Origin of the sequence: Providencia sp., assembly GCF_003533305.1 — a bacterium.
Taxonomy (GTDB): domain Bacteria; phylum Pseudomonadota; class Gammaproteobacteria; order Enterobacterales; family Enterobacteriaceae; genus Providencia.
Genome location: NZ_DOEH01000024.1, coordinates 1 through 57,671, shown reverse-complemented (window position 1 = coordinate 57,671; position 57,671 = coordinate 1). Strand labels below are relative to the sequence as shown.

The following is a 57,671-nucleotide window of genomic DNA, read 5'->3' as shown; positions in this document are numbered from 1 at the left end:
ATGGGTTCCCTCACCCCATCAGTCGCTAAAAAGGTACAATATGTTTGCATTTACTCCGCAGCAAAAAGCCACTGCGTTAATTTGGCTATCGTTATTTCATATTTTAATTATTTCATCTAGTAACTATCTGGTGCAATTGCCGATCAATATTTTCGGTTTTCATACCACATGGGGCGCTTTCACTTTTCCATTTATTTTTCTCGCAACGGATTTAACGGTGCGGATCTATGGTGCTCCCCTTGCTCGTCGCATCATTAGTTCGGTCATGCTACCCGCCTTACTAATTTCTTATGTTATTTCAGCCCTATTTTTTCAGGGTGAATGGCAAGGTTTCGCCTCCATAACAACATTTAACTTATTTGTTGCGCGTATCGCAGCCGCCAGTTTTATGGCCTATGTGCTGGGACAAATTTTAGATGTCAGTGTATTTAACCGTCTACGCCAAAATAAGCGTTGGTATGTAGCACCAGCTTGCGCCATGTTTTTTGGTAACCTAATTGATACTATCGCCTTCTTCTTTATTGCGTTTTATCGTAGTAGCGACCCTTTTATGGCCGCCAATTGGGTTGAAATTGCGTTAGTTGACTATGTATTTAAGCTGTTAATCTGTATGCTATTTTTCCTACCTGCTTACGGTGTACTGCTTAATTTCATTTTAAAATCCTTCTTTAATGACGCAAGCAAAAAACAGTTAGCCAATCAACACTAAATCTCTTTTTAGAAGGGGAACTTTCCCCTTCTATTTCTTCACAATAATTCCCGATCTAACTCTCATTTTATTGGTTTACTTAATCCAATAAAAACCGAGCTATGCTAGCCTGATTGCATAATCGAAACGTCCCACGCTATTAACAACCAAATTCGAATCAAAAAGAACATAATCGAACACAAAAAACAGAGTTAAACATCGCCCTCTATCTTCTGGAGTCTGTAAGATGAAAAAACTGATTAACCGTGTTGAAGATATCATTAGTGAAGTCAATCAAGGCCTCGTTGCTGCCCATCCTGAATTACGACTAAATATCGACCCGACTTATCTCGTTCACCGAGATGCACCCTTAAATGGCAAAGTTGGCCTACTATCTGGAGGCGGCAGCGGTCATGAACCTATGCACAGTGGCTATATTGGGCAAGGCATGCTAGATGGCGCTTGTCCTGGTGAAATATTTACCTCACCAACACCCGATCAAATGATGGAATGTGCCATGGCCATTGATGGGGGAGAAGGTGTTTTAATGATCATTAAAAACTACACTGGCGATATACTCAATTTTGAAACTGCCACCGAATTACTACACGATGCGGGTACTAAAATTGCGGTTGTTTTAGTTGATGATGATGTGGCGGTTAAAGATAGCCTCTATACCGCAGGACGCAGAGGTGTCGCCAATACAGTACTAATGGAAAAAATACTCGGAGCAGCGGCTTGCAAAGGTTATTCTCTCGATAAACTCGTCGAGCTTGGACATAAAACTAACAATAATGGCTATAGCTTAGGTATTGCACTACATGCCTGTACCGTTCCCGCAGCGAGAAAACCATCTTTCGAGCTTCCTGATAATGAAATGGAATTCGGAGTGGGCATCCATGGAGAGCCGGGGATCGAACGCCGCCGTTTCACTCATTTAAATGATACGGTCGATCAGATGTTCGAAACTTTGATCGAAAATGGTCATTATGAGAGAACAGTTCGACAGTGGGATCGCGAAAATGGTCAATGGCAAGATAATCACCAAGTCAAAGAACCACTTCAAAAAGGCGATCGAGTAATTGCTTTAGTTAATAACCTCGGTGCTACACCACTTTCTGAGCTTTACGCGGTTTATCATCGTCTACAAACTTGCTGCACTGAATTTGGGCTTACAATTGAACGCAATTTAATTGGTTCTTACTGCACTGCTCTCGATATGCAAGGGGTATCTATTACGCTACTAAAAGTAGATGACGAAGCCTTACTGTTATGGGACGCGCCAGTTAATACGCCAGCATTACGTTGGAAATGCTAATTTTTAACGTATTTCTATCCTTCGCATAAAGATAAATGGCAGCAAAATAGGAAGTATCAATTGATGAATTTAACTCAAAAGCAAATTTATGACTGGCTCATACAATGCTCACAAACGTTTGCCCGTGAACAAGATTATTTAACTGAACTCGACACGACTATTGGTGACGGCGACCATGGGCTCAATATGAACCGCGGCTTTCAAAAAGTTGCCGAAAAACTACCGACTGTCGCAGATAAGGACATTGCAACAATACTAAAAACAACGGGTATGACGCTACTTTCAAGTGTCGGTGGTGCCAGTGGCCCTTTATTTGGTACTTTTTTTATTAAAGCAGCACAAAGTGCAGCAAATAAAGAGAGTCTAACGGTGGCTGATTTAGCAGAGTTAATCAAAATAGGTACGGAAGGTATTGTTTCCCGTGGCAGAGCTGAGCCTAACGATAAAACAATGTGTGATGTATGGTGGCCAATTAGTGAAGCACTAACGCTAGCCTCATCACAACCTTTGGATAAGGCTATCACCGCCGCAGTGGCAGCAGCAAAACAGGGTGTTGAATCCACTATTAATATGCAAGCCAGAAAAGGTCGAGCAAGTTACTTAGGCGAGCGTAGTATTGGCCACCCAGATCCCGGTGGTACCTCAGTATTATTAATGATGGAAACGCTACAAAAGGTCATCAAATAACGCTCTCAATCGGCAATAATCTTTTTATTGCCGATTTTCTTATGATTCATCGATTCAGTTTATATTTATCAATCGAAGCATAACGCAGATCATCCTCTAAATAATTCGAGTTACGGCTAGGATTAGTAAACACAGCCAACAACGCCATAAATCGAAGTATGACAAGAAAACAACTCACTCAAGCCATCCTCTAAATAATTCGAATTGTGGCTAGGCGGCAAGTGAAACTAATCCCTAGGAGCATACAAAAGTATGTGACTAGGGTTAGTAAACGCGGTCAACAACGCCACAAATCGAAGTATGACGAGGAGTTAGTAAACGCGGCCAACAACGCCACAAATCGAAGTATGACGAGGGGTTAGTAAACGCAGCCAACAACGCCACAAATCGAAGTATAACGAGGATTTAGAGCGCGCGGGCCAAAAGCGTAATAGGATGCTCACACTTCTTACTCGTCGACATCTCAATCTGCCACTTACAGGTCTCACAATCCGTGATAACCATATCTGCGCCGCTTTCTTCTATTTGGCGGAATAGGCCTGCTCCAATACCTTGAGAAACCTCATAGTTTTCTTTTTTGAAACCGTAGGTTCCTGCAATACCGCAACATTGGGAATCTAATACAATTAATTCCACGCCGGGTACGCGTTTGATTAGCTCAAGTGTATAGGAGGTCCAACCCATTTTTTCCATATGACAAGGAGTGTGGTAGGCCACTTTCAGTGGGGTATGTTTCAGTTTTAATTCACGACCTTGCTCTAACAAACGATAAATATAACGCGTCGCAAGTTCAATGTTATCGCGCATTTCAGAGGTATCTACATCCAATACATGCGTATATTCATCGCGGATAGTAAAGGTACAAGTTGAAGATGTTGCGACAACAGGGATATGCTTTTCAAGAATGGTTTCTTGCAATGATTCTAAATTAACATTGGCTTGGCGTTTAGCCTGCTTCATAAAGCCATTGGCAATTAGCGCGACACCACAACATTTTTCACGTTTAAGAAGTTGAACACCGATATTCATCCCGTTAAAAACTTTGATGAGGTCTTTACCTAGTTGAGGATGGTTGTAATTTACAAAGCATCCATGAAAATAGGCAACTTGATCTTCAAATTTTTGTTGTTCAGCAGCTTGTTTCGCATACCAGCGGCGAAAAGTTCCAAATGAATATTTTGGCAATTCGCGGCGGTGATCTATTTTTAAGGCTTTATCAAGCAGTTGGCGTACAGGTTTTAAACCTGTAATGGTATTTACTACAGGTGCAAACGGTGTTGATAAGGTGCCCATTAAATCAGTATGACTCAAGATTGCATCACGTAATTTTGGTTTTTGCTGACTGTAAGTATTACGGGCGCGTGCAATAATATCGCCTATTTTCACATCTGATGGGCATGCAACTTCACAACGCTTACAGTTAGTACAATACTTGAGCGCTTCATCGTACAACATAGGGTCTTTTAAGCGTAAACGCTCACCATCAGGGCCGGCTTGCTTAGGACCTGGGTAAAGCGGATTAACCTTAGCAACCGGACAATAAGTCGTACAGACTGTACATTTAATGCAGCTTTCAAAACTACCGTCCTGAATACTCATTGTGCCACCTCCGCTTGCTTCGCTTTACTTTTTTCAAACTCATTCACAATTTCATTTGCCACATACAAAGCACTTATCATCGATACACCTGCCCCGCAGCCTTGTGTCAGTGGATCAAATCCACCCAGTACCGCGCCTGCGACATAAAGGTTTTCAATAGCATCACCATTTTTATGTCCACGTAATTGACTATCTGTTTGCACGCCAAAAGCCATATAAGGCTGAGAGGCAAAAAATTCTTTATTGGTCCATTTCGCACGTTCTGAAATTTCACACAAGTCTAAATTCATGAGTGGCTCATAGACACGGTCAAATTTTGCCACCAGACCATTATTGAAAAAGCTTCCTGTAGCCAAAACAAACTGCGCCGCCTTCAATGAAATATCACCATGATTACGAGTTTGTATCGATTCAATTCGTGAACCAACATAATTTACCGATGTCACTTTATCGCCCGGCATAACGATCCCACCCTGACGGCGAAATTGACGTAATAACGTTTCATGCAAACGAATACCTAACAAAGACGGTGGCAACGTTGGCAATAAATATAATGACTTACCTAAACGTTTTTGTAACTCCAGCATTGGTTCTTCACTATCAAGACCGATACATGCAGGCATAAAAATAGTATCAGCATCGGCCACGAGCGGAGCGATTTCTTCGACTATCTGTGCCATGTTTTCAGGTCTATCTAACCAACGCGCAATATTAATCGCTCTAAACTCACTTGGGTTTTCTCTTAACCGATCAAGTAAAGGCAAATGCACATAATGAGAGCTTGATTGTAGCCCTTCGCGTTGTAATTGATCCGCCACCATTTGTGGTTGGAAATCGAGAAAGCCTTCAATGCCCACAACCGCAATTTTGCCCACGTCCATTTTCTGATGTAACGCTGCGGTAGGAACTGACTCAGGGCTCAGCCATGTCATGCGTTTATGACCTAATGGCGTAATGCGGTAATGATTTTCTTCACAGGAACCTTTTAATCGCATACCACTTTGTTGCAATATTGTTTGTGCCATATGCGCAAGTTCAGCTACTTTGGATGAGCCAATAAGGCTATAGGGATGCATAGGCGCTTGTTGGCTCAAAGCATCAAGCACCAACAGTGGTTTTTCAGCGACTTGCCCATCAGGCAAATGCGTGAGTAAATCTAACGATCCAGATGAAAAATGAAGCGCATTTTGTCCTGCACTGACAATGGCACAAGAGAGTCCAGACTGAGTTAGACGAATACCACAGATAAGACCAGCTAAACCGCCGCCCATCACAACCACATCATATTTCATTGTCAGTCTCCTTCTGTGCCACCTTGCTCAAGGTCGCCTCATTCATGCCACATAGCCCGTGATACACCCAGCTGGTAAATTCACTTTCACGCAATGCATCTCCCCAAGCAATCGGCCTAACCCCTTTCCAACGCTCATTTAAAAAATGGCCGAGCTGTTGCTCTGTTTCATGCGGTGTAGTGACATTAAAACGATTGAGTAAACCAGCGGCACGACACGCACATAGCTCACCTTGACAAGTCCCCATTCCCACTCGAGTACGACGTCTTAAATCAAGTAAGTTATTCACGGTGAGAGAATCGACTGCATAGCGAACTTCGCCAGCAGTGACCGCTTCACATTCGCAAACTAAACTTTTATCTAATCGATTAGCACTTAAAATCGCCGCTGCGCGATCGCCATGACGATAAACCGCAGACCCCCGAATCGGTGCCGGTATTGAAACCACGTTGCGAAGCGCTTCTTCCGCACTGTGCTGTGAACCGGGTAGAGGCGCATCCGCAGTAGTACATTTCGCACTGTGACCGAGTTTTTCACAAACTTTGTCTGTAGCCCATTCAGCCATTAAACGATAAGTCATTAACTTACCGCCAGTGATAGTGACAAAGCCTTCAAGACCATCACGTTTAGCGTGATCTAATAACACAATACCGCGACTAACATTACGTCCCGATGGGTCGTCATCACTTGCAACTAAAGGACGTACACCTGCGTATGCACGTAAAATGCGCGTTGTCGCAAGTGCAGGTGACAACATTGAACCTTCTCGAATAAGGATATCGACCTCTTCGGGAGTCACATACATGTTATCTATTTGATCGTATTCAATATGTGTTGATGTCGTCCCAATTAATGAAATTGTATCACCGGGGACTAAAATGTCAGCATCCGCAGGTTTACGACAACGGTTAATCACCATATTATTTAAGCGATGCCCTAAAATCAGCAATGCCCCTTTTGCTGGGAACATTTTAATTTTTAAGTCACCATATTCAGCAATTTTCTGTCCCCAAATACCGCCCGCATTAACGACAATTTCAGCATAAATATCATATTGATTTTTAGTTTTATGATCATACACCGTCACCCCACGAACCTTATCACCTTCACGGATCAGGCCAATAACTTCATGGTAAGTCAAAACTTTCGCACCATGCTCGCGTGCATCTAACATATTGGCGGCGGTTAAACGAAATGGGTCAACGGTGCCATCAGGTACTCTAACAGCGCCTATTAAATGAGGATTTACTGAAGGTTCAAGGCGGATAGCCTCCGCAGGATCAATCGCATTTGCATCAATGCCGGCAGCTTGGCAGGCGACAATAAATTGTTTTTGATATTCAAGGCTATCTTCAGGCAATGTAATAAATAAGCCATCAGTTCGCTCAATACAATGATGAGCAATGCGTTTGAGTATTTTATTTTCCTCAATACACTCTCTCGCTGACTCGCTGTCAGTAACGGCATAACGGGCGCCACTGTGCAATAAGCCATGGTTACGGCCAGTCGCACCGGTCGCGATATCATGTCGTTCAAGTAAAACAGTTCTTAAACCTCGGCGAGCGCAGTCTCGAGCGACACCAGCACCTGTTGCGCCACCACCGATAATGATGACATCCGTTTCAGTCACAGATGAGCCATTCATGTCGCATTCCTCACATTAATAAACATTCGATAACCAATAAGTATAGTTTCTATTTTTATAGTCTATTATTTAATATAGACCAGAAACGTGCTTAATGTTTGATAAGGAACAAAAGCGAAAGCGATTAGTACAATTTCGAGGCGAAAAAGAACAAATACGTGATAAACATCACAAAAAATATAACATTTCTAGTTCCATTCCATTCACAAATGTCATTAACTATGCAACTTCATAAACAAAACCAATAAATGTGCGTTAGATTACAGATAAAATGTTTTTTAATGACTACAATTTAGCGCAATTAAGAAAATAAAAGCGCTTAAATAAATTCGATTGTTTTCGTTTCTGTCACTTCATCAATAATAAACACTCAACATTTTTCAACGCTGAAAAATGAAGGTGAATAAATATAAGCATGCCATCGGAGGCGTATATGTTCAGTATTTTTAAACCAGCACCTCATATAGAGAGGCTGCCAGCGGATAAGATAGACCCTGTTTATCGCAAACTCCGTTGGCAAATCTTTATGGGAATTTTCTTTGGTTACGCAGCTTACTATCTTGTTAGAAAAAACTTTGCGTTGGCAATGCCGTACCTTGTCGAGCAAGGCTTTTCTAAAGGGGATCTAGGTTTTGCATTATCAGGGATTTCAATTGCCTACGGCTTTTCAAAATTCATTATGGGATCGTTCTCTGACCGTGCGAACCCTCGATACTTCTTACCAGCAGGTTTGATACTCGCCTCTATCGTCATGCTTATCATGGGCTTTGTACCATGGGCAACTTCAAGCATCATGGTCATGTTCGTTCTACTATTTTTCTGTGGTTGGTTCCAAGGTATGGGTTGGCCTCCTTGTGGTCGTACTATGGTTCACTGGTGGTCACAAAAAGAACGTGGTGGTATCGTTTCGGTTTGGAACTGTGCGCATAACGTAGGTGGTGGTTTACCTCCATTACTGTTCCTACTGGGTATGGCATGGTTTAACGATTGGAAAGCAGCACTTTATATGCCTGCTTTTGCTGCTATTTTGGTTGCACTTATCGCTTTTGCATTAATGCGTGATACACCGCAATCAATGGGTTTACCCCCAATTGAAGAATACAAAAACGATTATCCAACAGACTATAAAGAGTCTGATGAAGAAGAATTAACTGCAAAAGCTATCTTCATGAAGTATGTGTTCCCTAACAAACTTTTGTGGATGATTGCGATTGCTAACGTATTCGTATACCTACTGCGCTACGGCGTTCTAGACTGGTCACCGACCTACCTGCGTGAAGTTAAACACTTTACAATGGACAAATCTTCATGGGCTTACTTCATGTATGAATATGCAGGTATCCCAGGAACATTACTGTGTGGTTGGATGTCAGATAAAGTTTTCCGCGGTAACCGCGGGGCAACTGGCGTGTTCTTCATGATCCTCGTCACCATCGCCACTATCGTGTTCTGGATGAACCCTCCGGGCAACCCTGGCATTGATATGGCATGTATGTTGATTATCGGTTTCTTAATCTACGGTCCGGTCATGTTGATTGGTCTACATGCTCTTGAACTTGCACCGAAAAAAGCGGCAGGTACCGCCGCCGGCTTTACGGGCCTATTTGGCTACCTCGGTGGCTCAGTTGCAGCAAGTGCGATTGTTGGTTATACCGTCGACTACTTCGGTTGGGACGGTGGCTTCGCAGTCATGATTGGTGGTTCAGCCCTTGCTGTTGTTCTGCTGTTCATCGTTATGATTAGTGAAAGCAAACACAAACGTGAATTAGCAAAAATGCAATAAGCATTCATAAAATGTTCATGCTAACTCGCTAAACTCGTGGGCTATATCAAAATGATGTAGCCCATTTTTTTTATCTAAAAAAGTGCCAAGGAGATATAATCATGAGCTTCCCATTGAAAACATTGGTGGCTAGTATGGTTTTAGTAATGTCAGTTTCTGCTGCAGCACAGGCTGCCGGTAAAGTGGTAATTGCGCATCGAGGTGCAAGCGGTTATCTACCAGAACATACCCTGCCTGCTAAAGCGATGGCTTATGCACAAGGCGCAGATTTTCTTGAACAAGATTTAGTCATGACGAAAGATAACGAACTAGTGGTGTTGCATGACCATTATCTCGATCGCGTCACTGATGTCGCTGAGCGTTTTCCAAACCGCGCTCGTAGCGATGGGCGTTATTACGCCATTGACTTTACACTCCCTGAAATTAAATCCCTCAAATTCACCGAAGGGTTTGATATTGTCGACGGTAAACACGTACAGAGTTACCCTAACCGCTTTCCAATGGGAAAATCAGATTTTCGTGTTCACACATTCCAAGAAGAAATTGAATTCATTCAGGGGCTAAATAAATCAACAGGAAAAAATATCGGTATTTATCCTGAAATTAAAGCACCGTGGTTCCACCAACAAGAAGGTAAGGACATTACCAAGAAAACACTAGAGGTGCTCAAAGAATATGGCTATACCGATAAAGCCTCTAATGTTTATCTCCAATGTTTTGATGCCAATGAACTTAAGCGTATTAAAAATACATTGATGCCTGAAATGGGTATGAATTTAAAATTAGTTCAGTTGATTGCATACACTGACTGGAATGAAACTCAAGAACAAAAACCAGACGGTACTTGGGTAAATTATAACTACGATTGGATGCTAAAACCGGGCTCGATGAAAGAAATCGCCACTTATGCAGATGGTATCGGCCCTGACTACCATATGTTAGTGAGTGAAGAATCAACCCCTGAGAATATTAAGTTAACCGGAATGGTGAAAGATGCCCATGCTAATAAAATGGAAGTTCACCCTTTCACTATCCGTGTTGATAAATTGCCTAAATACGCCAAAGATGGGCAACAGCTTTTTGAGATAATCTACAACCAAGCTGATGTTGATGGTGCATTTACAGACTTCCCTGATTTAGGCGTTCAATTCTTAAAACAACAATAAGCGTTATTCGCTTTTTGTTTCAATAAAAACAAAGATTGCAGCACTTGGCTGCAATCTTTTGTATGACACTGCCAATTATCTTGGCTAACGTAAAATCGCGTTATGCCGTTGTCACAGGGAAAGCAATAACATCGCTAATTTCTGCCGCATTTAACGCAATCATAATTAATCTATCAACCCCAACAGCAATACCCGAACAATCAGGTAAGCCATGCGTTAAAGCAGATAAAAGATGTTCATCAATAGGCTGAATAGGTAATCCAAGTGCAGCGCGTTTACGATTGTCTTGCTCGAATCGTTGACGCTGTTCACTTGCATCCGTCAATTCATGGAAGCCGTTAGCAAGCTCCATACCTTTATAATACACCTCAAAACGCTCAGCAACACGATGGTCTTCAGTACTAATAACGGCCAATGACGCTTGCGTTGCTGGAAAGTGGTACACCACTACGGGCTTGTCTTTACCGATGTGAGGCTCAACCCCCATCACAAATAACAACTGTAATAGTGCATCTTTATCTGTTTCTTGTTCTGCGATATTGCTCAAATCTAAGCGTGCAGCCACTTCTCTTAATTCGCTTTTTTCCGCGGATAAAGGATCAATATCTAAATGGCGCAAAAAAGCTTGTTGATAAGATAATAACTCCGCGCTTTCACAATCAAGTACCTGCTGTAAAAGGTCATCGACCTCATTAATTAAGCGATACATATCAAAGTGGGGGCGATACCACTCAAGCATGGTGAATTCAGGATTATGATGCCTTCCTGCTTCTTCATTACGAAAACTGCGGCACAGTTGATATATCGGTCCACTGCCTGCGGCAAGTAACCGCTTCATGTGGTATTCAGGACTCGTCATCAAATATAGGTTAATTCCCTGCGCAGCACCTGGCCCGACAAAGCGAGTTTCAAAGGGTACAAGATGAACGTCAGTGACTGTTGCCTGACTCATTGCGGGTGTTTCAACCTCAAGTACACAGCGATCAGCAAAAAAGCGTCTGATCTCGGCAATAATTTTTGCGCGCTGTAACAAGTTAGCGATGGGGGCGGTTGGCTGCCAATTCGCTATTTCACTCATTAAGATAACTCCAAAATAAACTTAGTCGTGCAGTGTACTCACCTCACCCTTAACACACAATGCATTCGTGTCGCTAAAGCGCTCTATTTGAGTATTGGTGGCAAAACACCATTCGATGAGAAAAGATGGCGTGATTATCCCCTGCTTTACACGATTAGGCAAAAAACCTTTTCTTCAAATCTAAATTTCAAATTAGAAAAGACCAAATTCATGATTATTTCTTATATTATGTGAACCAAATGTTAATTAAAAAGTGAAACGATTCGCTTTCTCAAAACATTTAAAATAAGTCACTTACAAATAAAAGTTATTATAGAGATAAATAGTGAGACAGCTCCCAATTTGATATTCATTATGAATTAAAATTCCTATTGATAATTACAGCATGATTATCTTAAAATGAATAAAACTTGACTCATTTACTTGGTTTTAAAATCTATATTTTCCAATAAAAATAATGATAATCATTTGATATTCCTTTTTATTAGCATCTAACAAACTAAAAATGCCATTGATGTAAAAACAATTTATAAAAAGCCGATCCACATCACACTTTATGGGTATAATTGCCTAAAACCCCCCTCTATATCAAATTTATGTTTCGCTATTCTCGCTATAATTCACAGCACGATAAGTCATTATTAGCTATTATATTATTTACTATTAAAAAAGAGATATTTTGCAGTTTAGCTTAGTGTGAAACTCAAAATTGAATAGCTAAGTATCAAAAGTATTTAACAGAATTTATCAATTTTACACTTGAACAATGGAGAAGCGCAGTGCAAACCTTCAATGCCGATTTAGCGATTATCGGGGCCGGGGGCGCAGGCTTACGTGCAGCGATTGCTGCCGCTGAAGCAAATCCCAATATCAAGATTGCTCTGATCTCAAAAGTTTACCCAATGCGTAGCCATACCGTGGCAGCAGAGGGAGGATCAGCCGCAGTCACTCAGGCTCATGACTCCTATGACTATCATTTTAATGATACCGTTGCAGGTGGTGACTGGCTTTGTGAGCAAGACGTTGTCGACTATTTCGTCGAACATTGCCCAACAGAGATGATCCAATTAGAACAGTGGGGCTGCCCGTGGAGCCGTAAACCAGATGGTTCAGTTAACGTTCGCCGTTTCGGTGGAATGAAAATTGAGCGTACTTGGTTTGCTGCCGACAAAACTGGCTTCCATATGCTCCATACTCTTTATCAGACATCATTAAAATATCCTCAAATTCAACGTTTTGATGAACATTTTGTTTTAGACATTATTGTTGATGAAGGCCAAGCTCGTGGTCTTGTTGCAATTAATATGATGGAAGGCACAAAAGTACAAATTCGTGCTAACTCGATCATTATGGCAACAGGCGGAGCAGGACGTGTTTATCGTTACAACACCAATGGCGGTATTGTAACAGGTGATGGTATGGGTATCGCATTCCGTCATGGCGTTCCTTTACGCGATATGGAATTTGTTCAATATCACCCAACAGGCCTTCCAGGCTCTGGTATCTTGATGACTGAAGGTTGCCGTGGTGAAGGTGGTATCCTTGTCAATAAAGATGGCTATCGCTATCTGCAAGATTACGGAATGGGTCCAGAAACACCACTGGGTAAACCTGAAAATAAATACATGGAACTGGGTCCGCGTGACAAAGTTTCTCAAGCATTCTGGCACGAATGGCGTGCAGGTCGCACCATCAGCACTCACCGTGGTGATGTTGTTTATCTGGATCTTCGCCATCTTGGTGCAGAAAAATTACATGAACGTCTGCCATTTATCTGTGAACTTGCAAAAGCGTACGTTGGTGTTGACCCAGTAAATGAGCCAATTCCTGTCCGCCCAACGGCTCACTATACAATGGGTGGTATCGAAACAGATCAAAATACAGAAACACGCATTAAAGGCCTATTTGCTGTCGGCGAATGTTCTTCTGTAGGCTTGCATGGTGCGAACCGTTTAGGTTCTAACTCACTAGCAGAATTAGTGGTATTTGGTCGCCTTGCGGGTGAACAAGCTGCTAAACATGCGGCTGAAGCAACACCTGCTAATGCAAACGCAATTGAAGCTCGCACTCGTGATATCGAAGATAATCTCACCAAGCTGATGAACCAAAAAGGAACTGAAAGCTGGTCGAAAATCCGTGATGAAATGGGCGAATCAATGGAAGAAGGTTGCGGTATCTACCGTACCCCTGAATTGATGCAAAAAACAGTCGATAAGATTGCAGAGCTGAAAGAACGCTTTAAAAATGTCGAAATCACTGACCATAGTAGCGTGTTCAATACCGATTTACTTTACACCATCGAACTTGGCTTTGGTTTAGATGTTGCTGAATGTATGGCTCATTCTGCATTAAATCGTAAAGAATCTCGTGGTGCTCACCAACGTCTAGACGAAGGCTGCACTGAACGTGATGATGTGAACTTCCTTAAACACACATTAGCATTCTTTAACCCTGAAGGTACTCCAAATCTTGAGTACAGTGATGTGAAAATCACCAAATCACAACCAGCTAAACGTGTTTATGGTGCCGAAGCTGAAGCTCAAGATAAGGCAAATAAGGAGAAAGCTAATGGATGATATGAAACACTTAAAAATGGAGATCATGCGTTACAATCCAGAAGTGGATAGCGCACCCCATTTAGTCGCGTATGACGTCCCTTACGATGAGCAAACTTCTTTATTAGATGCTTTAGGCTATATCAAAGATAATTTGGCGCCTGACCTTTCTTATCGTTGGTCTTGCCGTATGGCTATCTGTGGCTCTTGCGGCATGATGGTTGACAAAGTACCTAAACTGGCTTGTAAAACTTTCCTACGTGAATATCCACAAGGAATGAAAATAGAGCCATTAGGTAATTTCCCAATTGAGCGTGATCTGGTTGTCGATATGACACACTTTATTGAGCGCTTAGAGGCCATCAAACCTTACATCATTGGTAATGACCGTAAAGTTTCTGAAGGTCCAAATATACAGACACCGGCACAGATGGCGAAATACCATCAGTTCTCGGGTTGTATCAACTGTGGTCTGTGCTATGCCGCTTGCCCACAATTTGGTCTAAACCCAGAGTTCATCGGCCCTGCCGCGATTACCTTAGCAGAACGCTACAATCTCGATAACCGTGACCATGGCGCGAAAGAGCGTATGCCACTATTAAATGGTGATAACGGTGTCTGGAGCTGTACGTTTGTAGGTTACTGCTCTGAAGTCTGTCCTAAGCATGTCGACCCAGCAGCCGCTATCCAGCAAGGTAAAGTGGCTAGTGCGCAAGACTTTGTTATCGCCATGCTGAAGCCTCGATAAGGAGAATTGAAGTCATGACAACTAAACGTAAACCCTATGTCAGAGAAATGAAGGGCGATTGGTGGCAAAACCTCGGTTTCTACCGCTTTTATATCATGCGTGAGAGCACCTCTGTTCTTCAAGTCTGGTTTAGCCTTCTCGTTCTGTACGGGGTATTTGCGCTGAAAAATGGTCCAGAGTCTTGGGCTGGATTTGTCGGTTTTTTAAGTAACCCGATTATACTTATCATTAACGTAATCACATTGGCTGCAACGCTGCTCCATACCACTACGTGGTTTAAATTAGCGCCAAAAGCTGTCTCGGTTATTGTTAAAGATAAAAAGATGCCAGATGAACCTGTTGTTAAAGGCTTCTGGGCACTAACGATAGTGGTTACTGCGGCTATCTTAGCTATTGCGTTATTATTTTAATCTAAGGAGAATCTGATGAATCTAACGCCTAAACGTTCCGATGAACCGATTTTCTGGGGATTATTTGGTGCAGGTGGTATGTGGAGCGCCGTTATCGGCCCTGCAATTATTATTCTTTTGGGTATTTTGATCCCATTAGGTGTTGCACCAGAAATGCTAAGCTATGAACGCATTCTTGCATTCAGCCAAAGCTTTATCGGACGCATTTTCTTATTACTGATGATTGTTCTACCAGTATGGTGTGGTATGCACCGTATTCACCATACATTGCACGATTTTAAAGTGCATGTCCCAGCAACTAAATGGGTTTTCTATGGTGGTTCAGCAATTATTAGTGTTATTGCTCTTATCGGTATCTTTACTCTGTAATTGCAAAGCTCGCTAAAAGACATACCCCATCGGTTATTCACCGCTGGGGTATTTTTTTGTTATTTTGATAAATTAATTCATTGCGATTCAAATTAATAAAACGATATTGATTACTTATTAAGTGTAATCTCAAGCCCCTGAATGAGAGCATTTAGACCAAATAAAAATGCCTGTATCCCATCGTCATTATCCATAATCTCAATTGCATCAGCCAGCAAAGGAGGCATGGACTCATCGACCGAAGTGTTTCGTTCTTTCACTGCCTCTGCATGTTCTTGCTGCTCTAAGACTGAGCCTAATGTAAAATGCCCAATAGCACTTATCGCATACAACCCAGATTTTAACGTAAAGCCACTATCAACCATAAACTGTAACTGTTCTTCTACCACAGTATATTGTTCCGGGCTTGGGCGTGTCCCTAAATGAACTTTTGCACCATCCCTATAACTTAATAATGCACGACGAAAACTAAGCGCATTATTTCGCATAAATACCTGCCAAGTCTCATCCGAGCTTGGTAAGAAATGATCATGATGCCGCTTCAACATCTCCACAGCCAATGCATCTAATAATGTGCGTTTATTCTTAACATGCCAATATAAGGTTGGCTGTTCAATACCCAGCTTCTGGGCCAGCTTGCGCGTTGTTAAGCCATCCATCCCTACTTCATTAAGCAAGTCGAGCGCTACTGCAATAATGGTTTCTTTATCAAGTCTAGCCATGACTTTCCCCTATTTATTTATTGACACTCTATCACTGATAGGGATATATTCCAACTCTATCAATGATAGAGATGATTATAATGAATAAATCTGCGAGTATTGCTCTAATAATTACAGCCCTAGATGCAATAGGTATCGGGCTAATCATGCCAGTATTACCGACTTTACTGCGTGAATATGTGGCAAATGAAACTTTGGCTAACCATTACGGTATCCTTTTAGCGTTATACGCTGTTATGCAAGTTATTTTTGCTCCAATATTGGGAAAATGGTCAGATAAATTTGGTCGTAGGCCAGTACTATTGCTTTCTTTAATCGGCGCTACGCTTGATTACACATTATTGGCATTATCAAGCTCGTTATGGATGCTGTATCTTGGTCGAACTATTGCAGGAATTACTGGTGCGACAGGTGCTGTAGCAGCTTCTATCATTGCTGATGCTACAACTGTAAAAGATAGAACAACATGGTTTGGCCGCCTAGGTGCTGCATTTGGTGTAGGGTTAATCGCAGGTCCCGCTATAGGTGGATTTGCAGGACAATATTCCCCTCATCTCCCATTTTTAATTGCTGCTATTTTAAACATATGTGTTTTTGTTGCTGTGTTTATTTTTTTTAAAGAAAAAAAAATAAACCTCGATTTAGAACAACAAAATATTCACGATACCAGTGAAAGTTCCCCCATAAAAACACCTTTTTCTACTCTAATTAAACCGATTATATTATTGCTATTTATTTTTTTTATCGCCCAATTAATCGGACAAATACCAGCAACAATTTGGGTATTATTTACAGAAAATCGTTTTCAATGGAATAGCATTGAAGTTGGTCTTTCTCTTGCTGGCTTAGGTATTATGCATGCTTTATTTCAAGCTTTTATTGCAGGATTTCTAACACGAAAATTTAATGAAAAGATCACTATAATCATTGGATTCATTTCTGATGGTATCGCATTTATTTTACTGTCATTAATCACTCAAGGGTGGATGATTTATCCAACACTAATTTTGCTAGCTGGAGGTGGAATTGCGCTTCCCGCCTTACAAGGACTTGTATCAACCCAAGTTAATCAAAGCAGCCAAGGTAAGCTACAAGGTATTTTAGTCAGTTTAACCAACTTAACGGGGATTATTGGTCCACTATTATTTAGTTTTATTTTTGGAAAAACATTAGCTCTATGGGATGGTTGGCTGTGGTTAATAGGTTCAATACTCTACGTTGGTCTGATCATTATTTATGCTCTTTATAGTAAAAATACCGTAAAGACTCAGCGGCAATGGCTAATAAACCAAACCCACTAATTTGAATCAATTTTCAGATATATCACTCAGGTGTTATGATAGTTTCTAATTACCTTATTTTATTCACTGAGTTGTACTAATAACGATATTAAGAGCCGAAGACATGACAATACAATCCAAGAAACCAAGAACAAGACCGGCAGAAGAACGACTGGATGAACTTATGAATTCGGCTGAAAAACTCTTTTTATCAAAAGGTTTTGTAAATACAACAGTGAGTGAAATTGTGTTGTCAGCAGATGTTGCAAAAGGAACTTTCTATCATTATTTTCAATCAAAAAATGATATTATGGAAGCACTTCGCACCCGTTATATGGATTGGTATTTAGACAATATTGAAAATTATCTTATAGGCCAAAAAACTGCTTCATCTAAATTAAAATATTGGTGTGAAAATAGCGTTAAATACTATGTTGAAAAACAGCAAATCCACGATATGCTTTTTCATGATGAATATCATGGTCGCGCAAATAACCACGAAGAAAGGGCTGTCTGGCAAATAAAAGAAATTTTAGCGCTTGGTGAAAAAAACAAAGAGTGGCATCCGCTCCCCCTTAATTTAATGGCGACAATGATTTACCATTCCATGCATGCAGCTGTTGATAATTTATCCACTAGCGACGAATATGATCAATACAATTTAGGGGATTTACTATACCAACGCTTCATAAAATTTTTAAGTTAATTTATTTCGAAAGTAGAACCATTAGAGTTATTCTAATAGTATTAGCTAATTGAAATAGCAATAAAGTACACCTTAAATTTAAGATAAACACCCCCAAAAAATCATTTAATTATTTGAGGGTGTTAAACCTACTAATTTAATTCTAGTGATTTAGACTTCGGAAGCCAATAAGAAATAAAAAATGCCAAACCACATATAGCAATAAACCCACCGACGAAAGCCAAGTTAAAATCACTTAAATAATTAACCATCAATGGTGTTATTCCACCAAGAAATGCAGCTGAACAATTATAACCAATTCCCAATATAGTCACTTGCCCATTTGAATAGTCCGCTAATACAGCAGATAAATTACATAATATCATTGAGGAATAAATAGTCATTAGTAACTGAGAAAGAAGAATGAAAAACAAAATATCACTATTTAATACAAAATAAAGTGGAGCTGAGAATAAAACCATCCCCATCACTCCAGCTTTAAAAACTTTTATTGATGAACTATATTTATCTGTCCACCAACCACAAAATGTCATAAATATTAATAATAAACCAGATAAAGATATAGCATATATATTTTTATATTCACCTATCTTTAAGTATTCGAGTATCAAAGAAGTGGAAATATTTTGTGCATAAAAAATAACAGTACCAGGAATAGTCAGTAAAATAACATGAAACACTAAATACCAATTAATTTTATATAATTTATTACTCATAGTTGGTTGACTAGGTAGTTTACTTCTAAACCAAAAACTTACGGCTATATTAATCACACCTAAAAATAAAGGAATTCGCCAACCTATAGACTGCATAGTTTCTTCATCAAGATTACTTTGAAGTGTAAGAACTAACCCTAATGATATAATGATACCAAGAACAGAACTACCAACCGCCATTGATGAAACCCGTCCACGTTCATTATTTTTTGCACTATTAAGTAAATAAATCACTAAAGAAGGAAATTCCCCCGCAAAGCTAAAAGAAAGTGCTAATTGTAAAATAAGAATAACCAATGGAGTATATGTGCCTAATAACTGAATAGGTAAAAGAGCCATGCACAACGTTGCTATACCTGTTATTAAGCTCGTTAAAACTAATGCCGATTTTTTACCTGCATTATCTGCATAACGACCTATCACATACCCACCTATTGGTCGAATTAAAAATCGTAATGCAAATATCCCCCATATCATTTCTGTTGCCTGTACATATCCCAATCGTTCTAACTCAGCACTTAAATATATAGAAATAGCAGCGAAAACTGCAATATCGTAATATTCAAGTGTATTTCCTAATGCAGCACCAAATCTTAACTTCCATTTCATAACATTTCCTTGTTATATTCCATTTCACTTTTTTAATTTAAATTAAATAAAAAATATCAATAGATATCTATGGATAACTAACTAAAGTTTCCAAGCAAGCTAGCGTAATGCCATTTTCTTTTAAAGCATTAAATAAACTGCTTGAAGATGCATGAGGGCAATTAAGTTTTTCTTTAATACGTAGAATGCGTTTGTGTTCACAGGCTTCTGAACATCCTTGAATATAACTAATTTCTTTAACCTTACAATGAGATAATAATAACCGAATAGTTATGATCTCTTTACGAGTGAATCGAATATTACCGAAACGCATATATTGATGGATATCTAATGGTTCAACCTCCTGCAACTCTTGATTTCCAATTGATTCTATTGGCAAAACTATATTTTCTCTTTGTGGCAATATAACACTATCATCCTTTTTCCATGTACTATGTGCATAATCCGATACTATAGGCCGGCATCTATAAATTGCTATCATGTCTTTTATTGATAGTTTTTTCTTTGAATTTATTGATATTATTTCATAAACACCTCCATACTTAGTACAAAAATCCACTTTTAAATCATTTTTATTTGATTTAGCCAAAGTGTTTTTATAAGAATTTGAATAATTAGCCCAATACTGAATTCCTGATGAAAGTCTTTCACTAATTATTTTATCTAAATCATCATCCCAATACATTAGCAACCATTCATAATTATTAGAAATTATACTAATTTCTTTATTTAAAATATCAATTCTAGAAAAAGAAAGATCAATATCATTCCAATCAAAATAATTAGAGAATAAACTCGATAAATTAGCACAAGATTTTTCTAAAAACTTGCTTTTAACATCCATAAGATTAACCTTAACATTGATTTTTTTTAAGTGACCACTTAAATTAATTAAGCATAAAAGTTCAAATCAATATATTTTTATCACATCAAAATAAACATTAAAAGATTAGTTTAATATAACTATTAAAAAATAAACTTACCGTTTACATTAATAAGTAAAATTTAGTTAAAAATGTGAAAGTTAATTTCACATTAATTATAGAACATATTTAATTAACTATTAATTATTGGAGAACATATGAAACCCGATTGGCATTCTGCGGATATCATTGCCGCAATAAGAAAGAAAGGTTCAACTTTGTCAGCGATATCTCGATCTGCTGGTTTAAATTCAGCCACACTTAGTAATGCCCTTTCAAGGCGCTGGCCTAAAGGAGAAAGAATTATTGCAGAATTTTTAGAGATAAATCCAGCTGAAATATGGCCATCACGTTATATAAAAAAATAAATTTTGAATTATGATGATAAATAATATTAAGCTAAATATAAACGGGCATTAACGCTGCCCGTTTATTAATTTTAAATGATTAACTCGATACTTTCAGTCCAATTAGGCCCGCTACTATTAAGCCTAAACTCAGCAAACGAAATATATTCGCTGACTCGCCCAAGAAAATAATACCGACAATTGCGGTACCAACTGCGCCAATTCCTGTCCAGATTGCATAAGCTGTTCCAGCTGGCAAATCACGCATTGCATAGGCTAACAGTCCCATACTTGCAATAATGGCAACAATAGTAATGATACTTGGTGTGAGTCGGGTGAAACCGTGGGTATATTTTAATCCAATCGCCCAAACAATTTCTAATAGACCAGCGAATAAGAGGATGATCCAGGCCATTGCCATTTCTCCTGTAAACTACTCAGGGTCGTCCCCATTATTTGAACGTAATTCAGGTCGTCCTGAACACGGTTGATTTGAGTATTTATTATAAACGTTCGCGTTCTAAGACTCAAGCCATGCAAAATAACATATAAGTCCAAATCAGTGACGGTAATTAACCTATTTATACTTTATTTTATCATCTAGCACAGTTGTCATCGCACTCTTGTATCACCAAGGGTAAAGTAGAAAGCATAATGTCGATTATTATTGAGAAAATAGCATGAGTTTCAAAGATATATTACTCGCCCTTTGCGTGGTGATTATTTGGGGCGTTAACTTTGTGATTATCAAACTTGGGGTCACCGCCTTACCACCACTATTACTTGGTGCGTTACGTTTTGCTTTCGTCGCATTTCCTGCGATTTTTATTTTTAAACGACCTAAAATTCCCTTTAAATTGCTGTTGTTATATGGGCTGACTATCAGCTTTGGGCAGTTTGCATTTCTTTTTAGTGCCATTAGAGTCGGAATGCCAGCTGGAATCACCTCTGTCATTCTTCAGTCCCAAGCCTTTTTTACTCTACTATTAGGGGCTATGATTTTAAAAGAATCCCTTCAAGCCACACATTTTATTGGTATGTTTATTGCTATTGCGGGACTCACTGTTTTAGCCAATGGAGCCACCTCTGGCGGGCTAGATGATATTCCATTCCTTGGGCTAATGTTTACATTAATTGCCGGATTATCATGGGCATGTGGAAATATCACCAATAGAATTATTATGCAAAACCAAGGTGAAAATAAGTGTAGTGCTCTCTCTCTTGTTAGTTGGAGTGCTCTAATTCCAATTATTCCATTTTTGCTGTGCTCATGGATTTTTGAAGGTGAAGACGCAATCGTTGAAGGGCTATCCTCTTTCAATTGGTCAATATTTGGCGTGATCCTATATCTTGCCTACTTATCAACTTTTATTGGCTATGGGCTATGGGGTGTACTGCTAGGACGTTACGAAGCATGGCGAGTTGCTCCCTTCTCGCTTCTCGTTCCCGTTTTTGGATTGAGTAGTAGTGCATTATTCCTTGGTGAACATATCAATAGCATACAAATTGCTGGCCTCATCTTGATTATGTTAGGTCTTATTATGACGCTTTTTGGTAAAAAAATAATCCAACGCTTAAGACAGGCTTAAATCTACATATTGAAATACCGGAGGTTTTATCTTCCGGTTTCTTTTTATGAATACCAAATATTCCCGCTTTTTTAATCAAAAAAACAAAAGATAGAATTAGATTTAAATATTGAAATAATTAATATTTTCAGAATTCAACCTTGTACCCATTTGTTTTCATAGTCACAATCCGAATAAAATCCAATAATTTACCCTTATTTAGTGATATGAACTGCAATTATTAAATTTACTTACAAGTTTCAACTTGGTGTCTCGTTTTAGCTACTTTTCCTTTCCTCTAAGTATGGTTATACCTTTCACAGTTTTACTTAAATTAATAATAAAAAACCAATAAATTAATAGACGGGGATAGCTATGGGTAAACAATTGATATGGATTGCTCTCGCTCTGCTTGGCGCTTTTTCGCTAGGTTATGTAGCCTTAAATCGTGGTGAACAGATAAACGCACTGTGGATTGTTGTTGCCGCAGTCTGCGTTTATCTTATCGCATATCGTTATTATGGTATTTTTATTGCCAAGAAAGTGCTTCAAGTTGACGAAACGCGCATGACACCTGCAATTCGTCATAATGATGGGCTTGATTACGTTCCAACAGATAAAAAAGTTTTATTTGGTCACCATTTTGCCGCAATCGCCGGTGCAGGTCCTTTAGTCGGCCCTGTGCTTGCTGCGCAGATGGGTTATCTCCCCGGCATGTTATGGCTGCTTGCAGGCGTTGTGCTCGCTGGTGCGGTTCAAGATTTTATGGTGTTATTTGTATCAACACGCCGTGATGGCCGTTCTTTAGGCGAGTTAGTTAAAGAGGAAATGGGCAATACCGCGGGAATTCTCGCACTCATCGCCTGCTTTATGATTATGGTCATCATTCTAGCCGTTCTCGCCATGATTGTTGTAAAAGCTTTAACTCATAGCCCTTGGGGAACTTATACAGTTGCATTTACTATCCCTCTCGCTATTTTTATGGGAATCTATACACGCTATATTCGTCCCGGACGCATTGGTGAAGTTTCCATAATCGGTTTAGTCTTTTTAATCTTCGCAATTATCTCTGGAGGCTGGATAGCCGAAAGCGAAACATGGGCTCCTTACTTTGATTATACAGGTGTACAACTAACCTGGATGCTAGTTGGCTATGGCTTTGTTGCTGCTGTTTTACCTGTATGGTTATTACTTGCACCACGAGACTATCTTTCCACCTTCTTAAAAATTGGTACAATTATTGGTCTTGCTATTGGTATTTTAATTTTAAATCCTAGCCTGCAAATGCCTGCATTAACTAAATATATTGATGGTACAGGCCCAGTTTGGGCGGGCGACCTCTTCCCATTCTTATTTATTACCATTGCTTGTGGCGCAGTTTCTGGTTTCCATGCTTTGATTGCATCTGGTACCACACCGAAAATGCTCGCCAATGAAAATCAAGCCTGCTTTATCGGTTATGGTGGCATGTTAATGGAGTCATTTGTCGCTATCATGGCATTGGTCGCAGCTTGTGTGATTGACCCTGGTGTTTATTTCGCTATGAATAGTCCAATGGCAATGCTTGCACCTGCTGGAACACAAGATGTCGTGGTATCAGCTGCTCAAGTTGTTAGTAGTTGGGGTTTTCAAATCACACCTGATCAATTACATCAAATAGCCAATGATGTCGGTGAAAGTAGCATTATTTCTCGCGCAGGAGGAGCACCAACACTTGCTGTTGGTATGGCTTACATTTTACACGGTGCATTAGGCGGGTTGATGAACGTGGCATTCTGGTATCACTTTGCCATTTTATTTGAAGCCTTATTTATTCTTACCGCTGTTGATGCAGGTACCCGTGCTGCGCGCTTTATGTTACAAGATTTACTGGGTGTTATTTCTCCGTCCTTGAAACGAACCGATTCGCTACCTGCCAATCTAATGGCAACCGCATTATGTGTACTTGCTTGGGGCTATTTCCTTCATCAAGGTGTCGTTGACCCACTTGGCGGTATCAATACCTTATGGCCGCTATTTGGTATTGCCAACCAAATGCTCGCAGGTATGGCATTAATGCTATGTGCAGTTGTGCTATTCAAAATGAAGCGTCAAAGATATGCGTGGGTCGCCTTGGTACCAACATCTTGGTTATTGATTTGTACCATGACTGCTGGCTGGCAAAAAACCTTCAGCGAAGATGCTCGTGTTGGCTTCTTAGCTGTAGCAAATAAATTCCAAGCAATGATTGATAGCGGTAATATTCCTGTGCAGTATACTGAATCACAATTGAATCAGTTAATATTTAATAACCGATTAGATGCAGGCTTAACCATATTCTTTATGATTGTCGTCGTCTTCTTAGCGCTATTCTCAATACGTACCGCGCTAAAAGCATTGAAGTCTGATGAGCCAACTGCTAATGAGGTTCCTTATGAGCCAATGCCAGCAAACTATAAAGATATCGTGGCCAATACACGCCATCATTAAGTTGGTTATCAATAATTAAATTATATGCGACAAAAAAGTCGATATCTAAAATAATTTGTGTTGTAGCTAGGCGGTAAGCGAGGATATCCTTAGGAGCATACATAAGTATGTGACTAAGGTAGCTGAGCGAAGCCAACAACGCTACAACACAAAATATGACGAGGATACAAAAATGTTTGGAACACTAGGTAATGCGGCACGCTATCTAGGCCAAGCGGCAAAAATGATGGTCGGTATCCCTGATTATGATAACTATGTTGCACATATGCAGGTAACTCATCCCGATCAAACACCGATGACCTACGAAGAGTTTTTCAAAGAACGGCAAGATGCGCGCTATGGCGGTAAGGGTGGGCCCAAATGTTGTTAATGCTCACTAGTTGAATTTTAAACATAAAAAAGCCGTGGTATTGAAGCCACGGCTTTTTGTTTTTCAATTCGATCGTGAAAAATTATTTTACGCGTGAAACGTATTCACCTGAACGCGTATCAACTTTGATAATTTCACCGATTTGAACAAATAGAGGAACCTTAACTACTGCGCCTGTGCTCAGCGTTGCTGGTTTACCACCTGTACCTGCTGTATCACCCTTCAGACCTGGATCTGTATCTGTGATTTCTAATTCAACAAAGTTTGGTGGTGTCACTGAAATTGGACGACCATCCCACAGTGTTAAAATACATTCAGCTTGATCAACTAACCATTTAGCGTTATCGCCAACGGTTTTTTCATCTGCCGCTAACTGTTCGAAAGTCTCGTTATTCATGAAATGCCAGAACTCACCATCGTTATAAAGGTAAGTTAAGTTCATATCCATGACATCCGCACCTTCTGCAGAATCAGTAGATTTAAATGTTTTTTCCAACAATTTGTTAGAAATCAGTTTACGAAGACGCACACGTGCGAACGCTTGACCTTTACCCGGTTTAACAAATTCACTTTCAAGAACGACACAAGGCTCACCATCTAACATGATTTTAAGACCTGAGCGGAATTCATTGGTACTATAAGTAGCCATGGAGATCCTCTAATTTATAAACTAAAAATGGCATAGCCAAAAAATGGTCGATATTATAACTCAAAATACCCCATCCAGAGAAGTCTGGATACAACAACTTGCTGAAGCAATCACGGATCCTGATGAATTGCTGCAAATATTAAACTTGGAAAGCCACCAACCATCGAAAGAAGGTCATAGTGCACGTCAGTTATTTCCACTACGTGTTCCTCATCCTTTTGTCTCTAGAATGAAAAAAGGCGATCCATTAGACCCTCTACTATTGCAAGTGTTAACCGCAAAAGCAGAGTTCGATATACATCCCGGCTTTTCTGTTGATCCACTGGAAGAGCAAGATAATGCGATCCCAAGTTTACTGCATAAATACCACAATCGCGCATTAATGCTGGTTAAAGGTGGCTGTGCAGTAAACTGCCGCTACTGTTTTCGCAGGCATTTTCCTTATGAAGATAACAAGGGAAATAAAAATAACTGGTTAGTGGCGATGGATTATATAAAAAATCACACTGAACTCAATGAAATCATCTTCTCAGGTGGTGATCCTTTGATGGCAAAAGACAGTGAGCTCGATTGGCTGATTAGCCAACTTGAATCTATTGAGCATATTAAGCGCCTTAGAATTCACTCTCGTTTGCCGGTTGTTATCCCTGAACGTATCACTGATGCCTTGTGTGATAGGCTGGCAAACTCACGCCTACAAGTCATTATGGTGACTCACGTTAATCATGCCAACGAAATTGATGCAGACTTTAGTGCTGCGATGCAAAAGCTTAAAAACGCAAAAGTCACCTTATTAAACCAAAGCGTCTTACTACGCCAAGTTAATGATAATGTCACCGCGCTAGCTAATCTAAGTAATGCCTTATTTGATGCCGGAATTTTACCCTACTACTTACATGTGCTGGATAAAGTACAAGGCGCTGCGCACTTTCTCGTGAGCGATCAAGAAGCTAGGCAGCTTATCCAACAGCTACTTAGTCGAGTTTCGGGATATCTAGTACCCAAGCTTGCGCGGGAAATTGGAGGAGAGCCAAGTAAAACACTACTCGACCTCAATTTAAGGCAAAATTAAAATTGAAAAACGCCCGAATTACTGAAAACTATTGAGTAATCCAAAATCAAATAGTTTCAATCGGGCGTTATTAATTCATTTTAAGGGCACTTATAAACTTGGCCAATCATTTTACTGTCTACGGGTATGAAACTAGAAAGAATGGTTTCACTCGGGCTAGTTGCGCCAAAAATCACATTACCACCCATTGCTGCTGCTTTATTACGTAAATCGTTAGCAGCACTGCGCATAGCGCTAGATTCATTATTCACACCACTCAACCAGTTGCTTTGAGTCCCTGCGACCTGACCAAGAAGCTGGCAATCACTTCCAGGTTGATTTTCAACAAAACGAACTTGTGAGCCTGCTGAAGATAAATTAGTGGTTGTCGTACAACCTGCTAACAGCAGCAATGCAGCAGCACCAAGCAATACTTTAATTCGCATGTTTTCCCTCATTATTCATTATGTTTTTGCAGCTGGTTTGAAAATGCCTTTAGTTAATATCGTCCAATCATTTGTTTTATAACTCTATTTTATGAAACACTTAGATTTTCATCTACATTTCTAAACAGCGATAGAGCCAAAATTCACACCCTATTGGGCGATAAAATTCGAATGTCGTTAACGCGCTAACTAAAAGTAATCAATATTCACGTTTTCATATACCATCAGTCGAATAGAGTTTACCACAAAACCACCAATACACCCCGTTCTGTTCTTTACTTATTTAGACCATTTTTTACCTTACGCTAAATATAACCTGATGCACTACCTTTGCGCAAAAATAATTGCAAAGCACAATTGTTAGCAATAAAAAAACCGGCATCGCTAGGTAAACTAACAATGCCGGTCTTATTAGGCTTCACCATCTCTAGTGTCATCCACTAGAGCGATTGGAGCATAATGCAGCCAAATGGCTTACATCATACCGCCCATTCCACCCATTCCGCCCATACCGCCTGCACCTAAATCAGATGCATCTGATTTTGGCAGATCAGTAACCATAGCTTCTGTAGTGATCATCAGGCCTGCGATAGAACCTGCAAATTGCAGCGCTGAACGTGCAACTTTAGTTGGGTCCAAAATACCCATAGCAATCATATCGCCATAAGTATCAGTTGCCGCGTTGTAACCTTCGTTGCCTTTAGAAGCTTTAACGTTGTTAACAACCACAGACGCTTCAGCACCTGCGTTAGTTACGATTTGACGCATTGGTGATTCCATTGCACGTAATGCAACACGGATACCAACGGTTTGATCTTCGTTATCGCCTTTCATGCCTTCAAGCTTAGCAGCAACACGAACCAGTGCAGTACCACCACCAGCAACAACGCCTTCTTCTACTGCTGCGCGAGTTGCATGTAGAGCATCATCAACGCGAGCACGTTTTTCTTTCATTTCAACTTCAGTTGCTGCACCGACTTTAATGACTGCAACGCCGCCAGCTAATTTAGCCACACGCTCTTGCAGTTTTTCACGGTCATAATCTGAGGTTGATTCTTCGATCTGTTGACGGATTTGAGCAACACGTCCTGCAATTGTCGCTTCATCACCAACACCATCGATGATAATAGTGGTATCTTTATTAATAACGATACGTTTTGCTTGACCCAAATCTTCTAATGTTGCTTTTTCAAGCTCCATACCGATTTCTTCAGAGATCACAGTCGCGTTAGTCAATACAGCGATATCTTGCAGCATTGCTTTACGACGATCACCAAAACCAGGGGCTTTAACTGCGGCTACTTTCACGATGCCACGCATAGTATTAACAACCAAAGTTGCCAACGCTTCGCCTTCAACATCTTCTGCAACAATCAGAAGTGGTTTGCTTGCTTTCGCAACGCCTTCTAATACTGGCAATAATTCACGAATGTTAGAGATTTTTTTATCAACTAACAGGATGAATGGGTTTTCCAGCTCAACTGCGCCTGTTTCAGGTTTGTTGATGAAATAAGGAGACAGGTAACCGCGATCGAACTGCATACCTTCAACAACATCCAGCTCATCTTCCAGACCAGTACCTTCTTCAACAGTGATAACGCCTTCTTTGCCGACTTTATCCATTGCTTCTGCGATTAATTTACCAACGGTTTCGTCAGAGTTCGCAGAAATAGTACCAACCTGTGCGATTGATTTAGTATCTGAACATGGAACAGAAAGCGCTTTAAGCTCTTCAACTGCTGCAATAACGGCTTTATCGATACCGCGTTTCAAATCCATCGGGTTCATACCCGCAGCAACCGCTTTCAAGCCTTCAGTGATGATAGCTTGAGCAAGAACTGTTGCAGTTGTTGTACCGTCACCCGCTGCATCGTTAGCTTTAGATGCAACTTCTTTCAGCATCTGAGCACCCATGTTTTCGAATTTATCTTCTAATTCAATTTCACGTGCAACAGAAACACCATCTTTAGTGATAACAGGTGAGCCAAAAGATTTATCTAAAACTACGTTGCGGCCTTTAGGACCTAAAGTTACTTTTACTGCATCAGCAAGAATATTCACACCACGAAGCATTTTCGTACGTGCATCACTACCAAATTTAACGTCTTTAGCTGCCATTATCTCTTTCCTTCAAATTCTTTTCGTTAGTTGAGAAGTTTTAAGTGAAAATTACGCTTCAACAATCGCCAGAATATCGCTTTCTGACATGATCAACACTTCTTGATTGTCGATTTTTTCAGCTTTCACGCCATAACCGTCGTTAAAAATCACGATATCGCCAACTTTAACATCCAGTGCTTTAATTTCACCATTTTCAAGGATGCGACCGTGGCCTACTGCAAGGACTTCACCACGAGTAGATTTACCCGCTGCAGTTCCCGTTAAAACAATTCCACCCGCAGATTTTGATTCAACTTCTTTACGTTTAACGATGACACGGTCATGCAATGGACGAATTTTCATTAATAGTTCTCCTGTAAACAAAGTCCACACTAGGTAACGGACGATACCAGTATGTCTCAAATAAACTAGTACCCTGTTTGAACAGATTGGGGCTAGCGGAAGAGACTTCAAGGGGGGAGATAAAAATTTTTTGTTTTTATCTCCCCTATAAATAAAGAAAATTAATTCTTCGAGCGAGGGTCTTTATCTGAATCTGTTGATTTATTCGAACCATCGATGGTATCTGAATTATCAATAGTATAAGAAGCATCATCCTGCTTACGTTGAAATTCACCTTCAAAAACATCACCATTTTGCGGATGGCTTCTACCTGGATTATTAAAGCCATTTCCAGGCTGATAAAAACGAATATGTGGGATCAACCGCATGACGAATAGTTTTTGAACTGGGGGTAGTAGTAATAGCAGACCAATAAAGTCAGTAAAAAAGCCTGGCACAATTAATAAAAAGCCCGCTAATACTAGCGCAACACTTTTAATCATTTCAGCCGCAGGACTTTCACCAGAAACTAATTTTTGCTGAATCTGCATAACATTTTTCATACCTTGATTCTTCACCAAGGAAACCCCTAAACAAGAGGTAAGAACAACCAAAAGGAGTGTCATTAACACGCCAACTTCAGTAGCAACTCGGACAAATATGACTGACTCAATGTAAATGAGAAGACATATCAATATTAGTGGTAACCAGCGCACAAGTTCTCCTTTATTTCAATAAGCTATCAACTATTTAATGCCTCTAGGGAAACCTTTGTGAACTGCATCTAAGAGACAACGTTCAATATTCGCTTTTTTCTTTAGTATAGCCATAATAATTGGGATGAATATAACGTATTTCAACTGTTGGTTTTTTTTAGTTAGTAGCACTTATCTGTGACTCAGATCACACATCGTGAAATCTGTTTCATAAATCAAACTATATAGTGATCTAGGTTCAAGGCATTATCTGTGTAAAAGCATATGATCTACCCATAAATCAGTAGAACATAATGCTGACAACGGAGTAATAGGTGTTAACCACCTGCAAAGTTTTGTTTCACGGTATATATATTTTTTTAGAAGCGCATAAAACGGACAGTAACTGTAATCTAATTAAGAAGGTTCTCATGTCAAACAATTTTCGTATCGAAGAAGACCTGTTAGGTAAGAAAGAAGTTCCAGCAGATGCCTATTATGGTGTTCATACTCTACGTGCGATTGAAAACTTTTATATAAGTGACCGCACCATCAATGATGTCCCAGAGTTTATCCGTGGCATGGTTATGGTAAAAAAAGCCGCCGCTTTAGCTAATAAAGAGCAACACACTATTCCGCGTAGTATTGCGGAAACTATCATCAAAGCATGTGATGTGATTTTGAACGATGGTAAATGTATGGACCAGTTCCCTGTTGACGTATTCCAAGGTGGTGCGGGTACATCACTCAACATGAATACCAACGAAGTTCTGGCAAACATTGGTCTTGAACTAATGGGTCATAAGAAAGGGGAATATGAGTTCCTAAACCCAAATGACCATTTGAATAAAAGCCAATCTACCAACGATGCATACCCTACCGGGTTCCGTATCGCAGTGTACAACTCTGTATTAAAATTAATTGAATCTGTTACTTACCTGAAAAAAGGTTTCGAAAGAAAAGCAGAAGAATACAAAGACATTCTGAAAATGGGTCGTACCCAGTTGCAGGATGCTGTTCCAATGACTGTTGGTCAAGAATTCCATGCTTTTGCAACTCTTTTAAAAGAAGAAGAGAAAAACTTAAAACGCAGCATCGATTTACTGCTTGAAGTTAACTTAGGTGCAACGGCTATCGGTACTGGTCTGAATACTGCTCCTGGTTATCAAAAACTTGCAGTTGAGAAATTAGCTGAGGTTACAGGCCTAGCTTGTGTTCCAGCAGAAGACCTCATCGAAGCAACATCTGACTGTGGTGCTTACATTACCGTTCATGCGGCATTGAAACGTCTTGCAGTTAAATTGTCTAAAATCTGTAATGACTTACGTTTGTTGTCTTCAGGTCCACGTACTGGATTGAAAGAAATTAATCTGCCAGAATTACAAGCAGGTTCTTCAATCATGCCAGCAAAAGTTAACCCTGTTATTCCAGAAGTTGTGAACCAAGCTTGCTTTAAAGTTATGGGTAACGATATTTGCGTAATGATGGCAGCAGAAGCTGGTCAGTTGCAGTTAAACGTTATGGAACCAGCAATTGGTCAAGCAATGTTTGAATCAATTTCGCTGCTAAATAACGCTTGTCGCAACCTCGTCGAGAAATGCGTCGATGGCATCACAGTGAATAAAGAAATCTGTGAAGCATTCGTGTTTAACTCTATCGGTATCGTCACTTACTTAAACCCATTCATCGGTCACCATAATGGTGATATCGTGGGTAAAATTTGTGCTGAAACAGGTAAAAGTGTCCGCGAAGTCGTACTTGAGCGTGGTCTACTGACTGAAGCTGAATTGGATGATATTTTCTCTGTTGAGAACTTAAAACACCCAGCTTACAAAGCAAAAAGATTTGATGACTAAAAATAGATGCAAATCATAAATAATACTTAAAAATAAAGGCACGCCTCTCATTAGAAAGCGTGCCTTTTTTGATTAATGCACATACAAAAAATTAACATAATATTTTCATAATTTTAATTTTCATTTTATCGAGGAGTAAGCACTATGTTAGCCGTAGAATTTATTATTGTTCTGCTGGCCATTTTTTTGGGGGCCCGTCTTGGTGGGATAGGTATCGGCTTTGCCGGTGGCCTAGGTGTTTTGGTACTCGCAGCTATTGGCGTGAAACCGGGCACAATTCCATTTGACGTAATCTCTATTATCATGGCTGTTATCGCTGCCATCTCTGCAATGCAAATTGCAGGTGGTCTCGATTATTTGGTTGCTCAAACAGAAAAATTATTACGTCGTAATCCAAAATACATCACGATCCTAGCCCCTATCGTGACTTATTTTCTGACGCTATTTGCAGGTACAGGTAATATTTCATTAGCAACACTACCTGTTATTGCTGAAGTTGCGAAAGAGCAAGGTGTGAAACCATGTCGTCCACTATCTACCGCCGTAGTTGCAGCGCAGATAGGTATCACTGCATCACCAATTTCTGCAGCAGTTGTCTATATGGCCTCTGTTATGGAAAATCCAGCAATGATGGGTGCAGGTAACACTGTCAGCTACATCACGCTGTTAGGGATTTTATTGCCATCAACATTCCTTGCGATTATTTTGATGTCATTCATCATCTCTTGGACTTTCAACTCTAAACTTTCTGATGACCCAATCTATCAAAAACGTTTAGCTGAAGGTTTAGTTGAACTACGTGGTAGCCAAGTAAAAGAAATCAAAGACGGTGCTAAAGCCTCTGTTCTGCTATTTCTATTAGGTGTTGTGAGTGTCGTTGCTTATGCAATCATTAACAGCCCAAGTTTAGGGATCGTTGAAACACCGTTGATGAATACGACGAATGCCATTTTGATCATCATGTTAACTGTTGCAACACTGATCACTGTACTGTGCCGTGTCAATACGGATGCTATCCTCAACTCAAGTACATTTAAAGCAGGTATGAGTGCATGTATCTGTATCTTAGGTGTGGCTTGGTTAGGTGATACTTTCGTACAACATAACTTAGACTGGATCAAAGCAACTGCGGGTGACCTAATCCACGAACACTCTTGGATGTTAGCAGTTATCTTCTTCTTCTGTTCAGCTCTTCTTTATTCACAAGCTGCAACTGCTAAAGCACTGATGCCAATGGCATTAGCACTGCATGTTAGCCCACTGACTGCCATCGCTTCTTTTGCAGCGGTATCAGGCCTGTTCATTCTGCCAACTTACCCAACACTTGTTGCGGCGGTTCAAATGGATGATACCGGGACAACACGTATTGGTCGCTTAGTCTTTAACCACCCATTCTTTATACCAGGTACTATCGCCGTTGCATTAGCCGTTACATTCGGCTTCCTATTTGGCGGTATGATGCTGTAGTTGTGGTAAAAAAAACGAATTAATATCATAAAAACCCGTGGTAGCAGTTTTAAACTGAATACCACGGGTTTTTCTTTATTGGTTAATGCAACCCATCTATGGTTCTTATTTCTTGGTTTATAGCTGTTGCCCTATCTTAAGTACTGTAGCGACGTTATACGCGGTTTGCTGTAAGTTAATCTCACCTTGTGTTAATGCTTCGTCCAATTTAGATAGGCGAGGTAAGATACTAAAAAACGCATCAATCCCTTCTTGATGTAATCCTTCCACACCATCACCTAAAACACCACTAAGTGCTATCACGGGAACATGATGTTTTGCAGCTACTTTAGCAATACCTATTGGCGCTTTACCGCCAGCGGTTTGCCCATCCATGCTTCCTTCCCCTACAATCACTAATGAGGTATCCACGATTTCCTGTTCTAATTTGACCGCCTCAATAACAATATCAATCCCAGGCTTTAATTGTGCATTCATAAATGCCGCTGCGGCAACAGAGATACCCCCAGCGGCACCGCCGCCGGCTAGATGACGATAGTTTTGGCCTTTAACCTGCTCAATAACATCCGCAAGTCGATTTAATCCTTTTTCAAGTTCAATGACCATTTCAGGTGTTGCTCCTTTTTGTGGACCAAACACCGCAGCCGCACCACGAGTACCGACTAATGGATTATCCACATCACAAGCCACACTCATTGAGCAGTCCAATAGACGAGAGTCTAGCCCCGAAATATCAATCTTTGCGATTTGATTTAAGACCTTACCGCCAGTACCCAGTACATTTTGTTTATCATCATAAAAAACTGCGCCAAGAGCTTGTAGCATGCCGACCCCACCATCCACTGTCGCACTACCACCAATACCTAAAATAATCTGAGAAACACCTTTATCAAGCGCATCTTGAATCAATTGCCCAGTACCATAACTACTCGTCAGCATTGGATTTCGTTGTTCGGGAACCACTAACATTAATCCGCTAGCTTGAGCCATTTCGATAACGGCGGTTTTCCTAGCCGCTAATAAACCATAATATGCCATTGTTGGCTCACCAAGAGGGCCTTTAACCTTTATGGTGACTCGTTCGCCCCCTACTGCTGCGATAAATGCATCAACTGTGCCTTCGCCACCATCGGCAATAGGTAAACAGACATATTGTGCATCTGGAAATACCATTTTAAATCCTTTCATAACGGCTTTTGCTGCAACTTCTGCACACATGCTTTCTTTGAAAGAATCGGGAGCTATGATAATTTTCATAATATGATCACCTATCGAAAACTGAGTCATTTTTTAATAATAGCACTCTCATGAGTAATTATTATCTCTTATTAGCTAAATGTATTAGATTATTTATCGCTATTTTAGGAAATTAAAAACCTCATCTTAAGATCTAAGTCTTTATTTTTAATCATCATGGTAACTTAAACGAAAGCTTAACTATCTAATTAACGCTATTGTATCAGAAGAATCACAATTTAAAAGATTAAATGGAAAAATTTTCCAATTAAAATTAACCATAAATAACAACGTGTTAAAAAAATAAACTCAAGAAACATTCTATTAAATCAAACGAAATAGCGTTAAATCACTAAAAAATGAGTTAATGTTAATTTAATTCACAATAAAATCATTTAAATAACTTATGAAGTTAAAATAAAACCACAAATTAAAATTGTAACTATATGTTTTTTATTAACTTTAAAACATAATAGTGCTCTAGATCTATTTTTTGGAAAATTTTCTTAAAAATACATTGCCTATCAGAGTTAAGGGTGGCTATATTAAACCCAAGAAATAATTAAAAACTGCTAGTAATAATAATAAAATAAAGTTAACTAATAACTATATATAAATAATAAGTTATTAAGTTGACGCATATATAAAAAATAAGATTGTTTAAAATTTTGAAATAATAACTTTGGTATTTTATTAAAAATTCGATTAGTTAAATCTCTCGCTTTCATATTTAAATTATATGCGTGAAAGGACACATATATGAACCGATCAAACGAAAAAGAGATTTATCGTGAACGTGGTTACACTGATGACCTATTACCTAAAGATCCCGAGCAAAGAACATGGAAAGCATTTAATTATTTTACTCTCTGGATGGGATCTGTACACAACGTTCCAAATTACCTAATGGTGGGCGGCTTTTTCATTTTAGGTCTCTCAACCATGAATATCATGTTTGCTATTGTACTTAGCTCCATTTGTATTGCATTTATCATGGTAATGAATGGTGCTGCCGGCTCTAAATATGGTATTCCATTTCCCATGCTACTTCGTGCATCTTATGGTATCAAAGGTTCACTTTTCCCAGGAATATTAAGAGGATGTGTTGCAGCGATTATGTGGTTTGGCTTGCAATGTTTTACCGGTTCACTGGCCTTATTAATTCTCATTGGTAAAATTTGGCCTGAATTTTTAAACATCGGTAATGGCGAAACCTATATGGGTGTGACGATTCCTGCTTTCATGGTGTTTATTATTTTTTGGGCCATGAATGTCGCTATCGGACTCGGTGGCGGTAAAGTACTCAATAAACTGACTGCAATCTTAAATCCTTGTATCTACATACTATTTGGTGGTATGGCAATCTGGTCAATCTCTTTAGTAGGTATTCAACCTATTCTTGACTATATTCCAAACGGAATTAGCGAAGCGCCAAGTAAAGTCTTTTTCTTTTTCATCGTAATTAATAGCGTGGTCGCGGTCTGGGCTGCACCTGCGGTAAATGCCTCAGACTTCACGCAATATTCATCTAGTTTCAAGAAACAAGCCTTTGGACAAACCGCCGGTTTACTTGTTGCCTACTTACTCTTTGCTATCAGCAGTGTGTGTATATTAGCAGGCGCTAGTATTCACTACGGTGTAGATACATGGAACGTTCTCGACATTGTGCAAAAATGGGATAGTTTATACGCGTCACTATTTGCTGTTATTGTCATATTGATGGCCACGATTTCAACAAATGCGGCAGGTAACATTATCCCAGCAGGCTATCAAATTGCATCATTGTATCCATCAAAATTAACTTATCGTCACGGTGTTATCATCGCCAGTATTATCAGTGTATTAATCATGCCTTGGAAATTAATTGAAAATCAGGACAGCATTTATACTTTCTTAGATATTATCGGCGGTATTTTAGGTCCTGTAGTCGGTGTCATGTTATCCCACTATTTTATTGTGATGCGTACGAAAATTAATTTAGATGTGCTGTATACAAAGGCGGGTGATTATAAATTCTATGAACACGGATTTAATATTACGGCATTCGTTGTCACTGTTATTGCCGTTATTTTCTCTCTCGGTGGAAAAATCATCCCCATACTTGAACCTGTATCGCGAGTATCTTGGTTCGCAGGCGTGATATTAGCTTTCGTTCTCTACTCTTTATTTAAAAAAGACACAACAAAAGCAATACAAAAAGAAGCTTTATTAAATGCGGATTCTGATATTGCAATAAAGAACCCTGCGTAGTTTGGAATAAAGAACCTATTCAGCTCATTAATTTTTAATATATCGAATAATACGCTGAACAGTAATGTTAATAAAATGAAAGAATAATCTTATCTAAGGAATACCTATGTCATACGATTTAATCATTAAAAACGGCACTGTCATTCTTGAAAACGAAGCAACAATTACTGATATTGCGATAAAAGATGGCAAAATATCTGCCATTGGCGCGGGTTTATCCGGTGCTAAAGAAGAAATAAATGCAGTCGGTTTAATTGTATCTCCAGGTATGGTTGATCCTCACGCACATATATCAGAGCCCGGCAGAACGCATTGGGAAGGCTACCAAACCGGAACCCGTTCAGCAGCAAAAGGCGGTATAACAACAATTATCGAGATGCCTTTAAACCAATTACCCGCAACGGTTGACCGTGAAAGTATTGAAATTAAATTTGATGCTGCTTCCGGTAAATTATCCGTTGATGCAGCACAACTCGGGGGATTGGTTTCTTATAATCTAGGGAAATTACACGAACTTGATGATGTAGGCGTTGTCGGCTTCAAATGCTTTATTGCAACCTGTGGTGATAAAACAATTGATAATGACTTCCGTGAAGTTAATGACTTTCAGTTTTTACGTGGTGCTGAAATTATTAGCGAGTTTGGTTCTCCCGTACTCATTCACTGCGAAAATGCAGCAATCTGTGACGCATTAGGCCTTGAAGCTGAGGCTGAAGGACGGATAACTGCACATGATTATGTTGCCTCTCGCCCTGTATATACTGAAATTGAAGCTATTCGCCGCGTGCTTTATCTCGCCAAAGTTGCGAATTGCCCAGTCCATATCTGCCATATTAGTAGTCCTGAAGGTGTCGATGAAGTCACCAAAGCGCGTAATGAAGGTCAAAAGGTAACCGCAGAATCTTGCCCACACTATTTTGCCCTTACAACTGATGACTTTGCCAAAATTGGCAATACCGCTAAATGTTCGCCACCTATCCGAGATGCACAGAATCAAAAAGGAATGTGGGAGAAATTATTCAAAGGTGAAATAGATTGTTTAGGCTCTGATCACTCCCCATGTCCACCAGAAATGAAAGAGGGTCATGTATTTAAATCCTGGGGTGGTATTGCTGGAATGCAAAACTGTGTAGATATTATGTATGATGAAGCCGTTCAGAAACGTGGGATGAGCCTACCTTTGTTTGCCCAAATAATGGCAACTAATGCCGCGAAAATATTTGGCTTAAAACATAAAGGGTCTATTACCATCGGTAAAGATGCTGACTTTGTTTTCATCAAACCTAACTCAGCTTATGAATTAAAATCTGAAGATTTGGAATACCGTCATAAAATTAGCCCATACATTGGTCGAGAAATTGGCGCTCAAATTGCTCGTACCATTTTACGTGGTGAAACCATCTATGAGTTAAAAACAGGTGTGCGTAAAAACCCAATTGGTAAATTTATATTGAAGCACCAGCAGTAATGTTGTATTGAACGATACAGCACACGCTTAATTGAGTGTGCTGTATTGTCATTTTAATAGGAAGTGATTATGTTTAGTTTGAACAAAGATAACTGTCTGTCTGGCCTGCAATGGTTCTTTTTTATTTTTTGCAATACTGTTGTTATTCCACCTACATTACAATCTGCATTTCATCTGTCTGATGCAACAACACTAACAATTACTCAATATGCCTTCCTTGCAACATCAGTTGCTTGCTTGATTCAAGCTATTGCAGGTCATAAACGGTCAATTATGGAAGGCCCAGCCGGTTTATGGTGGGGAACTATTCTTTCAGTGACATTTGCCGAGTCAGCTCAAGGCACACCTCTTGAAGTGATTGGTGGAAGCTTCGCGGTTGGTATTGCTATAGCAGGGATTATTACAGTTATAATTGGTATTAGTGGTGCAGGGAAATATCTCGCTTTACTATTTTCACCCGGTGTCATGGCTGTATTCATGTTTTTATTAGGTGCGAATTTAATCACTATATTCCTAAAAGGCATGCTTGGTCTCCCATTCAGTGCAACAACAGATATTGTGCACATTAACTTTGAAACGTTCCTACTTGCTTTATTTATTATGGCGATCATCATTGCGATTATTGTACTTCTTCCTCGAAATATTAATAAATATGCAGTACTTATCGGGTCAATTCTTGGTTGGTTTTTATTCTTAATTTTATTCAGATCAGAATCCACCGTTTCAAATAGTATTAATTGGCAACTTTTCCCATTAGGTAAAATTGAAACCATCAATTATGGTATTGTCGTGACCTGCATTATTGCTTCATTACTCAATACCTCAAATACCTTTGGCGCCATCAAAGGGACTGATATGTTCAATCCTGAGACCCCTTCAACACCAGCAATGTACAAAAGAAGTTTTATTACTTCCGGTACTATGACATTTATTTGTTCACCTTTAGGTATTGTGCCTTTTGCGCCTTTCGTTTCTTCTATCGGACTCATTACACAAACGAATGATTTCAGCAAAAAACCTTTTGTGATCGGCTCTATTTTCTTTTTAATTATCAGCTTGGTTCCTATTTTATCCAGTCTGTTTTCTTCGTTTCCTTTAGTCATCAGTAGTACCGTTATGATGGTGACTTACTTGCCTTTACTTTGGTCTTCTTTGCTCTTTATTCGCATACTTGAGCTCAATCCAAGAAATATTTATCGCCTTGCACTACCTTTATTTATTGGTATATTTTTAATGAGTGTTCCACCAACATATATGCAAGATATTCCATTAATGATAAGACCTATTGTCACTAATGGCTTATTAATGGGCATTATTATCTCAATAATTCTTGAAAATATATTCAAATGGGATGCTGTAAAATAAAACTTAACTAAGTTAATTTAATATAAAAGCGGAGCCTTAATTTATAGGCTCCGTTTTTTTTAAAAAAAATTTGTCTCTAACTTATTTTTTTCACATAAAAAATTTAATTATTACCCATAAAAAAAGCCCCACATACGTGGGGCAAATAAACGACTAGTTAAACTGTTTTACTACTTGTAACTACTTATTACTTTTTTAGAACATACTACGACTTCGGTAACTTAATCACTGAGCTTATGATTTGCCATAATTTCAATAGCTTTCACTAATGCCGAATGATCATTGTTTTCACCACCATGTGCGGCACATAGATTGAAAAGCTCTTGGCAAGTCGCCGTATTAGGCAAACTCATTGACAGTGCCTTAGCGCCTTGTAGAGCAAGATTTAAATCTTTTTGATGTAACGAAATACGAAAACCTGGGTCAAATGTACGCTTAACCATGCGTTCACCATGAACTTCTAAGATCCTTGAAGAAGCAAATCCCCCCATCAACGCTTCACGTACTCGTGCTGGGTCTGCACCCGCTTTAGAAGCAAATACAAGTGCTTCTGCTACCGCTTCAATGGTTAGTGCAACGATAATTTGATTAGCAACTTTGCATGTTTGTCCATCACCATTACCGCCCACTAAACTAATATTCTTACCCATCAGTTCAAACAATGGTTTCACTTTGGAAAATGAAGCCTCTTCTCCCCCCACCATGATGCTGAGTGTGCCCTGTTGAGCGCCAACTTCACCACCGGATACCGGTGCATCAAGATATTGGCCACCAAGTTCATTAATTTTTTTCGCATACTCTTTGGTTTCTATCGGTGAAATAGAACTCATATCTACAATAATTTTGCCTTTTAAGTTGGCAAAACCACAGCCATTCTCACCAAATAGAACCTCAGCAACCTGCGGAGTATCTGGCACCATAATAAATATGACATCTGAGTTTTCTGTCACTTCTTTCGGGTTATTATAGGCTTTAGCACCGCTTTCTAATAAAGAAGTAGGAAGAGTACCTCGAGTATTAACCGCTAACTCATGACCACCTTTAATCAAGTTCGCCGCCATTGGCGCACCCATAATACCTAAACCCACAAAGCCTAATTTCATGATCTACCCCTCATTATGAATATTGTTTTAACCAATCCAAACCCTGCTCTGTGGTTGTGGCCGGTTTATATTCACAGCCAATCCACCCTTGATAGCCCATAGCTTCAAGTTGCTCAAACAGATAGGTATAATTTATTTCCCCGGTTCCCGGTTCATGACGCCCTGGGTTATCCGCTAACTGGATATGTGAGATATGATTAAATAACTGCTTTATTGTTTCAGTTAATTCACCTTCCATACGCTGCATGTGGTAAATATCATATTGAAAATAAATATTTGGATGATTAACGCGTTTAATTAATTCTTTCACTTGAAAAGAACGGTTTAAATAGAAACCCGGAATATCAAAAGTATTCACCGCTTCGACAAGTAAACGAATATTTTCTTTAGACAGTAATTCAGCCGCAAAACGTAAGTTTTGTACTAACGTGATAAGCGTTTCGGCTTCAGAAAGCGCAGGATCTTTACGGCCAACTAGACAATTAATTTGTTTACAGCCTAATACCTTTGCGTATTCGATAGCCTGCTTAACACCTTGCTGAAACTCTTCTTGTCTTTGAGGTAAGCACGCAATTCCACGCTCTCCACCATCCCAATCACCAGCAGGAAGATTAAAGAGAACTTGAGTTAACTTATTATCATCAAGTTCTTTTTTAATCGCTTGCGCTGGAAAATCATAAGGAAACATATATTCCACAGCACTAAAGCCATTCTTAGCGGCGAGTTTAAAACGCTGCATAAAATCAACTTCAGTAAATAACATCGATAAATTAGCTGCAAACTTTGTCATCAGCTTATTTCCTTATTTATATTGATAGAATGCCGTTGCCGTTGGTGCATCCGCTTCAGAAGTTGCCACTTCTTCAAATTCAGTCACGTTATCCAATTCAGTTCCCATTGAAATATTCGTCACACGCTCAAGAATGATTTCAACCACAACAGGAACACTGAACTCTTTCATTAATTTTTCAGCTTGCTTAAAGGCTGGCGCAATATCTTCGGGTTTAAATACGCGAATGGCTTTACAACCAAGACCTTCAACAACTTTAACGTGGTCAACGCCATACTCGCCGATAACATCACAGTTAATATTCTCAAACGCGAGTTGAACACAATAATCCATATCAAAACCGCGTTGTGATTGACGAATTAAGCCTAAATAAGCGTTATTCACTACCACATGGATATATGGCAATTTAAATTGGGCACCGACAGCAAGCTCTTCAATCATAAATTGGAAGTCATAATCGCCAGAAACAGCGACTACTTTACGTTTAGGATCTGCAACACAAACCCCCAGAGCGGCAGGTAAAGTCCAGCCTAATGGGCCAGCTTGGCCACAGTTAATCCAATGGCGAGGCTTAAATACATGTAGCATTTGTGCGGCAGCAATTTGTGACAGACCAATCGTGGTGACATAACAAACATCACGACCAAATGCTTTATTCATCTCTTCATAAACGCGCTGTGGTTTGACTGGTGTATTATCAAAATGTGTTTTACGTAATAAGGTACGCTTACGCTCTTGGCACTGCGCAACCCACTTGCTGTAATCTGGCAATGTTCCCGCTTTTTTACGGGCTTTAGCGCGTTCAACTAATAAGTCTAATGCTAATTTAGCATCAGAAACTATCCCTAAATCAGGACAGAAAATACGACCAATTTGTGTTGGTTCAATATCAATATGGACTGTTTTACGGTTTCCAACGTATTTATCCGTTGAACCTGTATGACGGTTTGCCCAGCGATTACCAATACCTAGCAGAAAGTCTGATTCTAATAATGTGGCATTACCGTAACGATGAGATGTTTGCAAACCAACCATACCAGCCATTAACTCGTGGTCATCTGGAATTGAACCCCATCCCATCAATGTTGGAATAACAGGCGCATTACAAATCTCAGCTAATTCTTGCAGTTTGTCTGATGCATCCGCATTGATAACCCCACCACCCGCGATAATTAATGGTTTTTTAGCGGCGAATAGCATATCTAATGCTTTATCTACCTGAGCAACCGTTGCGGCAGGCTTATAGCTCGGTAATGGCTCATAAGTATCAGGATCAAACTCAATTTCAGCCACTTGAACATCAAATGGGAGATCAATCAGAACCGGTCCCGGACGTCCTGAACGCATTAAATGAAAGGCTTGCTGTAATACACGCGGCACCAATGCAGGCTCAAGGACAGTGGTCGCCATTTTAGTGACAGGTTTTGCAATTGATGCAATATCTACTGCTTGGAAATCTTCTTTATGTAACCGTGCCCTTGGTGCTTGACCCGTAATGCATAAAATAGGAATTGAGTCGGCTGATGCAGAGTAAAGCGCCGTGATCATATCAGTGCCTGCGGGACCCGAAGTCCCTAAACACATCCCAATATTACCCGGATTTGCTCTTGTATAGCCTTCTGCCATATGAGAGGCCCCTTCAACATGGCGTGCTAAATAATGCTGAATACCACCATGTTTGCGCATTGCACTATAGAAAGGATTTATTGCAGCACCTGGTACGCCAAAAGCGGTTGTAACGCCTTCTTTTTCCAGTACATACATTGCTGCATCAACTGCACGCATCTTAGCCATACTAACTCCTTTTATTGGAAAATTTTTCCAACTTGATTTTATGTCTAAAAAAAACCGTTTAAAAAAAACGGGTTATTTATCTATTTGTATTAGCGGATGCTAGCCACCCGCTATTCAATCATTCTTATTCGTGCCAATTTATTACTTTACTGGCGCTCACCTAATGCAGCACTGATATCGGCTGCAACATCACGCACTAGCTCACCCAATTCAGTAAAACGCTCTTCAGTCACTCGAGAGCTTGGTCCCGAGATAGAAACTGCTGCAATCAATGAATTATTACGATCAAATATTGGCGCTGCCAAACAATTAAGACCTAATGCATGTTCTTCATTATCAATGACATAACCAAGTTTTTGGTAATGTTCAAGCGCTTTCTTTAAAATGTTAATACTGGTTATCGTTTTTGGTGTGAATTCTTGTAAGCCTGAACGAATAACAAGTTCTAACATCTCTTCCTCATCTAAAGGGAAAAGAAGTGCTTTACCCGCACCAGAAGCATGTAGAGGCAAACGGCTACCAAGTGGCGCGCACATTCTAACTAACGCATGACATTCACACTGCCTAATTAAAACTGCATCTAAATTGTTGCGAATAGCAAGATTTGCCGTTTCACCCGATAACAACATCAATCTGCGCATAAAAGGACCTGCCACAGAAACAACATCGCGATCATTCATGTAGGTCGCGCCAACAGTGAATGATTGTAGACCAATGTGCCACCAACCCAGTTGAGGGTCTTGAAAAATAAACTCTGATTGTTCAAGGACTTTCAGTAAACGAAACGTCGTTGATAATGGTAGACCCAACTGCTCCGAGAGTACTGAAACCGATGAACTTCCACCTGAGTTAGCCAAAAACTGAAGAATATCAAGCCCACGCTCAAGTGCTTGAGCACCCTTTGGTGTACTTTTATCTGTTTGTGGTCTTCCTTTTTTACGTGGTTCAGTCATTTATTTTTACCTTTTATGTTTACTATCGGCGGGCACTAGCATTATCAATTAGCCATTATCGCCCAATAGATTAGTTAAGGAAAAACGATTTGACAAGGTTCAGGTAGATTCTTAATGACACAATTATCTGCGCCACCTCGGTCTACAGTTAAGAAATCAGTTTTTTCCTTAAAGGCAAAAATGGGGTGATGCCATACATCACGATGATAATTAACTCCTTGTTTTCCATTCGTAATAAATGCACGTAATGTTTTAGCAGGGATATCATCGCCGGGTTCTGCCACAATGACGACAAAGCGTTCGCCATTCATTGGGATAAAAGCCTGTGTTGATAGTGGATGTTTCTCAAGCAACGTGATATCCATCGGTATATTACAAGGATCTGAGCGACTAATACTCATCAATACCGGCTTACTATCCGTGATTTCAACTTTTCCAAGGTCATGATAACGCTCTGTTGACCCCTCATTAATATGAAAAAAATCAGACCCTTCAACTTGGATGACGTCGCCATAAGGAGCAAACGCTTCCGGTGTCAGATCAGATAGAACAAGTTTCATTGTTTTCTCCTAACACGCTAAAAATTTTGAGCCACTACTGTATTCATGCCACTGTTACATTAGTGGATAAACACACCATCATTAACAAATATAATCATCGATATAATAAAACCAGTGTATCAGGTTGTTTTTATTTTAACACAGTTTATTGGAAAAATTTTCCAATAAACTGTGTGCATCACATTTTTATAATTTGAAAGATATATAATCTCTTAATATTCAGTAAGATAATAATTTCTAACAATTGAGTGTGATTTATACTTATCGCTTTCAATTATCATCAGAAATGTTCTCTTTCCAGTGCAAACTAAGACGGATCTGCACAACTTCATTTTTCCTGTGCCCGAGGAATAAAAAATGCTAGATCAAGAAACCATGACAACCTTTATTACCGTTGCTCAGTGTCAAAGTTTTTCTCAAGCAGCTAAACAACTCCACAAAAGTACGGCTACTATTAGCTATAGAATCAAAATGCTAGAAGAACATGTTGGCGTACAACTGTTTATGAGAACCACACGAACAGTTAACCTAACCGCAGCAGGTGAATTTCTGCTCGAACAGTGCCGCCAGTGGCATCACTGGTTAAGTAATATGCCAAGCCAATTACAATTGATTAATGAAGGTGTCGAACCAGAAATTACAATTTCTATCAATAATTTACTTTATCAAGCTGATGCCGTTTCTGACCTCATTCAATATCTCACTGAGCGCTTTCCATTTACTCGTATCAATATTACTCGCCATGTTTACATGGGGGTATGGGATTCACTGTTAAGCAATAAAAGTGATATTGCTATTGGTGTCCCTGGTTCTGAATCACTTGATAGTAGCGTCAACACCTTGTTTTTAGGTAAAATCGAGTGGATCTTTGCTGTTGCCAAGCATCACCCCTTAGCAGATGTCGACGGCATTTTGAGTGATGAACAACTCCGTTGTCATCCCACAATTAATGTTGAAGACACCTCACAAATATTATCTAAACGAACAGCATGGCTGTTATCAGGCCAACGAGAAATCAAAGTCCCCGATATGAGTACCAAAGTACTTTGCCATCTAAAGGGAACTGGCATTGGTTTTTTGCCTGCATCAATATGTGAACCTTATATTACAAGCGGTCAATTAATGGCTAAATCAATAAAAAGACCAAGGCGCCCTTCTCCACTTTCTTTAGCATGGAATAGCAGCCACAAAGGTGAAGTATTAAAAACAGTGATTAAACTATTCAAATTACAGAACCCAATCATTAACAATTTATTGAGCGCCATTGACCCAGCTACAAAATAGTCATGATTATGGTGTGATTTTTGTCCCCATCTCACCGCTAAGGATGGCTTCTATTTGATTAAGCGCACCAATATAAGCAGGTTTACCTGAACGCTTCACAAAACGGCTCACTGCGATAAGTTTCGGTCCCATTGAGCCATCATCTATTGCCATAGGTGCAACATCGGCAACCGTTGCTGTTCTAATTACACTCTGCTTTGGCGTTCCCCAATGGCGATACACCGCATCAGCATCTGTCAAAATAATTAAATGGTCAGCATTAATTGCTTCTGCCAATAATGCTGACGATAAATCTTTATCAATAACGGCTTCACTACCTTGATAACCTTTCCCTTGTTGAATAACCGGCACACCGCCACCACCATTACAAATAACAATATGATGTTTATCTAATAGATATTTTATTGCATCAATTTCAAGAATTGATTTTGGCTCAGGGGACGGGACAACACGACGGTAATATTGGCCGTCGGCTTTGATAGTCCAACCTAATTTTGCCTCTAAATCTGCTTTTTCAGTTTCATTATAAACAGGGCCAATATACTTAGTTGGATTTTGATAAGCGGGATCATTCGCATCCACACTTACTCGCGTCAATATGGTGGTTATTGGTTGTAGAGGGTGATGTCGGCCTAATTCTTGCGTCAACATATACCCTATCATACCCTGACTTTCTGCCACTAAAATATCAAGGGGATAGGCTGGCACCTCTGGATAGGCCAAATTTTGTAACGCTAATAAGCCGACTTGTGGGCCGTTACCATGCACGATAACAACACGATATTTTTGAGCCAATTTACCTAATACATCTGCAATTGAAGCAATTGCATGATATTGATTGTCAGCAGAAAGGACTTCACCGCGCTTTAATAACGCATTCCCCCCTAAGGCAACAACTATCGTTTCCATGTTTATCCTTATATTTTAATGACGTCATCAATGAGTTATTTTTGAAAAATTGAATTAATGATGGGTTTCCATTCCAGCCAGCCACACACCAATTAAGGTATCCGCGCCAGAAAAGTGCCCCACTTGAAGTAATAAACGCACCGCCTGTGACAATTTCATCGGCTGCGTCAATGCGGTTGCTAATGTTTGCAATGGTGTAGAAAATATTCCCTGAGAAGCAAACTGCAAATAATTCACGCTAATCAGGGTGGTTAATAGCTCTAATGAAGGTGTATCTTGAAAAAAAGGCGGTGATTTATGGCTATCAGTACGCTCATCTAAAAAACTGACTAATAGCATCCCAATTAAAATATCGTCGTAACTTGGCGTTAATCCGGGCCCTTTACCAACAACCGATTGCCAGTTAATACTATCTCCACGACGCCAACGCTGAAAATTAGCACTAAGCACCTGAAGCTCTCTAGGAACCGTTCCATTAGTGACTTGAGATAACATGCCATGCAGTCCACTTTTTGCTTTGGACTGCCTTAAAATATCCCATAAGGACACCATCACCGAACTCGAAAGCTTCTGTGGCAAAATTTTCAATGAGACCCGATTTTCAGGGGCTTGCAATTGCCAATTACGCCCAATAATCACATCTTTTTGATATTCAATACATTCACTTTCATCTTCAAATATCACCTGAAAATCTCGTTCGGATACCATCCACCCCATTGGACTCAAACCACGTCCGTGACGATGTAAAGTCAATAGATCACCTGAAGGAGTCAAAAAATTGAGTGCGTGATTAAAGCGTCCAATGCCACGCAATATCCCAGTATCCTTTGGCAAATGTTCGCTAACTGACAACGCTTGCATTATCATTTTTCAATCTCCTTCAGCGTGATAAGTTGATGATTTATTCGGTAATACCCAGCTTTTTGGACAGTGCAATAATAGCTTTTTCAAAACAGGCAATTGGCGCTCTCACCGTTCCAGCCCCAATTTGGCCAACCCCTGCATCTTTATGTGCAATACCCGTATTAATCAGTGGTGTAATACCCGTTTCAACCACGCGGCGCGCATCTAAACCAATACATGCGCCTTGGAAATCCCAAGTTGGAATTTGCAACATCATATTGTGCTCTAAATAGATTTCAGCCATCTCATCGGAAACATCCAGCGCAGCACTCATGCCGCCACTCGCGCCAACAAAACGTGTCACACCCGGCGCGGCAACCATTGCAGCACCTCCGATGCCGAATGCTTCGGTAATTGCACTGTCACCAATGTCCGGATTCGCATCCGCTTGGCTATAGCCTGAGAAAAACAATCCTTCTGGCGTGTTGACAGGAGCCGTAAACCATTCATCACCCATCCCACTGATCTTGACCCCAAAATTCTTACCATTGCGCGTTAAAACAGTCACAATTGTGCCTTGTTTAATTTCTGCGCCTGCATCCATCGCTGATTTACAGTAAGCCATCGCTAAATTCAGAAAAAATTGATCTGTAATACTTAAAAAATGCAGCACACTTTGCAGCTCATCTTTGTCGATATCTAGCGAACTCATAATCGGCGCTAGCTGTCTTAGCAGCAATGCAGAGGTTGCGATATTGCGTTGGTGAAACTCATCACCCATGGTGATGCCTTGAGCCATCATCGCGGTTAAATCAATGCCATCGTCCAAAGTCTGCAATGTTTTTTTCAACACTGGCGCTAATGAATCACGCATCCAACGTAAACGTGTTTGCACATCTTCGCCGTATGCACCAAATCGCATCACCTTGCCTATACCTTCATTCATATTGCAGTAGGCATAGTTACCATGAGTCATATTCTTTACAACCAACATTGGCATATTGGCAGAGGTGATCCCCCCCATTGGCCCAACGGCTTTCACGTTATGACAAGGAACAAACTCAATCTCATCGTTATTTAACATCTTGAGTGCTTGTTCTTCTGTATCAGCCCATTGCTCGAATAGACAAGCCCCAATACAAGCTCCTCGAACTGGACCACTCATTTCATCCCAAGTGACAGGCGGCCCCGCATGTAACAGCTTTTTACCTTTTTGTAAGGCCGGAACCACGACTTTTGCCGGTTCAACACTTTGCCAGAAAGGACGAGCGGCACGAATACGTTCAATTACTGCGGCGTTTGCTTCTTCAATCGTTGAGTACATATCCAAACCCTTATTTCAATTTTTTCAGAATATTAGCTAGTTTTTGATTACCACCAGCAATAGGCGCCCATTGATAATGAACAACGGGGATCTCATTGGCTTGCAAGTCGTCAGCAAAACTGCGAACCCCAGCATTAATTACTGAGACGCTTTGCAATATTTGATGTTCTTGTTGAGGAAAAGCGGGAATTGAAGGTGAGATAACAGCACAGGCAAGGGTCACCGCTTCAGGAAGTGAATTCATCACCGCAATACCTGCCTCTTCTAAATAGGTAATTTGCGCTGAGCGTACCTGAGGGTCTTGTTCTGTTCCCGTTACGGTTGCAATAACCGCAATAGGGGCATTAGTAGGTCGTTTCTCTTTTAGTGATATAATTTCTTTTGCTAATGTCTGAGCAGAATCAATCTGCGCACCATAACCAATCACCACATCAAGCAATAACACCCCAATCTCGGTTTTTTGTGCCAAACTCGCGATTTGCTGATTACGCGTTGATGGGTCAATCATGGGATGAGGCTTACCTTGCGTATAAAAATCATCACCTAAATCAATAATTTTATGACCACCCTCATTTAGCATCATACCTTGATAGTGCGCTGCATCGGTTTGTAAGCCTAACTTAGTCGCGAGTAGCATCGCACATTCTGCTGCTAGAGTTCCCCCCGCATACAATCCAGCAATTTTTTTACCGCGACCTTGAGGTTGAATTTTAGCTGCCGCTTGTACACGCCCTAACATTGCAGCGATACGCGCCGTTTCATCCAATGTTTCCGTAAAATAGAGGTTACCATCTTGTCGAACCTCTGGAGTGGTTCCCAGAAAAAGGGCAACAACAGGCTTACCTTGCGCCCTAAGCTTTTCAATAACATTGGCACGGATCTCTTTTGCCGGCGGCTTAGAAACAAAAGCAATCACATCACTGTTTGAGTCTGTTGCTAACAAATCAATTGCCGTCATCGCACTGATGCCGCCAATCTCTGCGGTCAAATCACGGCCGCCTAAACCAATTGCATGAGTGATCCCTTGACCCGCAAGGGTAATTTGAGAGATAAGCTCTTGAATACCCGTTCCTGAAGCGCCAATAATTCCGATATTGCCCTGTGGCGCGACATTAGAAAAAGCCAAGGGAGCGCCAGCTAAATAGGCGGTTCCACAATCGGGTCCCATCACAATTAAGCCTAGTTTACTTGCCTTGATTTTTAAATTTCGTTCGTCCTCAGGTGTCACGTTATCTGAAAACATCATCACATTGCAGCCATCATCTAAGGCTTGATTGGCAAGCTCTGCGGCAAATTCGCCTGCAATAGAAATGAGAGCAATATTTGCATCCGGCAATTTGCTTTTCGCCATCCGCCAGCTACGCGCACGTTGAAGTTTTTTTCCTTTTTGTTGCTGTCCTTGGGCTATTTCTTTTAGCGATCCTTCAAGGGCAATCACGATTTCATCTACAATTGCGCTATCTTCCGATTCAGTTTTAATGGCAACACAAATATCATTCGGAGTGGCTTCATCAAATGATGAATGCCAAAAACCAGTAGCCTCTAGCAATGATTTATTTGCAGGCGTTCCCATCATGACTGATATTTCAGATACATTTGGAGATTCACTTAATTTTCGAGATATCAGCATAAGACTCACTGAATCTTGGAAACTCCCTTTTTTTATGAAGGCATGGACCATAATAATATCCTTAAGACAACATTTTATTAGGCGGAATTTTATTTACTTAATATTCGATAAAAAAGTAAATACATATTTATATTGAAAAACAAAATTACAAATTAAAGAGAAAAATAAGTTGAGAATGGTCACATTTTATATATTGTTAGAAATTACTTTAAAATAAGCATGGCATTGAAAGAAAACATCTCAATTAAATGACTATTTAAGACATTCTAATAATTGTATGTTGATTTATGGAATTTTTAATAAAATCAGATAAAAATAACCTAGATCACATTTATTCCAAATTTAGTTGATACATTGATGCTAGCACCGAGTTTTATTAAACTTCGAAAACACTAAAGGGTTATTTAAGTATGAAAGTTTCTAAAGAAAAACTCCACCAGCTTATCGCTAATAAAATTCATGCCGCAGGTTTATCTGAAGAACATGCAAGTATTGTTTCTGACGTGTTAGTTCATGCTGATGCCAAAGGAATTCACTCCCACGGAGCAGTACGTGTTGAATATTATTCAGAACGCATTTCTAAAGGCGGAACCAATAATTCACCTAATTTTACTTTCGAAAAAACCGGCCCTTGCAGCGCAGTTTTTGATGGTGACAATGGCGCAGGCCATGTTGCCGCAAAACTCAGTATGGATGAAGCCATTAAAATGGCAGAAGAAAACGGTATCGCCGTCGTGGGCATTCGCCGCATCGGTCATAGTGGCGCGTTATCCTACTTTGTTCAGCAAGCCTCAAATGCAGGCATGATCGGTATCTCAGTCTGTCAATCCGACCCAATGGTGGTCCCTTATGGGGGCGCTGAGCCATACTACGGTACTAATCCAATTGCATTTTCTGCTCCCGGTGAAACCGATAATATCACTTTTGATATGGCCACCACGGTTCAAGCATGGGGTAAAGTACTCGATGCTCGCTCTAAAAATGCAAAAATACCTGACACTTGGGCAGTAGATAAAGACGGTAATCCAACCACTGATCCATTTGCAGTTACAGGTTTAGTACCAATTGCAGGCCCTAAAGGTTATGGCTTAATGATGATGGTCGATATTTTATCTGGCGTTTTATTAGGGCTACCTTTTGGTAAACATGTGAGCTCCATGTACCATGATTTAACACAAGGAAGAGAGCTCGGGCAATTACATATTGTTATAAATCCAGCCTATTTCACTAACCCTGTGATGTTCCGTCAACATATTAGCCAAGTGATGCAAGAATTGAATGCCGTTAAACCTGCACCTGGTTTTGAAAAAGTACTTTATCCAGGGCAGAACAGCTTAAATAGAGAAAAACAAAGCGAAGCTAATGGTATCGAGATTGTAGACGAAATTTATAATTATTTAATTTCTGATGATATTTACCAAAAGTCTTACAACAATAAATCTCCCTTTGCTAGCTAACTAAAAAATAGGGATAAATTAATTAGTCGGTATCTCTTCTGCAAATATTTAATTTCAAGATTTAGCTTAAGATAATATCGGTATTCCTTTCCCTGATCACTGGCATCCGGTAATTAGGGAAAGACATTTCAAATAATAACGTACCGCAGAACCTATTAATTACTTTAGCTTATGAGAACAAATATTGCTGTTTAGTGACAACACTAGCTGTCTGTTACTACAGCACACAGTATAAAAATCACTAACTGGTGAGTTTATGAAGAACTTTACACATGAAGTTCAAGAAACTTCAAATTGGTTATCCAAGCATGGTGCTGTTAAAAATAATGGCATGACACGCCTGCTTTATACGCCTGAATGGATTAGCGCCCAAAAAGCATTAAAAAATGCCTTTGAACATTCAGGATTAAATGCATATTACGATGATATCGGTAATTTATTTGGCCAAATTAAAGGCAGTAAATATCCCGATCAAGTCATACTCTCAGGCTCGCATATTGATACCGTCGTCAACGGCGGAAACCTTGATGGCCAATTTGGTATTGAAGCCGCTTATATTGCCTTAGACTATTTGCAAAAAACCTATGGACAACCATTACGAACGTTAGAGGTTGTTTCCCTAGCAGAGGAAGAAGGTAGCCGGTTTCCCTATGCCTATTGGGGGAGTAAAAACGTAGTAGGCATCGCTAAATCTGAGGATGTAAAATCCATTTCAGATGCTGAAGGGATTAATTTTGTTGATGCCATGACAACTGCGGGCTTCCAATTTCGTCCCGCTCATCAACCCATTCGTAATGATATCAAAACATTTGTCGAACTACATATTGAGCAAGGTAATGTTCTTGAGAGAGAGCAAACTACAATTGGAGTCGTTAATAATATTGTTGGACAACGACGCTACAGTATTACGTTAAAAGGTGAAGCAAACCATGCAGGCACCACACCGATGGGATATCGCAAAGATACTATCTGCGCATTTAGTCGTATCTGTTTTGAATCAACTGAAAAAGCAAAACAATATGGCGATCCGTTAGTACTTACTTTTGGCCGTGTAGTGCCGCACCCCAATACCGTTAACGTCGTTCCCGGACAAACTGATTTCACCCTTGATTGTCGTCATACCGACAAACAAATATTAGTCCAATTCACTGAAATTATTGAAAACGATATTCAGCGTATTTGCCAAGAAATGGGGATTACGGCTGAGATAAATTTGTGGATGGATGAAAGCCCAATCCCCATGAATAATGAACTGGTTGAGTTTGTTAAGACTATTTGTGAAGAAAATAAATATAGCTACAAAGTCATGCATAGTGGAGCAGGCCATGACTCACAAATTTTTGCACCACACATTCCTACCGTCATGATGTTTGTACCGAGTATTCATGGTATTAGCCATAATCCAGCAGAAGCGACGAAACTCGCCGACCTCGCTGAAGGGGTAAAATTACTCACAGAAGTTTTATATAAACTGGCATATATTGAATAGCAATATTCAATATATTCAAAAATTTATTTTCTAATTTGACTGAAATGTCATGAATAATTAAATAAGATAATAAAAAACAATTTCTATAGGAGAGTATGGTATGGGTTATTTAAATAATCAAATTGGCTATCCAAATGATATTTTAGCATCACGCGCCATTATCAAAAAAGATAATTACGCCATCATTCCACCTAATGGTGTTGTCTGCAATATCATCCCGGGATTTACCGACTGTAATGTCACTATCTTATCAACACCTAAATTAGGTGCAAGTTTTGTTGATTATCTTGTGACTCTCAATAACGAAGGCGGTAACTTAGTCGGATTTGGCGGCGGTAAGATTGAGTGCATTGTTTATGTCATCGACGGTGAAATTACCTCTTATTCAGATAAAGAAGAACATGCATTAACTCAAGGTGGCTATTTATATTGTCCCGCAGGCGTTACTTTACGCTTTAAAAATAATAATAAAGGCCAAGCCTCTAAATTATTTTTATACAAACGAGTTTATGAACCTACAGCAGGTCATAAAGCTCATGTCGTATGTGGTAATACCAATAAATTACCTAAAATTGATTACGAAGGCATGCATAATGTACACCTTCAAGATTTACTGCCGAAAGATCTCGGTTTTGATATGAACATTCATATTCTTACGTTCCAGCCAGGCGCAAGCCACGGCTATATTGAAACTCACTACCAAGAACATGGGGCGCTAATTTTAACTGGCCAAGGTATGTATAACCTAGATAATGACTGGGTTCCGGTGAAAGAAGGCGACTATATCTTTATGGCATCTTATGCACTTCAGGCCGGTTACGCGGTTGGCGATAAAGAATTTAGTTATATTTACTCAAAAGATTGTAATCGAGATATTGAGCTCTGATTGATTATTTTATCAAAGTTAGATAAAAGGCATTTTATAAAAAATGCCTTTCCTTTACGTATTTAATATCTAAATATTTAAATTTCATTCTTAATTTAAGTTTATTAATATTTCATCTTTAACATGAAAGGATTCCCTATGCTATTAATTAAAAAATTCATTCTTCCATTAACGTTACTCTTAACGTCAAATTATGCTTTTTCCAATCAAACTTATACTATTGATGAACTCAATAGTATGTCAGCGGATAACTATGAAAAATCTCTTTCCGCTATTTTTGAAGATACCACCTGGCCTATCGTTGAAGCCGCAAAACAACGACCATTTACAGGCTTTGTTGATATGTATATCGATATTGTCAACGTAGTTGAAAATGCAGGAACCGATAAACAGTTAGAGCTGATTAAATCTCACCCTGAACTTGCTTGTAAGACTTTGCGTAATAACGACATTGCATTGCTATCTCAAGGAGAACAATCAAGTGCGGGATTAAATGAATGTACTGAAACTGAGGCGAAAGAATTAGCACAACTTAACGAAACTTATCGCCAAAAATTTGGCTTTCCTTTTTTATTAGCTGTAAAAAATGCGACGAAGGAACAAATATTCGCCTCAGCTAGAGCGAGAATGCAAAATAAAAAAGAAACAGAACTTAATATTGCTATGCAACAAGAATATAAGATAGTTTTATTTCGTCTTTTAGATCAAGTTAAATAAAATATCAATTTATGTTTCCAATAGTAAAAAAAATGATAAATTAAGATAGAATTGTTTATTCACAAGTACTACGAATAAAAAGTTTCATTTGAAACATATATATTAATACTCTCAGTGTTAGTGTAACAAACAATTTCTATCTCACTAAAATAATGCCCAATATAAGATATCTACCCCAACAGTACTTGTGAAATTTAATATTATACAATGAATCTCAAACAAACAAATTCAGCATAAAACACCATTGAAAATAAAAACAAAGGCTTTATAATCCGCAAAAAACCACTTTGTCACTCTTATCCTGCGTAGTTGAAATAGGTAGTATCTATTGAAATACCAATATCCATTAGTCATAAATATTGGAAATGACATGATTAACCTTGTTTAATACGCGTCAGAAACACCTCATATATATTTATATATATTTCACTGGGAATGATTTTATGTTGAATTCCATATTTAAATAATATTATTCTCCTACATCAATATTATCTGGAGTAGGAATGACAAATAATCTACAACTTGAAGATGCAGAAGTGTCTATTTACATTGGCCAGTTTTTAAAACTCCGTAGAAAAAAAGTTGGCCTTACTGGAGCACAACTCGCCTCTCGACTCAGCATTAGCCAGCAACAAGTTTCTCGCTATGAACGGGGCATAAATGCACTTACCATACAAGGCCTTTTAGATATTTTACAGGCTCTGGACTTAAGAAAGCATGATATTGACGAGTTTGTTAAGAATATTTTTAGTTTTTATTTCGTTAATTTCAATACAGAAGCTAAGTTGATTCATTAATGTTCAAATATAAATAAAACATTATTGATTAATTTAGGCTCGGGGGGATTACCCCCCTCCCTTCCCATTTCCTATTTCCCATTTCCTATTTCCCATTTCCTATTTCCTATTTCCTATTTCCTATTTCCTATTTCCTATTTCCTATTTCCTATTTCCTATTTCCCATAATGAAAAATATCGAAATCTAATGACTATAGTTCTTTAATTCACTCATCTAAGACCACATTAAAATATTAGCGTATGTTTTTTTTCAAATAAGTGTTTTCAATCCTTAAATATCAATAAATTATATACCTACTTTACTGCCCGTTTTCCGACACCCTCTTCAATTATCTCAGTAAACAGTACAATACGTATTCACGCTTAGTTTTTCCGTTCATAAAGCAAACCGCTATAATTAGATATTGAACATTGCTATGATGAATCAAACTGGGAAATATTCTGATGGAGATGATAATGCCTATCCAGCGTGAAACGATCTTAAGCCATGCCTTAAACCAACTGGAAAAACAAGGTTTATCCGCATCAACGGAAAACCTACTGAATGAAATTGAGCCTGATTTCGCGACCATTCGCCAGTTTTGGCCAGATGATGAAGCCCTTATCTATGATTGCTTGCGTTTTCACGGGCAACAGATTGAAACATGGCAACGCCAAACGCTCCTTGATGAATCGCTGAGTCCTCAACAGAAGCTAACAGAACGTTACCAACAACTGAGTGAAAAGGTCAGCGAAGAGCGTTTCCCTGGCTGTCTGTTTATCTCAGCTTGCAGCTATTACCCTGACTCAGACCACCCTATTCATCAACTAAGTCGCCTACAAAAAGATAATTCATTTCGCTTCACAAAAGAGTTATTAGATGAGCTTGATATTGAAGATTCAGAATTAGTCGCTAACCAGATGGAGTTAGTTTTAGAAGGCTGCCTTAACCGCCTTTTGGTTCAGCACGACATAAAAGATGTGCAGATTGCTCAACATCTTTCTGAAGATATTTTAGCCATTGCATTATGCCGTAAAAAAGGCGCATTGAGCTAAAAATCATCGTCAGCGCGTTAAACGGTCAAGTTTTGTCGAAAAAGAAAACACTCAGTCAGTAATTAAGGTTTTTTATTAAAAATCCATTGACGTAAACAGCCTAATACGGTTTAATGCGCCCCGTTGC

General features: G+C 39.5%; 51 protein-coding genes. 28 read left to right on the top strand and 23 right to left on the bottom strand.

Going from position 1 to position 57,671, the window contains the following annotated elements; translation table 11 throughout:
- Nucleotides 1–40 precede the first annotated feature (40 nt).
- The 3 genes from DD649_RS16520 to dhaL all read left to right on the top strand — a co-directional run bounded on the left by DD649_RS16520 (nucleotide 41) and on the right by dhaL (nucleotide 2,693).
- Nucleotides 41–709: a 7-cyano-7-deazaguanine/7-aminomethyl-7-deazaguanine transporter gene (locus DD649_RS16520; RefSeq protein ID WP_294109556.1), complete on the top strand. Its 669-nt coding sequence runs from the start codon at nucleotides 41–43 to the stop codon at nucleotides 707–709.
- Between the two features lie 226 nt (nucleotides 710–935).
- Nucleotides 936–2,006, top strand: coding sequence for a dihydroxyacetone kinase subunit DhaK (dhaK, locus tag DD649_RS16515; RefSeq protein ID WP_294109554.1), 1,071 nt, complete (start codon nucleotides 936–938; stop codon nucleotides 2,004–2,006).
- 63 nt (nucleotides 2,007–2,069) lie between these two features.
- Nucleotides 2,070–2,693, top strand: a complete 624-nt coding sequence (gene dhaL / locus DD649_RS16510; RefSeq protein WP_294109553.1) for a dihydroxyacetone kinase subunit DhaL — start codon at nucleotides 2,070–2,072, stop codon at nucleotides 2,691–2,693.
- Between the two features lie 405 nt (nucleotides 2,694–3,098).
- Here the strand turns inward: dhaL and glpC are convergent, their stop codons facing one another.
- The 3 genes from glpC to glpA are packed head-to-tail and all read right to left on the bottom strand — an operon-like array spanning nucleotide 3,099 to nucleotide 7,229.
- Nucleotides 3,099–4,292 (bottom strand): anaerobic glycerol-3-phosphate dehydrogenase subunit GlpC, encoded by a 1,194-nt coding sequence (glpC, locus tag DD649_RS16505; protein ID WP_336430970.1) that lies wholly within the window; start codon nucleotides 4,290–4,292, stop codon nucleotides 3,099–3,101.
- Nucleotides 4,289–5,584 carry a glycerol-3-phosphate dehydrogenase subunit GlpB gene (gene glpB, locus DD649_RS16500; protein WP_336430969.1) on the bottom strand — a complete coding sequence of 432 codons (1,296 nt, stop codon included), beginning with the start codon at nucleotides 5,582–5,584 and terminating at the stop codon, nucleotides 4,289–4,291. The genes glpC and glpB overlap by 4 nt, the downstream gene beginning before the upstream one ends.
- Nucleotides 5,574–7,229 carry an anaerobic glycerol-3-phosphate dehydrogenase subunit A gene (glpA, locus tag DD649_RS16495; protein ID WP_336430968.1) on the bottom strand — a complete coding sequence of 552 codons (1,656 nt, stop codon included), beginning with the start codon at nucleotides 7,227–7,229 and terminating at the stop codon, nucleotides 5,574–5,576. Before glpA ends, glpB begins: the two co-directional genes overlap by 11 nt.
- 433 nt (nucleotides 7,230–7,662) lie before the next feature.
- Between glpA and glpT the strand changes: the two genes are divergently transcribed.
- Nucleotides 7,663–9,012, top strand: coding sequence for a glycerol-3-phosphate transporter (gene glpT, locus DD649_RS16490; RefSeq protein WP_294109549.1), 1,350 nt, complete (start codon nucleotides 7,663–7,665; stop codon nucleotides 9,010–9,012).
- 101 nt (nucleotides 9,013–9,113) lie between these two features.
- A complete protein-coding gene (gene glpQ, locus DD649_RS16485; protein ID WP_294109546.1) occupies nucleotides 9,114–10,178 on the top strand; it encodes a glycerophosphodiester phosphodiesterase in 1,065 nt (354 codons plus the stop codon).
- A 100-nt stretch (nucleotides 10,179–10,278) separates the two neighbouring features.
- Here the strand turns inward: glpQ and epmA are convergent, their stop codons facing one another.
- Nucleotides 10,279–11,256, bottom strand: coding sequence for an elongation factor P--(R)-beta-lysine ligase (gene epmA, locus DD649_RS16480; protein WP_294109538.1), 978 nt, complete (start codon nucleotides 11,254–11,256; stop codon nucleotides 10,279–10,281).
- A 779-nt stretch (nucleotides 11,257–12,035) separates the two neighbouring features.
- Between epmA and frdA the strand changes: the two genes are divergently transcribed.
- Genes frdA through frdD form a run of 4 tightly spaced genes read left to right on the top strand, consistent with a single transcriptional unit; the run spans nucleotide 12,036 to nucleotide 15,338 of the window.
- A complete protein-coding gene (gene frdA / locus DD649_RS16475) occupies nucleotides 12,036–13,832 on the top strand; it encodes a fumarate reductase (quinol) flavoprotein subunit (protein ID WP_336430967.1) in 1,797 nt (598 codons plus the stop codon).
- On the top strand, nucleotides 13,825–14,559 hold the full coding sequence (locus tag DD649_RS16470) for a succinate dehydrogenase/fumarate reductase iron-sulfur subunit (RefSeq protein WP_294109525.1): 735 nt from the start codon (nucleotides 13,825–13,827) through the stop codon (nucleotides 14,557–14,559). Before frdA ends, DD649_RS16470 begins: the two co-directional genes overlap by 8 nt.
- A 14-nt stretch (nucleotides 14,560–14,573) precedes the next feature.
- Nucleotides 14,574–14,969, top strand: a complete 396-nt coding sequence (frdC, locus tag DD649_RS16465) for a fumarate reductase subunit FrdC (protein ID WP_294109516.1) — start codon at nucleotides 14,574–14,576, stop codon at nucleotides 14,967–14,969.
- A gap of 12 nt (nucleotides 14,970–14,981) precedes the next feature.
- Nucleotides 14,982–15,338: a fumarate reductase subunit FrdD gene (frdD, locus tag DD649_RS16460; RefSeq protein ID WP_294109567.1), complete on the top strand. Its 357-nt coding sequence runs from the start codon at nucleotides 14,982–14,984 to the stop codon at nucleotides 15,336–15,338.
- 110 nt (nucleotides 15,339–15,448) lie between these two features.
- Here frdD and tetR read toward each other — a convergent pair whose 3' ends face one another.
- The gene (tetR, locus tag DD649_RS16455) at nucleotides 15,449–16,060 is read right to left on the bottom strand and encodes a tetracycline resistance transcriptional repressor TetR (RefSeq protein WP_294109500.1); all 612 of its coding nucleotides are present in this window, start codon (nucleotides 16,058–16,060) and stop codon (nucleotides 15,449–15,451) included.
- An 80-nt stretch (nucleotides 16,061–16,140) separates the two neighbouring features.
- On the opposite strand from tetR, the gene tet reads away from it, so the two are divergent.
- Nucleotides 16,141–17,361: a Tet(A)/Tet(B)/Tet(C) family tetracycline efflux MFS transporter gene (gene tet / locus DD649_RS16450; protein ID WP_294109498.1), complete on the top strand. Its 1,221-nt coding sequence runs from the start codon at nucleotides 16,141–16,143 to the stop codon at nucleotides 17,359–17,361.
- Nucleotides 17,362–17,464: 103 nt separating this feature from the next.
- On the top strand, nucleotides 17,465–18,046 hold the full coding sequence (locus DD649_RS16445; RefSeq protein ID WP_294109496.1) for a TetR/AcrR family transcriptional regulator: 582 nt from the start codon (nucleotides 17,465–17,467) through the stop codon (nucleotides 18,044–18,046).
- Between the two features lie 131 nt (nucleotides 18,047–18,177).
- Here the strand turns inward: DD649_RS16445 and DD649_RS16440 are convergent, their stop codons facing one another.
- Together DD649_RS16440 and DD649_RS16435 are read right to left on the bottom strand one after the other, a co-directional pair.
- The gene (locus tag DD649_RS16440; RefSeq protein WP_294109495.1) at nucleotides 18,178–19,371 is read right to left on the bottom strand and encodes an MFS transporter; all 1,194 of its coding nucleotides are present in this window, start codon (nucleotides 19,369–19,371) and stop codon (nucleotides 18,178–18,180) included.
- A 67-nt stretch (nucleotides 19,372–19,438) separates the two neighbouring features.
- Nucleotides 19,439–20,215, bottom strand: a complete 777-nt coding sequence (locus DD649_RS16435) for a hypothetical protein (protein ID WP_294109492.1) — start codon at nucleotides 20,213–20,215, stop codon at nucleotides 19,439–19,441.
- A gap of 237 nt (nucleotides 20,216–20,452) precedes the next feature.
- Between DD649_RS16435 and DD649_RS16430 the strand changes: the two genes are divergently transcribed.
- The gene (locus DD649_RS16430; protein WP_294109484.1) at nucleotides 20,453–20,662 is read left to right on the top strand and encodes a helix-turn-helix transcriptional regulator; all 210 of its coding nucleotides are present in this window, start codon (nucleotides 20,453–20,455) and stop codon (nucleotides 20,660–20,662) included.
- Nucleotides 20,663–20,741: 79 nt separating this feature from the next.
- Here the strand turns inward: DD649_RS16430 and sugE are convergent, their stop codons facing one another.
- Nucleotides 20,742–21,056 (bottom strand): quaternary ammonium compound efflux SMR transporter SugE, encoded by a 315-nt coding sequence (gene sugE / locus DD649_RS16425; protein WP_294109462.1) that lies wholly within the window; start codon nucleotides 21,054–21,056, stop codon nucleotides 20,742–20,744.
- 265 nt (nucleotides 21,057–21,321) lie between these two features.
- Here sugE and DD649_RS16420 point away from each other — a divergent pair, with 265 nt between their 5' ends.
- The 3 genes from DD649_RS16420 (at nucleotide 21,322) to DD649_RS16410 (ending at nucleotide 25,048) form a co-directional block, all read left to right on the top strand.
- Nucleotides 21,322–22,230, top strand: coding sequence for an EamA family transporter (locus DD649_RS16420; RefSeq protein ID WP_294109453.1), 909 nt, complete (start codon nucleotides 21,322–21,324; stop codon nucleotides 22,228–22,230).
- 354 nt (nucleotides 22,231–22,584) lie between these two features.
- On the top strand, nucleotides 22,585–24,678 hold the full coding sequence (cstA, locus tag DD649_RS16415; RefSeq protein ID WP_294109447.1) for a pyruvate/proton symporter CstA: 2,094 nt from the start codon (nucleotides 22,585–22,587) through the stop codon (nucleotides 24,676–24,678).
- Between the two features lie 172 nt (nucleotides 24,679–24,850).
- The gene (locus DD649_RS16410) at nucleotides 24,851–25,048 is read left to right on the top strand and encodes a YbdD/YjiX family protein (RefSeq protein ID WP_294109439.1); all 198 of its coding nucleotides are present in this window, start codon (nucleotides 24,851–24,853) and stop codon (nucleotides 25,046–25,048) included.
- Between the two features lie 82 nt (nucleotides 25,049–25,130).
- Here the strand turns inward: DD649_RS16410 and efp are convergent, their stop codons facing one another.
- Entirely contained in the window at nucleotides 25,131–25,697 is a 567-nt protein-coding gene (gene efp, locus DD649_RS16405; RefSeq protein ID WP_294109430.1) for an elongation factor P, read from the bottom strand.
- Between the two features lie 43 nt (nucleotides 25,698–25,740).
- On the opposite strand from efp, the gene epmB reads away from it, so the two are divergent.
- On the top strand, nucleotides 25,741–26,769 hold the full coding sequence (epmB, locus tag DD649_RS16400; protein WP_294109420.1) for an EF-P beta-lysylation protein EpmB: 1,029 nt from the start codon (nucleotides 25,741–25,743) through the stop codon (nucleotides 26,767–26,769).
- An 80-nt stretch (nucleotides 26,770–26,849) separates the two neighbouring features.
- On the opposite strand, the gene DD649_RS16395 is transcribed toward epmB, so the two are convergent.
- From DD649_RS16395 to DD649_RS16380, 4 genes are all read right to left on the bottom strand, one after another.
- Nucleotides 26,850–27,194, bottom strand: a complete 345-nt coding sequence (locus tag DD649_RS16395; protein ID WP_294109412.1) for a DUF4156 domain-containing protein — start codon at nucleotides 27,192–27,194, stop codon at nucleotides 26,850–26,852.
- 474 nt (nucleotides 27,195–27,668) lie between these two features.
- Nucleotides 27,669–29,312, bottom strand: coding sequence for a chaperonin GroEL (groL, locus tag DD649_RS16390; protein ID WP_294109402.1), 1,644 nt, complete (start codon nucleotides 29,310–29,312; stop codon nucleotides 27,669–27,671).
- Between the two features lie 51 nt (nucleotides 29,313–29,363).
- Complete coding sequence (locus tag DD649_RS16385) at nucleotides 29,364–29,657, bottom strand: co-chaperone GroES (protein ID WP_294109395.1); 294 nt, start codon at nucleotides 29,655–29,657, stop codon at nucleotides 29,364–29,366.
- 161 nt (nucleotides 29,658–29,818) lie between these two features.
- Complete coding sequence (locus DD649_RS16380; RefSeq protein ID WP_294109376.1) at nucleotides 29,819–30,352, bottom strand: FxsA family protein; 534 nt, start codon at nucleotides 30,350–30,352, stop codon at nucleotides 29,819–29,821.
- Between the two features lie 410 nt (nucleotides 30,353–30,762).
- Between DD649_RS16380 and aspA the strand changes: the two genes are divergently transcribed.
- Together aspA and DD649_RS16370 are read left to right on the top strand one after the other, a co-directional pair.
- Entirely contained in the window at nucleotides 30,763–32,187 is a 1,425-nt protein-coding gene (gene aspA / locus DD649_RS16375; RefSeq protein ID WP_294109367.1) for an aspartate ammonia-lyase, read from the top strand.
- Nucleotides 32,188–32,331: 144 nt separating this feature from the next.
- A complete protein-coding gene (locus tag DD649_RS16370) occupies nucleotides 32,332–33,654 on the top strand; it encodes an anaerobic C4-dicarboxylate transporter (protein WP_294109359.1) in 1,323 nt (440 codons plus the stop codon).
- Nucleotides 33,655–33,771: 117 nt separating this feature from the next.
- On the opposite strand, the gene DD649_RS16365 is transcribed toward DD649_RS16370, so the two are convergent.
- On the bottom strand, nucleotides 33,772–34,911 hold the full coding sequence (locus tag DD649_RS16365) for a glycerate kinase (protein ID WP_294109349.1): 1,140 nt from the start codon (nucleotides 34,909–34,911) through the stop codon (nucleotides 33,772–33,774).
- A gap of 738 nt (nucleotides 34,912–35,649) precedes the next feature.
- Between DD649_RS16365 and DD649_RS16360 the strand changes: the two genes are divergently transcribed.
- From DD649_RS16360 to DD649_RS16350, 3 genes are all read left to right on the top strand, one after another.
- Nucleotides 35,650–37,140: a putative allantoin permease gene (locus DD649_RS16360; RefSeq protein ID WP_294109328.1), complete on the top strand. Its 1,491-nt coding sequence runs from the start codon at nucleotides 35,650–35,652 to the stop codon at nucleotides 37,138–37,140.
- A 106-nt stretch (nucleotides 37,141–37,246) separates the two neighbouring features.
- Complete coding sequence (gene allB, locus DD649_RS16355) at nucleotides 37,247–38,608, top strand: allantoinase AllB (RefSeq protein ID WP_294109319.1); 1,362 nt, start codon at nucleotides 37,247–37,249, stop codon at nucleotides 38,606–38,608.
- Between the two features lie 63 nt (nucleotides 38,609–38,671).
- Nucleotides 38,672–39,973 (top strand): uracil/xanthine transporter, encoded by a 1,302-nt coding sequence (locus DD649_RS16350; RefSeq protein ID WP_294109313.1) that lies wholly within the window; start codon nucleotides 38,672–38,674, stop codon nucleotides 39,971–39,973.
- 221 nt (nucleotides 39,974–40,194) lie between these two features.
- Here DD649_RS16350 and glxR read toward each other — a convergent pair whose 3' ends face one another.
- From glxR to DD649_RS16325, 5 genes are all read right to left on the bottom strand, one after another.
- On the bottom strand, nucleotides 40,195–41,076 hold the full coding sequence (gene glxR, locus DD649_RS16345; RefSeq protein WP_294109305.1) for a 2-hydroxy-3-oxopropionate reductase: 882 nt from the start codon (nucleotides 41,074–41,076) through the stop codon (nucleotides 40,195–40,197).
- 13 nt (nucleotides 41,077–41,089) lie between these two features.
- Entirely contained in the window at nucleotides 41,090–41,866 is a 777-nt protein-coding gene (gene hyi, locus DD649_RS16340; RefSeq protein ID WP_294109299.1) for a hydroxypyruvate isomerase, read from the bottom strand.
- Nucleotides 41,867–41,878: 12 nt separating this feature from the next.
- Entirely contained in the window at nucleotides 41,879–43,660 is a 1,782-nt protein-coding gene (gcl, locus tag DD649_RS16335; RefSeq protein ID WP_294109290.1) for a glyoxylate carboligase, read from the bottom strand.
- 146 nt (nucleotides 43,661–43,806) lie between these two features.
- Nucleotides 43,807–44,613 (bottom strand): IclR family transcriptional regulator C-terminal domain-containing protein, encoded by an 807-nt coding sequence (locus tag DD649_RS16330; RefSeq protein WP_294109282.1) that lies wholly within the window; start codon nucleotides 44,611–44,613, stop codon nucleotides 43,807–43,809.
- A gap of 74 nt (nucleotides 44,614–44,687) precedes the next feature.
- Nucleotides 44,688–45,173, bottom strand: a complete 486-nt coding sequence (locus tag DD649_RS16325; RefSeq protein ID WP_294109273.1) for an ureidoglycolate lyase — start codon at nucleotides 45,171–45,173, stop codon at nucleotides 44,688–44,690.
- Between the two features lie 357 nt (nucleotides 45,174–45,530).
- Between DD649_RS16325 and allS the strand changes: the two genes are divergently transcribed.
- Nucleotides 45,531–46,457 (top strand): HTH-type transcriptional activator AllS, encoded by a 927-nt coding sequence (gene allS / locus DD649_RS16320; protein ID WP_294109264.1) that lies wholly within the window; start codon nucleotides 45,531–45,533, stop codon nucleotides 46,455–46,457.
- Nucleotides 46,458–46,463: 6 nt separating this feature from the next.
- On the opposite strand, the gene DD649_RS16315 is transcribed toward allS, so the two are convergent.
- From DD649_RS16315 to fdrA, 4 genes are read right to left on the bottom strand one after another with little or no spacing between them, the layout of a single operon-like run.
- Nucleotides 46,464–47,366, bottom strand: a complete 903-nt coding sequence (locus tag DD649_RS16315; RefSeq protein ID WP_294109263.1) for a carbamate kinase — start codon at nucleotides 47,364–47,366, stop codon at nucleotides 46,464–46,466.
- 54 nt (nucleotides 47,367–47,420) lie between these two features.
- A complete protein-coding gene (locus tag DD649_RS16310) occupies nucleotides 47,421–48,233 on the bottom strand; it encodes a DUF2877 domain-containing protein (protein ID WP_294109258.1) in 813 nt (270 codons plus the stop codon).
- Nucleotides 48,234–48,267: 34 nt separating this feature from the next.
- Nucleotides 48,268–49,533: a DUF1116 domain-containing protein gene (locus DD649_RS16305; protein WP_294109249.1), complete on the bottom strand. Its 1,266-nt coding sequence runs from the start codon at nucleotides 49,531–49,533 to the stop codon at nucleotides 48,268–48,270.
- Between the two features lie 10 nt (nucleotides 49,534–49,543).
- Nucleotides 49,544–51,214 (bottom strand): acyl-CoA synthetase FdrA, encoded by a 1,671-nt coding sequence (gene fdrA / locus DD649_RS16300; RefSeq protein WP_294109242.1) that lies wholly within the window; start codon nucleotides 51,212–51,214, stop codon nucleotides 49,544–49,546.
- Between the two features lie 359 nt (nucleotides 51,215–51,573).
- Between fdrA and allD the strand changes: the two genes are divergently transcribed.
- From allD to DD649_RS16270, 6 genes are all read left to right on the top strand, one after another.
- Nucleotides 51,574–52,620: an ureidoglycolate dehydrogenase gene (gene allD, locus DD649_RS16295; protein ID WP_294109236.1), complete on the top strand. Its 1,047-nt coding sequence runs from the start codon at nucleotides 51,574–51,576 to the stop codon at nucleotides 52,618–52,620.
- A gap of 256 nt (nucleotides 52,621–52,876) precedes the next feature.
- The gene (allC, locus tag DD649_RS16290; protein ID WP_294109227.1) at nucleotides 52,877–54,109 is read left to right on the top strand and encodes an allantoate deiminase; all 1,233 of its coding nucleotides are present in this window, start codon (nucleotides 52,877–52,879) and stop codon (nucleotides 54,107–54,109) included.
- A gap of 100 nt (nucleotides 54,110–54,209) precedes the next feature.
- A complete protein-coding gene (gene allE / locus DD649_RS16285) occupies nucleotides 54,210–54,995 on the top strand; it encodes a (S)-ureidoglycine aminohydrolase (protein ID WP_336430966.1) in 786 nt (261 codons plus the stop codon).
- A 138-nt stretch (nucleotides 54,996–55,133) separates the two neighbouring features.
- Entirely contained in the window at nucleotides 55,134–55,712 is a 579-nt protein-coding gene (gene uraD / locus DD649_RS16280; RefSeq protein ID WP_294109219.1) for a 2-oxo-4-hydroxy-4-carboxy-5-ureidoimidazoline decarboxylase, read from the top strand.
- Nucleotides 55,713–56,215: 503 nt separating this feature from the next.
- Nucleotides 56,216–56,509 (top strand): helix-turn-helix transcriptional regulator, encoded by a 294-nt coding sequence (locus DD649_RS16275; protein WP_294109212.1) that lies wholly within the window; start codon nucleotides 56,216–56,218, stop codon nucleotides 56,507–56,509.
- A 456-nt stretch (nucleotides 56,510–56,965) separates the two neighbouring features.
- Nucleotides 56,966–57,544: a transcriptional regulator gene (locus tag DD649_RS16270; RefSeq protein WP_294109204.1), complete on the top strand. Its 579-nt coding sequence runs from the start codon at nucleotides 56,966–56,968 to the stop codon at nucleotides 57,542–57,544.
- The last annotated feature ends 127 nt before the right edge of the window (nucleotides 57,545–57,671 follow it).

Excerpts from the sequence above, each read along its gene's own strand:
- DD649_RS16305 (WP_294109249.1), bottom strand. The coding sequence starts at position 49,533 with ATGTACTCAACGATTGAAGAAGCAAACGCCGCAGTAATTGAACGTATT.
- glpB (WP_336430969.1), bottom strand. The coding sequence starts at position 5,584 with ATGAAATATGATGTGGTTGTGATGGGCGGCGGTTTAGCTGGTCTTATC.
- DD649_RS16395 (WP_294109412.1), bottom strand. The coding sequence starts at position 27,194 with ATGCGAATTAAAGTATTGCTTGGTGCTGCTGCATTGCTGCTGTTAGCA.
- DD649_RS16445 (WP_294109496.1), top strand. The coding sequence starts at position 17,465 with ATGACAATACAATCCAAGAAACCAAGAACAAGACCGGCAGAAGAACGA.
- epmB (WP_294109420.1), top strand. The coding sequence starts at position 25,741 with ATGGTCGATATTATAACTCAAAATACCCCATCCAGAGAAGTCTGGATA.
- frdC (WP_294109516.1), top strand. The coding sequence starts at position 14,574 with ATGACAACTAAACGTAAACCCTATGTCAGAGAAATGAAGGGCGATTGG.
- DD649_RS16315 (WP_294109263.1), bottom strand. The coding sequence starts at position 47,366 with ATGGAAACGATAGTTGTTGCCTTAGGGGGGAATGCGTTATTAAAGCGC.
- DD649_RS16325 (WP_294109273.1), bottom strand. The coding sequence starts at position 45,173 with ATGAAACTTGTTCTATCTGATCTGACACCGGAAGCGTTTGCTCCTTAT.
- tet (WP_294109498.1), top strand. The coding sequence starts at position 16,141 with ATGAATAAATCTGCGAGTATTGCTCTAATAATTACAGCCCTAGATGCA.
- hyi (WP_294109299.1), bottom strand. The coding sequence starts at position 41,866 with ATGACAAAGTTTGCAGCTAATTTATCGATGTTATTTACTGAAGTTGAT.
- DD649_RS16330 (WP_294109282.1), bottom strand. The coding sequence starts at position 44,613 with ATGACTGAACCACGTAAAAAAGGAAGACCACAAACAGATAAAAGTACA.
- glxR (WP_294109305.1), bottom strand. The coding sequence starts at position 41,076 with ATGAAATTAGGCTTTGTGGGTTTAGGTATTATGGGTGCGCCAATGGCG.
- fdrA (WP_294109242.1), bottom strand. The coding sequence starts at position 51,214 with ATGGTCCATGCCTTCATAAAAAAAGGGAGTTTCCAAGATTCAGTGAGT.
- gcl (WP_294109290.1), bottom strand. The coding sequence starts at position 43,660 with ATGGCTAAGATGCGTGCAGTTGATGCAGCAATGTATGTACTGGAAAAA.
- DD649_RS16470 (WP_294109525.1), top strand. The coding sequence starts at position 13,825 with ATGGATGATATGAAACACTTAAAAATGGAGATCATGCGTTACAATCCA.
- DD649_RS16420 (WP_294109453.1), top strand. The coding sequence starts at position 21,322 with ATGAGTTTCAAAGATATATTACTCGCCCTTTGCGTGGTGATTATTTGG.
- DD649_RS16440 (WP_294109495.1), bottom strand. The coding sequence starts at position 19,371 with ATGAAATGGAAGTTAAGATTTGGTGCTGCATTAGGAAATACACTTGAA.
- uraD (WP_294109219.1), top strand. The coding sequence starts at position 55,134 with ATGCTATTAATTAAAAAATTCATTCTTCCATTAACGTTACTCTTAACG.
- DD649_RS16360 (WP_294109328.1), top strand. The coding sequence starts at position 35,650 with ATGAACCGATCAAACGAAAAAGAGATTTATCGTGAACGTGGTTACACT.
- DD649_RS16385 (WP_294109395.1), bottom strand. The coding sequence starts at position 29,657 with ATGAAAATTCGTCCATTGCATGACCGTGTCATCGTTAAACGTAAAGAA.
- efp (WP_294109430.1), bottom strand. The coding sequence starts at position 25,697 with ATGGCTACTTATAGTACCAATGAATTCCGCTCAGGTCTTAAAATCATG.
- DD649_RS16310 (WP_294109258.1), bottom strand. The coding sequence starts at position 48,233 with ATGATAATGCAAGCGTTGTCAGTTAGCGAACATTTGCCAAAGGATACT.
- dhaL (WP_294109553.1), top strand. The coding sequence starts at position 2,070 with ATGAATTTAACTCAAAAGCAAATTTATGACTGGCTCATACAATGCTCA.
- aspA (WP_294109367.1), top strand. The coding sequence starts at position 30,763 with ATGTCAAACAATTTTCGTATCGAAGAAGACCTGTTAGGTAAGAAAGAA.
- DD649_RS16365 (WP_294109349.1), bottom strand. The coding sequence starts at position 34,911 with ATGAAAATTATCATAGCTCCCGATTCTTTCAAAGAAAGCATGTGTGCA.
- allD (WP_294109236.1), top strand. The coding sequence starts at position 51,574 with ATGAAAGTTTCTAAAGAAAAACTCCACCAGCTTATCGCTAATAAAATT.
- DD649_RS16520 (WP_294109556.1), top strand. The coding sequence starts at position 41 with ATGTTTGCATTTACTCCGCAGCAAAAAGCCACTGCGTTAATTTGGCTA.
- glpA (WP_336430968.1), bottom strand. The coding sequence starts at position 7,229 with ATGAATGGCTCATCTGTGACTGAAACGGATGTCATCATTATCGGTGGT.
- glpC (WP_336430970.1), bottom strand. The coding sequence starts at position 4,292 with ATGAGTATTCAGGACGGTAGTTTTGAAAGCTGCATTAAATGTACAGTC.
- DD649_RS16270 (WP_294109204.1), top strand. The coding sequence starts at position 56,966 with ATGCCTATCCAGCGTGAAACGATCTTAAGCCATGCCTTAAACCAACTG.
- sugE (WP_294109462.1), bottom strand. The coding sequence starts at position 21,056 with ATGGCCTGGATCATCCTCTTATTCGCTGGTCTATTAGAAATTGTTTGG.
- DD649_RS16430 (WP_294109484.1), top strand. The coding sequence starts at position 20,453 with ATGAAACCCGATTGGCATTCTGCGGATATCATTGCCGCAATAAGAAAG.
- groL (WP_294109402.1), bottom strand. The coding sequence starts at position 29,312 with ATGGCAGCTAAAGACGTTAAATTTGGTAGTGATGCACGTACGAAAATG.
- DD649_RS16370 (WP_294109359.1), top strand. The coding sequence starts at position 32,332 with ATGTTAGCCGTAGAATTTATTATTGTTCTGCTGGCCATTTTTTTGGGG.
- glpQ (WP_294109546.1), top strand. The coding sequence starts at position 9,114 with ATGAGCTTCCCATTGAAAACATTGGTGGCTAGTATGGTTTTAGTAATG.
- dhaK (WP_294109554.1), top strand. The coding sequence starts at position 936 with ATGAAAAAACTGATTAACCGTGTTGAAGATATCATTAGTGAAGTCAAT.
- epmA (WP_294109538.1), bottom strand. The coding sequence starts at position 11,256 with ATGAGTGAAATAGCGAATTGGCAGCCAACCGCCCCCATCGCTAACTTG.
- glpT (WP_294109549.1), top strand. The coding sequence starts at position 7,663 with ATGTTCAGTATTTTTAAACCAGCACCTCATATAGAGAGGCTGCCAGCG.
- allS (WP_294109264.1), top strand. The coding sequence starts at position 45,531 with ATGCTAGATCAAGAAACCATGACAACCTTTATTACCGTTGCTCAGTGT.
- allB (WP_294109319.1), top strand. The coding sequence starts at position 37,247 with ATGTCATACGATTTAATCATTAAAAACGGCACTGTCATTCTTGAAAAC.
- DD649_RS16275 (WP_294109212.1), top strand. The coding sequence starts at position 56,216 with ATGACAAATAATCTACAACTTGAAGATGCAGAAGTGTCTATTTACATT.
- DD649_RS16410 (WP_294109439.1), top strand. The coding sequence starts at position 24,851 with ATGTTTGGAACACTAGGTAATGCGGCACGCTATCTAGGCCAAGCGGCA.
- DD649_RS16435 (WP_294109492.1), bottom strand. The coding sequence starts at position 20,215 with ATGGATGTTAAAAGCAAGTTTTTAGAAAAATCTTGTGCTAATTTATCG.
- allC (WP_294109227.1), top strand. The coding sequence starts at position 52,877 with ATGAAGAACTTTACACATGAAGTTCAAGAAACTTCAAATTGGTTATCC.
- cstA (WP_294109447.1), top strand. The coding sequence starts at position 22,585 with ATGGGTAAACAATTGATATGGATTGCTCTCGCTCTGCTTGGCGCTTTT.
- allE (WP_336430966.1), top strand. The coding sequence starts at position 54,210 with ATGGGTTATTTAAATAATCAAATTGGCTATCCAAATGATATTTTAGCA.
- tetR (WP_294109500.1), bottom strand. The coding sequence starts at position 16,060 with ATGGCTAGACTTGATAAAGAAACCATTATTGCAGTAGCGCTCGACTTG.